A 55,034-nucleotide genomic window follows, 5' to 3' on the forward strand; every position below is an offset into this window, starting at 1 on the left:
CAGGTCTTCTGTTGTTCCCGCTGTCACGGCCATCACTCCCGATTGGTTAGTGCACTAATTGTTCGTCCCCTATTATGGATACGAACGCCCGCGGAGTCCACCGGGCACCGGAAGAAGGATCACGCACATGGCCGAGAAGAAGTCCCGCGTCAACGCGTTCATGCGGGCGACCGGCAAGTTCCGCTGGGTCTTCGGCCCGGCGCAGAAGAGCGGCGTCGACCATCCCATGACCGAGGAGAACAAGGCCCTGCTCAAGCAGCGCGAGGCCGAAGCGTCGCAGTGGGAAACGGTCACTCGGGCCGACGGCAGCACCTACATCGTGCCGAAGAAGCGGTCCTAGGAATCTGACGACCCAACGCGGGCCCGGGCGGGCTGTTCGCCGCCCAAAACTCTGTTTTTCCGTACCGCTGCTCGTTACACTGATGCCACGGATTCTTCCGAGCAAGAGGTGATTTAGATGGCTGGGAATTCGCGTTTCATGAACCGATTCATGCGTGCCACGGAGAAGGCGGCAAAAGTGTGGGGTCCGGCGGACCGGATCGATGCGGATTCCCCGGTGGTCCACCGGCACGACGCCTCGGAGAAGGCCTCGGAGGAACAGTTGTCGCAGATCGAAGTGGAGCGGGAAGCCGGCCACTCGTACGCGTACCGCAGGCCAGCGAAGCCTGAAGCCTGAGCCGCCGGAAGTGGCGTCCGCGCACTTCAACAGTCGCCGGGACAGGCGGCGTGGCGACGGCGGTGCGCACCGCCGTCGTTGTTCCCCCAATTGACGAACGCCTGCCCGCCATGCGGAGCGAGCGGCGCCAGCCAGCCCCGGCCGAACCCATGCCAGCGGCCAGTTCCCATCGAGAAGTCAGCAGGCGCCCTTCCCAAGGCTGGGAAGGGCGCCTGCTGATCAGTCGATCCGGTAGGTCTGCTGAGCCCGTGGTTGGCCGAGCCCGCGGCTAACCGACGGGAGCGGCAGGTCAGCGGCCAGTGCCGCCGTAGACCGTGGCTTCCTCGTCGGTGTCCAGGCCGAACGCAGCATGCACCGCGCGGACGGCGGTATCCAGCAGGTCGGCGTGCGTGACAATCGAGATGCGGATCTCGGAGGTGGAGATCATGTCCACGTTCACGCCGGCCTTGTGCAGGGCCTCGAAGAACTTGTAGGAGACGCCCGGGTTGGAGCGCATGCCCGCGCCGATCAGCGAGAGCTTGCCAACGTTCTCGTTGTAGAGGATGCCCTCGAAGCCCACCACATCCTGTGCCGCATTGAGCGCGTCCAGGGCTTCCTTGCCTTCCACCATGGGCAGCGTGAAGGAGATGTCCGTCTTGCCGGTGCCGCGGGTGGAGATGTTCTGCACGATCATGTCGATGTTCGAGTGCGCGCCTGCCACGATGCCGAAGATTTCCGCCGCCTTGCCGGGAATGTCCGGCACGCCCAAGATGGTGACCTTGGCTTCGGAGCGGTCGTGGGCAACGCCGGAGATGATGGGCTGTTCCAAGGGTTCTCCCTCTTGAATCTTGATCTTGTCGTCGGGGTTGGGCAGCACCCAGGTCCCCTCGTTGGTGCTGAAGGACGAGCGCACGTGCAGCTTCACGCCGAAGCGGCGGGCGTACTCGACGCAGCGCAGGTGCAGGATCTTGGAGCCGGAGGCGGCCATCTCCAGCATCTCTTCGCTGGAGATGGTGTCGATCTTCTTGGCGCTGTGCACCACGCGCGGATCGGCCGTGTACACGCCGTCCACATCGGTGTAGATCTCGCAGACGTCGGCGCCCAGGGCCGCCGCCAGTGCCACCGCGGTGGTGTCCGAGCCGCCGCGGCCCAGCGTGGTGATGTCGTTGCTCTCCCGGCTGATGCCCTGGAAGCCGGCCACAATGGCGATCTCGCCTCGTTCAATGGTGGTCAGCACCCGGTGCGGCGAGACGTCGATGATCCGCGCCTTGCCGTGAATGGCGTCGGTGACCATGCCGGCCTGGCTGCCCGTGAAGGACTGCGCGCGGGAGCCGAACTCCTGGATGGCCATGGCCAGCAAGGACATGGAGATGCGTTCGCCGGCGGAGAGCAGCATGTCCATTTCGCGCGCGCTGCTGTGGGAGGAGACCTGGTTGGCCAGGTCAAGCAGTTCGTCGGTGGTATCCCCCATGGCGGACACGACGACCACCACTTGGTTGCCGGCAGCCTGGGTATCGACCACGCGTTGGGCCACGCGCTTAATACCCTCGGCGTCCGAGACTGAGGAACCGCCAAACTTCTGCACTATCAGGCTCATGTGGGCTCTAAACAACTCCTGGGTTGGGCCCGGACGGTGCCGCGCAACGCGGACGGCCGGGCTTATGGAAGGCTGCCGCGGGTCCTGGCTGCGGACGCGGCGCGGCAGGGCAATTCTAACGCTGCATCAGGGGCGGCAGAGAATGCGGCCGGTCAGTGTGACTGGCCTTGGTCATAACGACCCCGGTGCCTCACCTAAGTGCCGCACGGCGCCGGCGTCGCGCTGTCACCCCCGTCCGGGGGGATCGAGTGTACGGATATGGCCCGCTTCCGGACGCCGGACGGGCCATATCCGTACACTCCTTTCGGCTAGCGGATGGCTGGCCGGCGGCCTAGCGGGTGCCGAGCCGGCGGCTTAGCGGGTGCCGATCTGGTCCTCCGCGTTGCCGAGGACGGCGTGCAGGAACGACTGCGTCCGTTCGTGCTGCGGGTTGGTGAACATGACCTCGGGCGTGGCCTCTTCAACCACCTTGCCGCCGTCGAACATCATCACCCGGTTGGAGACGTCGCGGGCGAACTGCATCTCATGCGTGACGATCAGCATGGTGATGTCGGTGGTGGCGGCGATGTGCCGCAGGATCCCCAGCACTTCGCCCACAATCTCCGGGTCCAGTGCCGAGGTGACCTCGTCCAGCAGCAGGATCTCCGGATCCATCGCCAGCGCACGAGCAATCGCCACCCGCTGCTGCTGGCCGCCGGAGAGCTCCAGCGGGTGCGCGTCCGCCTTATCCGGGAGCCCCACGCTCTCCAGCAGTTCCATGGCGCGGGCGGTCGCCTCTTCCTTGGACTGGCCCAGTACGTGCACCGGCGCTTCGATGATGTTCTCCAGCACACTCATGTTGGGGAACAGGTTGAACTGCTGGAACACCATGCCGATCCGCTTGCGGATCTGCTTCTGTGCCTTCTCGCCCAGCTCCACCCGCTTGCCGCCGCGCTCCTCGTGGGTGAGGGGCTCGCCGTCGATGTAGATGAATCCGCCGCTGAGGTCCTCCAGCGTCATCACCAGGCGCAGGATGGTGGTCTTGCCGGAACCGCTGGGGCCGATCAGGGTCACGCGGTCACCCTTGGCGACTTCAAAGTTCAGGTCCTTCAGCACCACGTTGTCGCCGAACCGCTTCTCCACGTTCTCGAACTTGATGGCGGGAACGGTGGCCGCGGTGGCGGGTGCGGGGACGGTCTCGGGTTCAGTAGTTGTAGGCAAGGCGCTTTTCCAATCTGGAGATGAGCAGGGAGGTCGGGTAGCTGGCCAGCAGGAAGATCACGCCGGCCAGGGTGATGGCCTCCATATATCTGAAGTGGTTGCCACCGAAGGTCAGGCCCGCGCGGACCATTTCCACCACGCCGATGGTCAGCAGGAACGGGGTGTCCTTGAACATCGAGATGGCGTAGTTGCCCAACGCCGGAACGGTGGCACGCAGGGCCTGCGGGATGATTACGGCAATCCAAGTGCGCGACTTGGACATGGACAGTGCCTTGGTGGCCTCCCACTGGCCCTTGGGCACGGACTCGATGCCGGCCCGGTAGACCTCTGCCATGTAGGTGGAGTAGTGGATGCCGAAGACCGCGATGCCGATGACGATCGCGTCAACGCTCAGGAACGTCCAGTAGGCGAAGAGCAACTGCACCACGATCGGCGTCATGCGGATGAAGTCGCCGATGAAGTTGATGACCACCGCCACCGGTTTGGGCACGGACATCCGCAGGATCGCGATGACCAGCCCGAGCACGGCGGCAATGGCGGTACTGACAACCGTTACCAGCAGCGTCACCTTCAGGAACGCAAGCAACAGTTCCGGGAGGACGGCGTAGGCGGCGTCCCAATCCCATAATTCGTTCATCAGCCCCTACCTCCTTCCGCTGCAACAGTGGTCTCCGGCGCCTTCAAGCTGAGGGTTTCGCGCAGCGAGTCGCCGCGGCCCAACTTGTGCTTGGCCTGGACCTCAAGGCCGTTCATCATCAGCGTCAGGATGTAGGCCAGCACAAAGTAGATGACCAGGCTGACGCCGTAGGCGAAGAAGGTATTGGTGTCCTGGCGCAATTGCTCGGTGTGGTAGGTCAGGTCGGCCAGCGTAATGAAGCTGACGATGGCCGTGCCCTTGAGCATGTGGATCAGGTAGTTGGTCAACGACGGGATCATCAGGGCCCAGGCCTGCGGGAAGATGATCCGGCGCATCCGCTGCGTCTTGGACAGGCTCAGCGCCGTCGTCGCCTCCCACTGGCCGGTGGGCACGGAGTTGATGGAACCGCGCACCACTTCAGCGCAGTAGGCGCCGTAGTTCAACCCCAGCCCCAGGATGCCGCAGACCATCGCGGGAAGGTCCACGCCCAGCTGCGGCAGCACGAAGAAGAAGAAGAACAGCTGCACCACCAGCGAGGTGCCGCGGAAGAATTCGATGAAGGCCCGGCAGATGCCCCGCAAGAAGACGTTGTTCAGGCGGGCACCCAGTCCTAGGACCACCGCAATGACGATCGCCAGCAGGGCACCGCCGAGGGTCAGGAGGAGGGTGATGCCCAAGCCTTCCCAGATCCTCGGCGCCGCCTCAGCCAGCGCTGCAAAATTTGCCTCCATGGGGATGGACTAGCCTGCCGTCCCGGCGCAGAGCTGCTCGGTGGTCAGATCCTTCGGCGGCAGGTTCTCCTCGGTGAAGCCGAATTCGCCGAGCACGTCCACGTAGGTTTCCGGGCTCTCGGTGATCTTGCCGAGCTCCTGGTTGTAGGCATCGATCAGCTCGGTGTCGCCCTTGCGGAATACGGTGCCGCCGGCGCCGATCTGCTCCTGGCCGTCGATGTTGGCCACAAAGGCATCGGTGACCTCGACGCCGGAATCCGGGTTGTTGTCGGCCAGCCAGTTCAGCGAGATCGCGGTCATGGCGAAAGCGTCCGCGCGGCCGGCGGCCACGGTGTCCATGCCGTCCTGAGCGTTGCCCACCGACTGCACGTTGTCGATGCCGAGCTTGTCCGCGTAACCGGCTTCGATGCCGCCGGAGAGCACGGCCAGCTTGACGTCGTCGGCCTTCAGTACGGAATCCATGTCGGTCAGGCCCTTGGGGTTGCCCTCCTTGACCATCAGGGCGGTGGTGTACATGATTTCCGGATCGCTGAACGCGGCCTGTTCGCAGCGCTCGGGCAGGATCGACATGCCGGCGCTGACCAGGTCGAACCGCCCAGCATTCAGCCCGGGAATCAGCGCGTCCCAGTCCACCAGGGCCACCTCGACGTTGTCCACGCCCAGGTTCTTGAAAATCTCCTCGTGCATGGCGATGGTGCCGCCGGTCGGTTCGCCGCCTTCCTGGAAGGAGTAGGGCGCTTCGCCGGCGATACCGACGGTGACGGTGCCTTCGTCCTTAATCTTGGCCAAGGTGTCGCCGGTGGCGGCACCTTCGCCACCCTCGGCGGAGTCGATTTGGCCGTCGCCGCATCCGGCCAGCAGGAGCATGCCCAGAATGCTGGCGCCCGCCAAAGCGGTTCGGGACTTCGTCAGTCGCGCGTTCATCATTTCCTCTTTCGGTCGTGTAATGGGGCGAACCACCCAGCCCACGCCTCTGCGGCGCAACCCAGCCGACCCGACCCGAATTCGGTTGTGACTGTTGACAACGCTAATGAACTTCTGGTCAACATACAATCAGAGAGTCAGCGTGTATGTTTGTCGACAATCAGCAGAAAGCCATAAAAACCCTGCGGACGACCGGGACCCTATGCCGCCGTCCACAGCTGATTACAATTTGGCTACGGGGTGGTTGAACGGCGGTCGCCCGCTGATAAACCAGGCCCCCGCCTGCATCCGAAGCGCCCGGAAGAGTAAGGAACCAGATGCCGCAGAACTCCGCACCGGCCGGTGCGCCGGCTTTCCTGCGGGTGCACCGTCCGTCGACGGTGGACCTGATCGCCACCGAGCTGCGGAACGCCGTCTACTCCGGCGGCCTGCCCGTCGGTTCTCCGCTGCGTGAGGTGGAGATTTCCCGCCAGCTGGGTGTCAGCCGCAGTCCGCTGCGCGAGGCAGCGCAGCGGCTGGTCCAGGAAGGCCTGCTGACCGCCATACCCGGGCAGGGCCTGCGCGTGGCGACGGTCTCCGAGGACCGCCTTCCCGACTTGTTTGAAGCGCGCATCGCCATTGAAACGCACGCCGCCCGGATCCTTATCCGGAACAACGACGCCGGTGCCCTCACCAAGGTGACGGCGGCCTTCGACCAGCTGGTCGAGGCGGTCAAAGGAACGGATGCCCGGACCATCGGCGACGCGGACCTGGACTTTCACTTCGCCCTGGTCGAGGCCGCCGGCAACGGCAGGCTGACCCGCTACATGTCCACGCTGGTGGTGGAAACCCGGCTGGCCAGCTTCAGCAGCAAGGACGGCTACGTGGTGCGCCGGGAAATCACGCCCTCGCACCGCGCCATCATGGCGGCGCTGGAAGCCGGCGACGCCGATGCGGCCGCAGCTGCCATCGCCGAGCACCTCACCGAAGCCACCGCCCGCATGACCGGCGAGCTGGCCGAGCAGGGCATCAAGGTGGAAACGGTCGCCGAAGTCCCCGAACCCGGCGCCGTCTACGAACTAGGACCCATCGACCAAAACCCCTAACCCCCCCGGTGGTCGACCAAAGGCGCTCGCTTCCGGTGGTCGACCAAAGGCGCTCGCGCCTGCGCGGAGGCCGAGCGGAGACCAAGCGGACAACGCCCCCCGGTGGTCGACCAAAGGCGCTCGCGCCTGCGTGGAGACCAAGCAGAGACCGAGCGGAGACCTAACCGTCCCCCGACCGGCTTGCTACATTCACCCCATGGTGAATCTGCCCGACGAGCTCACACTGCCCGGAGTAGCACTTCGATACGCGGACAGGCCCGGCGATAGCCCCGCGGTGGTTTTCCTTCATGGTGCCGGTGCCGACCACGTCATGTTCGAGGCGCAGGCGGCCGCGCTCGCAGATCGGGGACAGCGGGTGGTGTTGCTTGACCTTCGCGGACAGGGGCAGTCCCAGCCGAATACAACGCCGCTCAGCGCAGAGTTGTTCGTCCAAGACGTGGAAGCGCTCCTTGCCACGCTGGGGCTGAATCGCCCCGTGCTCGCGGGCCACTCGCTCGGCGGCAACATCGCGCAGGCACTGGTCCGCCGGAATCCAGGAAAGTATGCGGGTCTCATCGTGATGGACTCCACGTGGAATGCCGGACCGCTCACTTCCGGCGAACGGTTCCTGCTGCGATTGGCCGCTCCCGCGCTGGCGCTCATTCCTGCTCGGCGTCTGCCGAAGCTCATGGCCAAGGCATCGGCTGTTACAGACGCCGGAAGGGCCGACGCGGAGCGTGCCTTCTCGCAGGTCAGCAAACGCGGGTTCATCGACGTGTGGCGCGCCACCGTGCAGTTCGTCGCCCCCGACCCCGGGTACCGAACGCCCGTTCCGCTGCTCTTGATCCGCGGCGCGGAGGACAAGACCGGCAACATCGCCACGGCAATGCCAGCGTGGGCGGCAGCGGAGAACATGCCAGAACACGTCATCGGCGGTGCCGGTCATCTGGTCACTCAGGATGCGCCGACCGCCGTCACGGAGGTCATCATCAAGTTCTTGGCTGGTGAGACTGATTGATCTGCCGCGCCGTACCTGCCAAGGCGCCCCTAACCGGCGGGATCGAGTCAGGATGCGGCGTCGCGCCGTACGCGCCAGGCTTGGCGCCGCACGGCCGGCGGCTTAGGTCAGGATGCGGCGGCCTTCGAAGGCGCGGCCCAGCGTGACTTCGTCGGCGTACTCCAGGTCTCCGCCTACCGGCAGGCCCGAGGCCAGCCGGCTGACCGGGATGCCGATCGCCTTGAGCATCCGCGCCAAGTAAGTGGCGGTGGCTTCGCCTTCCAGATTGGGATCGGTGGCGATAATGATTTCTTCGATCTGCTTGTCTGAGAGCCGGTTCAACAGCTCCTTGATCCGAAGCTGCTCCGGGCCCACACCGCCGATCGGATTGATCGCCCCGCCGAGCACATGGTAGCGGCCCTTGAAGGAACGGGTCCGCTCAATCGCGACGACGTCCTTGGATTCTTCCACCACGCAGATGGCCCGGGGGTCCCGCCGCGGATCGCGGCAGATGTTGCAGGTTTCCTGCTCGGAGACGTTGCCGCAGATGGAGCAGAACTTCACCCGTTCCTTGACGTTGGTCACGGCGTCAACGAGCCGCTTCATGTCGGCCGGATCAGCGTCCAGGATATGGAACGCGATGCGCTGGGCCGACTTCGGGCCGATTCCAGGCAAGCGGCCGAGCTCGTCGATCAGCTCCTGGACAGCACCTTCGTACACTGAACCTTCATTCTCCGCGTCGGTCAGGAACCGTCGTGGCTACGTTCTTCAATCAGGCGTCCGCCGAGCAAACGTTCGATGGCTGCGCGGCCGACAAGCCCGGAGTCCTCGATGGACTCGTCGTCGTCGCTGGGGATGTCCTCGACGTATTTCAAGTTTAGGTTACTGCCCGACGGGGACGGCGTTGGGGCTGCCGCCGCCTGCGTCGCCTTCGCCTGGTCCAGCAGCTGCTGGTAGCGGCTGCGCTTCTGGCCGGGCACCTGCCGATCGGGCGTGGTTTCCCATTCTTCGGCCGGCGGCTCGTCGTTGGCGTAGGGGATGTCGTCGTAGGGCGACGCCGGAACCGACGGCGCCGGAGCGCTGGGGCCTGACGCCGGCGCGACCTGCGCGTTGGGCTGGGCAGCTCCGGGCCCGCTGGGGGCAGCAGCTTCCGCTCCCGCGGTCTGATGACCCGGGGCGGACTGCTCGGCCACCGCTGCCGGGGCGCCGGCGACAGCGGACGCCGAGGACATCCGCTCCGCCAGCTGCGCGAAGACCGGCTTCTCGCCGGGCAGAGCCGGAGGCCGTTGCCCGTTGCCGGAGGCGCTGTTCGGTGAATCGGCCGACGGCGCCGAGGCCGCAGTGGTCCCGGACATGCTGCTGGGCGCGGACGCACCCGACGCCGCCGATGCGGCGGACCAGCCGGAGGCCGCTGAGCTGCCGCTGGGCGCAGACATGGCCGTGGGCGCTGAACCGCCGCTGCCTGCGGACGGCGCAGTTGCTGCTGACATCCCGCTGGGAGCGGAATAGCCGGCATCAGCCGGAGCAGGGGACGCGGACGATCCAGGCGAAGCGGCAGTTCCCGGCTCGGAAGCTCCGGCAGAGGACGACGGCGACTGCCACCCGCCAGCGACCGATGCCACTGGTGGAGGGGCAGGGCTGGGGGCAGGCTGCGGGGCCCCCGGTGCCTGGGACGTCGGCACGACCGCGGGGGCGGGGTCGGTTTGTTGCGGCGCTGGCGCGCTTACCGTAGCGGTGTTGGCGGACCATCCACCGTCTGCCGGCTGCTGCCGGCTAGTTGGTACTTTTGGGCTGGACTCACCCGCTGTCACCGATGCATCTTCCACGGTCAGGATCCGCAGATCCATGCCGAGGACCTGCTGGATGGCCTGCCGCAGATTCTCCGCGTGGTCACCGTTGCCGAAGTTGGTCGCTGAACCCTGGTTCTTGAATCCGAGCGTGAGAGCCGAGCCGTCGAGGCTGAGCGGCGACGCATTGGCGCTCACGTTCATCCAGGTCACCTTGCGGATGCCGCTGAGGGTGCTCAGGATTTCCGGCCAGGCTCGGCGGATCATCTCGATTTGGCCCGAAGCCTGCGGGGCAGCCTGGTCCTGCCTCGGTGCGGACGCCTGAGGTGCGGCTTGATCCTGCCGCGACGGCTGCTGCGGTGCTGCGGCTGGTTCCGGACGGGACGGCTGCTGGGCGGCTGGTGCTGCCTGTGCCGGACGTTGCGGCGCGTCAGGCTGACCCTGGGGCTGCCGCGGTGCCTGCCGCTGCTGGCCCGGCGCTTCGCCCCGCTGAGTTCCGCCCTGCTGAGTTCCGGCCTGCTGGGCTCCGACCTGCGGTGCCCCGGCCTGCTGAGCCGCGTGCTGCTGGGCCGCGGACGCTGCCGCCGGGTTCGCCGATGCGGGCGCAGTGGTGACGGGCTTCTCCGGCGCGGGGGCCGGTTCCGGCATGGCACCCCACGTGCCGCCCCAATCGGCCGCGGAAGCAGTCGGCGCGTTGGCGGCAGTCTCTTGCGGGCTGGCGGCGTCGGCCGCTCGCTTCAGGCCAGCGTCCTCCCGGCCCGCGTCGCGCGGGTTTCCAAAAACTGACGCCGGAACGGCGGGACCAGACTCGGCATTCGCCGCGCGGCCGGAGGGCGCGCCGGGTCCGGCAGGGGCGGCAGCAGCCGGGGCCGAAGTAGCCGGGGCCGAAGGCATCGAGGCAGCGGACGCAGCGGCCCTGGAGTCCGCGGCGGCTGAATCCGGGGATCCGAAGGTGCCCGAAGCCGCAGGTGCCACGTGGCCGGAAGCGGCGGGAGCTCCGCCGTCGTGCTGTGCGGCAGGCTGCGCCGCCGGCTGGGTGGTGTTGGCAGAAGGGGCCGAAGCCTGCTGGTCCTCCCGCGGCCAATCGGCGGTGCTCACCCGCGGGGGAGTGATGCGCTCGGCGTCCGGGCGCGGAGATCCGGCCGTGGCCGACGCGGGGACTGACGCCGGGGCCTGAGCGGGCTCCTGCGCCTGGGCCTGAGCCTTGTGGGCGTTGGCTCCGCGGAGAGCCGCGCGGGCAGCAGCCGGTCCGGAGAGCGCAGGTTCTGCGGCAGCGTGGGCCACGGGCGCCTGGCCCTGGTCGATCGGGGCAGACACCGGGGCTCCGCCGTAGCTGAGCCGGCGTTCGATCCGGTCCACCCGGGCCGCGACGCCCTGCTCGCCTTGGTCGGCGGCGGGCAGCAGGATCCGCGCGCAGAGCAGTTCCAGGTGCAGGCGCGGCGAGGTGGCGCCGGTCATCTCGGTCAGCGCTTGGTTGGTGATGTCCGCGGCGCGGGACAGCTCGGAGGCACCCATCTGGTTGGCCTGGGTCTGCATCCGGGCGATCTGGTCCTCCGGGACGCCGCGCAGGATGGCGTGGGCGCTTTCCGGCATGGCCCGGACAATGATCAGGTCGCGGAAGCGCTCCAGCAGGTCCTCGACGAAGCGGCGCGGGTCGTGGCCGGTCTGCACCACGCGGTCCACCGCGCTGAACACCGTGGACGCGTCCGCCGCCGCGAAGGCGTCGACGACGTCGTCCAGCAGCGAAGCGTGGGTGTAGCCGAGCAGCGAGACGGCCAGTTCATAGTCCAGCCCGGCAGGCCCGGCGCCGGCCATCAGCTGATCCAGCACGGACAACGAGTCGCGGACCGACCCGCCGCCGGCTCGGATCACCAGCGAGAGCACGCCGGGCGCAACCGGCACGTTCTCCTGCTGGCAGAGCAGCTCCAGATACTGCATCAGCGGTTCCGGCGGGACCAGCCGGAACGGGTAGTGGTGGGTGCGCGAGCGGATGGTGCCGATGACCTTGTCCGGCTCGGTGGTGGCGAAGATGAACTTGATGTGTTCCGGCGGCTCTTCGACGATCTTCAGCAGCGCGTTGAAGCCGGCGGACGTGACCATGTGGGCCTCGTCGATGATGAAGATCTTGTAGCGGTCGCGCACCGGGGCGAAGGTGGCCCGCTCACGCAGGTCGCGGGCGTCGTCCACGCCGCCGTGCGACGCGGCGTCGATCTCGATGACGTCCAGGCTGCCGGGACCGCCGCGGCCCAGCTCAACACAGGAGTCGCAGGTGCCGCACGGCGTGGGGGTGGGGCCTTCGGCGCAGTTCAGGCAGCGGGCCAAAATCCGGGCGGAGGTGGTCTTGCCGCAACCGCGCGGGCCGGAGAACAGGTAGGCGTGGTTGACGCGGTTCTTCTGCAGTGCCGCCATCAGCGGATGGGTGACGTGTTCCTGCCCGATAACGTCCGCGAAAGTGTCCGGGCGGTAGCGACGGTAAAGGGCTGTACTCACGATGAAACCCTATCGGTTGAAACTGGGCCCTCGCACGCCGGAGCGCCGGGGCTGGGGATAGGCAGCAGGCGGGGATAAGTAAAGACCCCTCATGCACCTGACAGAGCCCGCTTACCCTTGCTACCTTCCGGTCCTGGGGGAGTTCACAGGATGACACCGCATGAGGGGCCGACGAATAGTCTACCCGACTCCGGAGGGCGTCCCGAAATCAACGGGAGCCGGGCCGGCGGCGTCCCACCAGCGCAGCACCCGGGCGCAGCGGAGCGTGGCCCAGCGGCTGATGTCCTCGGGCGTCCAGCGGAACCACATCCGCCCCGGGTACGGCCGGTAGCCGCCCCAGTTGCCCGGTGTCCGCTGGTGGGAGGCGATCGACTGGACGGCCATCGACATCCGGTCATCCTGCGGGCAGCGTTCGGCGCGGAAATACTCGAGCCCGCGCAGAATGTCGAAGTGCCATTGCGGCGGGAACCGGAACTGGGCCAGCGTCGGATGCGCCACCGAACCGGTGCGGTGCGAGCGGTAGAGCGAATGCATCAGCAGGAACTCGCGGCCGCGGGCCTCGGCGGCAGCCACCGGGAGCGGGCCGCCGCTGTGCCGGTAGGCGGCCAGCGCCTCCAGCGTGCTGATGGTGGTGTGGAAGGAGCCGTGCTTGTCCGGTGAGGTGTGCGGCTCGCAGTTCCAGCCGCCGTCGGCCAGTTCCTCGGCCAGCAGCCAGGACACGGCGTCGTCGATCCGGGAGTCGCCGTCCAGCCGCTGCCCCAACTCGGAGCAGACCAGCACGGCCATCGCGGTGACGCAGTTCTCGGCCCGCTGTGGATGCCGCCCAAAGTCGATGCCGCCGTCGAAGTATTCCGCACCGTCCAGCAGCCGTAGACACCCGGAAACTGCCTGCGGGTGCCCGGGCTGCAGGCCCAGCCAATGCAGCAACAGCAAAGTGAACATGGTGGACGTCCACTTGGGGTTGTAGAGGCCGCCGCCCCAGCTGCCGTCCGGATCCTGGGCCTTGAGCAGCAGCGCACCCCAGCCGGTGCCCGGGATATCGGCCTGCGCCTTGGCCACCTCGGGCTCGGGAGCATCGCAAAGATCACGGAGGGTTTGGAACCGAATCGACGGGTCTCCGGCCAGCAGCCAGTCCACAATGCGCGTTGGAACGCTGCCGTCAACCCACTCCGGAGCGGTGGCCACGGTGGTGCCTCATTCCCCTTTGATGAAGGCGATCCCCCAGCCGTTCACCTTTTCTATGGCGACATTTTGCCACTCCCGGATTCAGGCTTCCAGAGCGGACCGGCGGATACTTCCGGGCGGCACGGAATTCCTTCCGGCGGCCCCGGCCGCGCCCGGTTTAGCGCCTGCAGTCGACCTGCTCCCCACCTGCCCGATTCGGCAGATCGGACGGGTTTCGGGTACTCTGGTATCTGCTCTTGTGAGCAAACATCTGGAGGATTCGCCTAGCGGCCTATGGCGCACGCCTGGAACGCGTGTTGGGTTCACGCCCTCGGGGGTTCAAATCCCCCATCCTCCGCCAAGAACAGCGGCCCCGATCTGCAGCGCAGACCGGGGCCGCTGTTTCTCTTTCACGACGACGACGGCGGTGCTCGCCTTAGGCGGTGGTTGGCGTCTGCCAGCGTGGCCGCACCATCACAACTACGGCGGGGGCGTCGGCGGTGCTCGCTGCCCCGCCCGGTAGCCTTCGATCCCCTATCATCTGCCGTAGCTTCCCACGTATAGCAGTAACTGCCCACGTCTTGGCGGAGAAAAAGCCCCTGACCTGCGCGTTTATTTCAGTGAACGTTGAAACATGGGAGCGGCAGGACTTCCCATCGCGGCGGGCATACTGCCGTCGAGCCTGCCGTCGAGCCCGTCGGCCAAGCCGGGCTGTCAGCCTTGCTGGAGCCCGCAGAGCCTTGGGGCATGCTGGACCGCCGGGCTGTCAGCCTGCCGTCGGCCCGCAGGAGCCTCTAGGCCTGCTGGCGTAGACGTGCGAGCCGGCGGCGGGCGGCGGCTTCACTCGGGCCGGTCTTGCTCAGGCCCAGCCGGACGACGCCGAGCACCAGCCAGGTGGCGGGCTTGATCAGGATCCGCAGCGGTAGCGGAGTGCTCGGCCGCAGCCCTAGCAGTCGGCGGTAATCCCCGGGGAGGGTTTCGACGGCGGCGGCGAACAGAATGCTATAGCCCAGCCGTTGGGAGCGGGGCAGCGGCGGATGGCGGACGAACTCTACTGTTTCCCGCATGGCAGGCGATGCGGTGAGCTCCGGCCGGTAGCTGTCCAGTTGACGGCGCAGTTCAGTGAAGGTGCGGGGCGGATCGGTAACCTGCATCAGTTCGCCGGCCTTGGCCCATTCGGCCACATATTGGTCCGGCCCGCCGGGCAGCCGGCCGCCGTAAGCCTGGTGGGAGGTGACGAAGGCGTCGGTGAAGGTCAGGTGCACCCAGCGCAGCAGATGCGGGTCATTGGCGTAGTAGGCCTGCTCCCGGCCGGAAGCATCGGTGTAGGTGCCGCGGACGCGTTCGTGGAGGTTCAGCACAAGGTCGCAGGCAGATTTCGCCGCGGCAGTGTCGCCGTAGGTGACCGTGAAGATCCACCGGATGGTGTTGGCCAGCCGGGCCAGCGGAGCCTCGCGGTAGGCGGAGAAGTCATCGACGCCGGCCAGTGCCCCTGGGTGCAGCGTTTGCGTGAGTAGCGAGCGGATGCCCGCCACCAGGGTGGTCATGGAGCGGTGGACCGCCCAGACCGCGGAATCCGGCGCGAAGTAGCCCGCATCGTCGCCATACTCCAGTTCCAGCTCCCATTGGGGGACCGTTTTGCTCTGTCCGGCGAACGTGCCGCGAAGTTCATCGCGCCAGCGGATCAGGATGTTGCCCACACAGCCATTATGGGTGTGCGGGCGGCGGTTGGGTACGGGAGGGGTGGGGGTCCGGGCGGGGGTCACTGGGTCTCCGCGCGCTCGCTGGCGCTCGCATGGTCGACCACCGGGCGCGGGTCTCCACGGGTCTCCACGCGCTCGCTGGCGCTCACTTGGTCGACCACCGAAGCGAGCGCCTTTGGTCGACCACCGGGGAGGTGGTCGACCGCCGGGGTCGCTACTTTTTGGCGAGGAGTTCGGGGTAGTACTTCTCGGTGACGTCCGGGTGGGCGCGGAGGCGGCCCTTGAGCATGTTGGCGCCGAAGCTGGAGAGCATCGGGTTGGTCGGGTCGTCGGTGCGTCCGCGGGATTCGGCCTTGAGCTCGTCCGGCAGCGGGACCGGATCGATCACGGCGTCCAGGCGCGGCGACCAGAAGAACGGCACCGAGTAGCGGTCCACGCCGGGCGGCGGAGCCTGCACGCGGTGAATGGTGGCGGTGATGTAGCCGTCGGTGGCCACTTCAAGCATTTCGCCCAGGTTCACTACCAGGGCGCCCTCGATCGGCTCCACCGGCAGCCATTCCTCGGACTCCGGCGGCCGGACCTCCAGGCCACCCACCATGTCCTGCAGCAGCAGGGTGACGAAACCGTAGTCGGCGTGGATGCCCACGCCCTGGTCGCCGGCTTCCTCCACGACGCCGCCCACGTAGTGCACCAGTTTGCCCATCCAGTGCGGGGTGTCCGCGAACGGCTCGTCGAAGTAGTCTTCCGGCAGGCCCAGTCCGACGCCGATGGCGGCCAGAAGGTCGTGGCCCACCGAGGACATCAGCTCGGCCCAGGCCATGGCCTTCTCGCGCAGGTCCGGCTGCACAGCGTCCGGCCACTGGTTCGGGCCGCGCAGCAGCCAGTACTTCTGGTCTTCGGCGTAGTCGGTGACCGGTTCGCTCTCCGGCGAGTAGTCCAGCTGCTCGCGGGCATCGGCCCGGCCCTGGGTACGCTCGGTGCCCATCCGGGTGTAGCCGCGGAAGTGCGGGGAATTTCGGTTGTCCAGCTTGAGCCGCTCGTCCAGCGGCAGCTCGAAGAAGCGCTTGATCGCATCGAAGAGCCCCGCCACCTGGCCGTCGGCAGCGCCGTAGCCGACGATCTGGAAGAAACCGACGCGGTGCGCGGCGTCGCGCAGCTGGTCGATGAAGTCCGGATTGAAGCTGCCGTCTGCCAGCCGGGCGGTGCTCATGTCGAGGACAGGAATGGATCCCTGAAAAGCGTTCATGCTGGCAGGTTAGCACCGGGTCCGCTGTCAATTATTACGGACGTTACGATTTACTGCGTCGGCAAAGTTTTGCTTGACGCACGCGGGAATCAGGCGTCAAATACGCCCCCGGTTACGCCGTGTTACAGCGTCTGCGCGATGGCCGCCCAGGTCCGCAGGAACGCCGCGCCGGCCTCCTCGTGCACGGCCTTCGGGAAGCCCAGATGCGCCGCGGTCAGCACCGGATACGGCTTCTCCGGCACACCCTCCGCCGGCCGCACATCCACATGCAGCACGGCATGGCCGTTGTGGTGCAGCAGGTCTGACATGGCATAGTCCGTGCGCGAATCGCCCATGGTCCGCCAGGCGTGCGGCACCACGCCGTCGGCGGCCAGCATCTCCAGCGCCCGCTGTGCCCCCAGGTCCTTGCCCAGCTGCACCGATTCGATGTCCGTGGCGATGATGTTCGGATCCACCCGGTAGTCAATCCGGTCGTCGCTGTCCGGCAGGTGCTGGTCAAGCCGGGTGGCACCCATGTCGAACCGGCCCATCAGAGCCAGCACCTCGGCGTCGAACTTTTCCTGCACCCGGCGGTACTCCCGGTTCTCCGTGCCCACCACCTGTTCCACGGACACCATGGCCTTCTTGGTTTCATCGAAAAACATCAGGCTGGAGTAGCCGGAACTGACCAGCTTGCGCACTTCGGCGGCGAACTCCTGCGGCGGGGCCAGCGAGTGGTCCACATGGATGGTGCCGGGGCCGTCCGCGGTGAAGCTGAACCAGACGGCTCCCTTCTCACAGACCGCGTAGCAGCGCACCCCTGCGGGCATTCCGGCGGCCAGCATCGGCTCCATCACCTGCTCGCGGATGAAGTGGTCCGAGCGCCCGGTGTTGAACACGATCGGCCAGCCGCGCTTGGCCATCACCAGCAGCGAATGGATGATCTCGGGCGGAACCGTGCGGGTTACCGGCGAGGAGACCGGGCCGTCGACGTCCAGCAGCAGCCCGATGGGTGGCTGCTCGGGGCGGCCGGGGGCACCGGCAGTGAGGGTCATGATCCCAGTATGGCCGCGTGCCGAGGCGGTGTGAAACCCCTCAAGTTTTTCCCAAGTCCAGATGGAAACGATGTGGTTCTTATATCCATTTGGGGAGTGGAAGCGGTACCGCAATGACAACGCTAATTGGGGATAGCGCGGTCGCATCGGAGCCGGAGGGCAGCGCGAGCCTGCCGTCCGGTCTCTCGCGCCGTGTCTTCGGAGTTCTAGTCGGAGCCGGCGTGGCCGGCGTGGTGGGCGGCGCCGGTCTGCTCGCGGCCAGCCATCAACGGGCAGGCGGCCTGGCGCCGGGAGGCGTGGAAACGTCCTTCGGAACGGTGCGGCTGGTGTCCGCGGAGCGCCAGCATCGGTTGGCGTACGACGGCGGTGTTCCCGCCACGGGCGCGGAATCCTCCGCTGCGGCGGGGCCGGCAACGGCGGGGCCGGCAGCGGCCGGCTCAGGTGGGGAAGCGGTGTCGGTCGGGGGAGCGGCAGCCGGCAGCGCCGGGCACGCCGGCCACGGCACCATCGTGGCGACGGCACCGCAGCCAGCGAACATGACCTGGGGCGACCACCTGCTGCTGGAGCTGGAGGTGCAGAACGCTTCGGACGGTCCCGTGCTGTTTGCCCCCGGACAGCTGCGGCTGAAGGTCGGCGACGCCGGGCCGACGGTGACCAACCGGGACTCCGGGGAGGCGGTGTCGCTGGAACCCGGGAGTGCCGAGCGCTTCTGGATCAGCTTCCTGGTGCCGGCGGACGCGCAGAGCTTCTCCGCGGAGTTCACCGATCCGTGGTTGCATTCCGCTCCGCTGCAGCTCCAAGTGCCCCGGGTGGCGCTGAGACCCGGCTGGCTGGACGAAGGCGGCCATCATGACTGAACAGATTCCGGAGCCGGACCACGGCACTACTGGAAGCGCTGCCTCGGAGCTGGCCGCCACGGTTTCGGCCGACACGGGTTCGGCCGTCGCGGCGACGGCCGATGTAGCCGGTGCGGAGGCCGGGCAGCCGGACGGAACCGCGGAGACAGCCAGCGTAGGGCGCTGGCATTTCCTCAAATACGGGGCCGCCGCCGGGCTTGGCGCGCTGGCCCTGGGCGGACTGGGCGGCGCGGCACCGGCCCAGGCGACGGCGGCTGGGCTGAGGAGCCCCGCCCGGTCCGCCCCTTCCACGGTCCGGGCGCCGGGCATAGCACCGGCCGGGCGAGCCCCGGCGAACAACACCCAGGCGAACAACACCCAGGCGGGCGGCACCCAGGCCGGCGCCGCCACCGGAACCCGGCCCTCCGCCGTCGTACCCATCCCGGGCGTGCTGGACCTGTACATCAACGAGGGCTACCTAAAGATGGTGGACGACTCGCTGGTCTACCACCGCGGTTTCGGCGACCGGCCCACCGGACTGCGCGACGCGTCGCCCAGCCTGGCGGTGGTGCCCAAGGTGTTCACCGCGGACGGACGGCTGGAGGAGTCGCGCACATATCCGCTCGGCGCCGCCCTGCCGCCCCGCGGCACGCCGCTGCCGTACGGTCCGGACCCGGCCAACCCCGGCCAGTACTTCATCCGGCGCAACCACTGGGCCAGCTACTTCCCGGCGCGCAACATCATTGCCGAGACCGGCTCGATGCTGCGCTTCCGGGTGCACAACCGGCTGGCCAAGGAACACGAGTTCGTCCTGCACGACGTCGGCCCCAACCACGCGGACGCCGGCACCGGTCCGATCGCGCCCGGGCAGAGCGCCCTGCTGGAGCTGCCCTGCCCGCCGGCCGGCACGTACATCTACACCGATCCGACCAACGCGCCGGTCGAGCGGACGCTCGGCCTGTTCGGTGCGCTGGTGGTGATGGACCCGGTGCATCAGTGGGACATCACGCCCGGCAAGGCCAGCTTCGAACGGCAGTGGGTGTGGATGTGCCACGCGGTGGAATCGAACTGGGCTTCGATCGAGGCCGCCGGCGGCACCGTTGACCCGCTGCAGACCAAAGCGGTGCCGCGGTACTTCACGCTCAACGGACGCAGCGGCTACGAGTCGCTGGCGATGACCCGCAACGACGCGCTGAACCTGGCCAGCGAAGAGGAAACCCTGGTCTCCGGGTATCCGCGGCAGCTCGATGTGCGCCAGTTCGGCGAAGGCAGCACCGCCGGCACCCTGCGCGGCGGCCAGCTGGTCCGGCTGATCAACCCCGGGATTGTCTATCACCAGATCCACTTCCACGGGAACCACCTGTGGACGGTGCGGCGGAACAATTACCACTGGCCGCGGAGCGACGGGTATGTGGACCAGCAGGGCCACGTGGTGCTGCAGCAGTGGGAGGACGTGGTGGAGCTGGAGCCGATGGACCGCAAGGACTGCATCATCCCGGTTAAGCGGCCACCGGATTCCCTTGAACAGGTCTGGAATGCCCGAACCACCGACTGGGAGTACCCGATGCACTGCCACGCCGAGCCCTCGCAGACCGCCGCCGGCGGCATGTATCCGGGCGGCCTGGTGGCGCACTGGAACCTGAAGGCGCCGATTCCCTGGGAGGGAGCATGAGCAACGTGACCGTGCCGCTGCGGCGGGACCCGGACGATCGGAAGTCCACGAAGCAGGCCGAGCGCGAGGCGGAGCAGGCCCGCAAGCGCGCGGCCGAGGAGCGCAAGCGCCAGGAAGCCGAACGGAAGCGCGACGAGGCTGCCCGCAAGCGCGAGGAGGACCGGAAGAAGCGTGAAGCGGAGGCCCGCAAGAAAAAGGACGACGACGATCGGAAGCGCCGCGGCAAGCCGACCACGGCACCGACGCCAAAACCGACAAGTGCTCCGACGCCGCGGCCTACCGCTCAGCCGACGCCGCAGCCGACGGCCTCGGCCACTGCTGGCCCCACGCAGCAGCCCACGCCGCAGCCCACGGAGGCACCGACGTCGTCACCCACCGGGGAACCAAGCGCGGGACCAACGGACGGACCGAGCGAGCAGCCGACGCCCGAACCGAGCCAGCAGCCGACCCAGCAGCCGACGCGGGGCCCGCGGCCGGACGACGACGAGATGCCGCGCCACAGGTTCCGCAGCCAGGTGGACTTCAGCTCCGACCAGCTGGATCTGGACCGCCCGGTGACCGAGTTCCGGCAGACGCCGCATTCGTCCGTGTACCTGGAGGTCTTCAACCGGGACCTGCGCTTCGACGACGGCGCGACGTTCGAAATGTGGAGCTTCGATTCGCCGCAGTCGGGCCGCGGTTTTCCGGGGCCGCTGATCCGCCCGCTGGAAGGGGAGATCTTCCACGCCACGGTGCATCCGTCGATGGGGCCGCACACCATCCACTGGCACGGGCTGGAGCCGGACCCGCGCAACGACGGCGTGGGACACACCTCGTTCGAGATCGGCGGCACCTACACGTACCAGTGGGCGCCGGAACCGGGCCGGCCGGGAGATCCCAACTATGGCGCGGCCGGGACCTACTTCTACCACTGCCATGTCAACACCGTGCTGCACGCGCAGATGGGCATGTTCGGCCCGGTGATCGTGGACCCGGTGGTCCACCCGGACTATCCGGTGACGCCGGGTGCGCGCCGGGCCTTCGTCGACGGGCCGGAGTACGACATCGACACCGAGTCCATCGTGATCCCGTACTCGCTGGACCCGCGCTGGCATGAAATGCACCATGCGGCCGGGCTCTCCGGCGAAGACGTGGGGCTGAACCGGTTCGAACCCAAGCACTTCTACCTGATCGGTGGCGAGCTGACCCGGCGGCGTTCCGGCGACAACCGCGTGTGGAGCCTGTCGGCGCTGCGGGCCAACGTGGCCGGGGGCGCGAAGAAGCCCACGCTGCTGCGCATCCTGAACGCCAACTACCTTCCCAACCACATGCACTTCACGACGGCGGACGGGGAACCAGTGCGGATGGCGGAGCTGATCGCCCATGACGGCCGGCCGTTCCGCGACACTTCAGTGCCGGGGGCGCCGGCGCCTACCTGCCGGGAGGCCGGGTACCCGTTGCTGACCAGTGTGCTGGCCTTCGGCGCCGCCGAGCGGTACGACGTGATACTGCATCCGCCGGAGCCAGGGGAGTACCGGCTGCGGGTGGAATGGGAGGACTGGATCACCGGCGAGATCCTGGGGGTCCGCGAGGTGCCGATCACCGCGGCCTGATAAGTGCAGGCGGGGCGCCGGCCTGCGTGCCGGTCCGTAACCATTTGGCCACGGTCGGCGGCTCCCAGCGGTTTGCGTTTCATTCAGCGCCGGAGTTCCTTAGGCTGGGTCCGTGATCTTCAAAGCCGTCGGCGACCATCGTCCCTATCCCGAACATGGCCACGTCAGCCCCAAGGATTGGGCCGGGGTGCCGCCGCGCCAGGTGCGCCTCGACGAGCTGATCACCACCAAGTCCACCCTGGACCTGGACGCCCTGCTGGCCGAGGATTCCACATTCTTCGGCGACCTGTTCCCGCACGTGGTGCAGTGGAAGGGCAACCTGTATCTGGAAGACGGGCTGCACCGCGCGGTCCGCACGGCGCTCCATCAGAGGGCCGTTTTGCACGCCCGGGTCCTGGTGGTCGATGACTGATACCAGCGTCCCGCCGCAACCCAAACGCCAGCCTCAGCAGCCCTTGGACTGGCAGGGCCGTCGTGTGATTACCGAAGACGACCTGGATGTCGCGTTCGAAGACGACGGCAACGTGGAGAAGCCGCACATTTACCACCGCCGGATTTTGCACGGTGTGGTGCTGGTGCTGCTGGTGGGGCTGGTTATCGCCGCGGTGCTGACCGCCATGGCCGTGGCCCGCGGAGATCTGAAGATTCCCGGCTGGGGCCCGCCGCCACCGCCGGTGCCCATCACCTGCCCGGCCGGCACCTACGACTACCCGGACAACGGTTCCTTCCGGCTCAACGTCTACAACGGCACGCAGTTGGAGGGTCTGGGAAGCAAGGTGGCATCCCAACTGGCCGACCGCGGCTACGACATCGGTTCCGTGGGCAACAAGACCTTGAGCTTCTACGGCATGAGCGCCGTGGTGGTTTCCGGCAAGGCAGGCGAGGCCAACGCCTTCAACCTGCAGCGGAACATCCCGGACACCGAGTACGTGGCCGACGACCGCGCCGACGACAGTGTGGACGTGGTAGTGGGCGCCGGCTACAAAGAACTGGTCGCCGTCAACAAGGTTGATCAAACGCCCGGCCTGCTGAGCTGCCCGCGGCTCTCGCCCGCACCCACCGAACCGGCTGGGTAACGTACGGGTCCAACCGAGTGCCCGGCCCGACCGTGTGCCGGGCCCGACCGAACCCGACCGGGTACGTGCCCAATCTGCTCAGGCGTGGACGGCCCGGCCGCCGTGCCGGCCATGCGCAAAGAAGTACAACAGCGTGGTCAGCACCATGACCACGGCCAGCATCAGGTACATTCCCGGGTAATCGAGCACCGGGATAAGTGCGCCCAGGATGATGGGTCCGAGCCCGCCGCCCACGTCCAGCATCAGGAAGAACGTGGACGTGGCGGTGCCGATGCGCAGCGACGGCGACTCCTTGACCGCGATCGCCTGTGCGCCGGACAGGACCGTGCCGAAGCCGATGCCGCTGAAGATCGCCGATCCCACAATGGTCAGCACGGTGGGCTCCGGAACGAGCAGCAGCAGGCCCAGCACAAACGAGATCAGCGTGGGATACATGACGCTGTTGTCGCCGCGTCGGTCCTGGATCCGGCCGGCAAACAAGCGGGAGACCAGCACCGCCCCCGCGTAGACCATGAAGAACACACTGGCCGCCGCGGCGGAGCCTCGCGTCTCCGCATACGAGGTGAGGAAGGTCAGGATCCCGGAGTAGGCGACTCCCGCCAGCAGGATGACACAGGAGATCGGCAGGGCGGCCGTCTCGACGATATCGCTCAAGGTCATCCGGAACCGGCTGGGGCGCTTCGCTGCCGGCAGTTCCGGAACCCGCAGGAACAGGGCCACCAGCAGGGCGGCCACGGAGGCCGCGGCGCAGAAGTAGAACATGGCGTGGTAGTTGCCCAGTCCGGCCAGCAGCACGCCCACAAACGGGCCCACCGCCGTCGAAAGCGTAGTGGATAAGCCGAAGTATCCGGTTCCCTCGCCGCGCCGGGTGTGCGGGATCAGGGTCTGTGCGGAGGCGGCCACGGCGGTGGTGCCGGCACCAAAGGCCATGCCGTGGACGATGCGGAGCACCAGCAGCCCGGCCAGCGACCCGGTGGGGATGTAGAGCAGCGAGGCGACCACGAAGACGGCCATGGTCACCAGGATCAGCTTGCGGCGGCCGACGAGGTCCAGCAGGCGGCCGGCGAAAATCCTGGCGATGACCGAGCCAAGCACGAACGCACTGGAGGCGAAACCGGCGGCGGTGTCGGACGCTTGGAACCGGTCCACCGCGTACAGCGCCATGGTGGTCATCAGCAGGTAGAAAACCATGGAGATGAACAGGTTGACGACGATCGCCAGAATGAAGTTTTTCGTCCAGAGTTTCGCCGGTTGCTGATCCATCCCGCTATCAGTCCTTTCCACAGTCGGGCCGGGCCGGCCGTTGCCAATACGTGCACGCGCGCACCAGCGGAACCGATTGCGAACCAGTCCGCAGGGGCGCAATCAGGTGCTCCGCCGCCGTCGCTCGGGGCACGGCGGACGCCACAATCAAGGGGAAGCGGACCACCGCGGGACGGCAGGAAGGCCGTCAGCCGATTCAAGAAGGGTCCGTGGCATCTATGCTCATCCGTGAGGTGCCAAGCCTTTTTACTCTACTGCCGGTCCTCGTTCTGCACGGCAGGAAGCGTTATGAGCTTGGCCACCGGGCGCGGACCACGTTGCTGGCCAGCGGGCGCTGGGCACGTTGCTGACCAGCGGGCGCCGGGCACGGTGCTGGCCACCGGGCGCCGGGCGCGTTGCTGGCCACCGGGCGACGGCATCCGACGGGACCCCGGAACAGCAACAAGGGGCCTCAGTAAGGCTGCACGCCCTTCAACAACCCCTTGCCTCGGCGGTAGCATGGCCGCCAAGCGCCGCCGCGGGAGCCGGCGGCCGGCGGTCGGAGCGAGGAGAACGCAATGGGCGAGGCAACCGCGGAAGCACTGTCAGCAGACCTGCTGGTGGACCTGATCATTTCCCTGGACGGGTACGCCTCGGCCGAGGGTTGGCCCGGCTGGTGGGGATTGGAAGGGCCGGAATACCTGGCCTGGCTCGACGAGGAGGCGCAGAAGGATTACACCCTCCTGATGGGCGCGAATACCTATCGGCTGATGTCCGGGATGTCGGCGGAAGCCGCGGCCCTGGACTCCGGCTTCTCCGAGGAGGAAGAAGCCAGCCTGAGCGGGCTGGCCGCGGTGCCCAAGGTGGTGTTCTCCTCCACCGTGCAGGAGCCGCTGGCCTGGCCGAACACGGAGCTGGTCAGCGGGGACGCGGTGGAGGCCGTCCGGGAGATGAAGCGGACCCGGACCGGGACCCTGAGCACGCTCGGCAGCCTCAGCCTCACCCGGTCGCTGCTGACCGCGGGCTTGGTGGACCGGTTCCGGCTGGTCGTCTTCCCGGTCATCACGGGCAAAACGGGGTCCGAGCGGATCTACGACGGCTACCCCGACGTCGCGCTGGAGATGGTGGACAGCAAGACCTTCGACGGCCGGCTCCAGCTGCTCGAATACGTCCCCACCCTGCTCGACGGACCGCCGGTCCGCGGCCCGCAGTGATCCAGCGGCCCGAGGCGGGTCAGGCGGGTTAACAGCAAACCGGCGGACCGCCCGAAAGCGTCCCGCCGGTGCTGGTGAGTCAGGTCAGTTGCAGCCGTCCGGGCCGCACACCGCGCCGTCGGCCGACGTCGACTGCGGCAGCACGGTCAGCGGGCTGCGCTCGTTCCAGGCCTGGCGGATCGCCTGCGCGAACGCCTCGGCCGGCTGCGCGCCGGAGATCCCGTACTTGCGGTCCAGCACGAAGAACGGCACCCCGTTGACGCCCAGCGCGCGGGCCTCGGCAATGTCGGCGCGGACCTCCGCGGCATAGCGGTCGCACGCCAGCGTCTCGCGGATCTCCGCCTCATCAAGGCCCAGTGCGACGCCGGTGCTCACCAGATACTCCGGGTCGCCAATGTCTTGGCCCTGCTCGAAATGGCCGGACAGCAGCGCGTCCTTGGCCTGGTCCATCAGCCCGTGTTCCTTGGCCAGGTGCAGGAAGCGGTGTGCGGTGAAGCTGTTCGCCACCACCACCTTGTCGAAGTCGTAGTTCAGCCCCTCGCCGGCGGCCTGCGCGGTCACATGGCCGAACATCTGCTTGACCTGCTCCTGCGGCATGCCCTTGATCCGGGACAGGTACTCGGTTTCGGTGCCGTCGTAGTGCTCCGGCAGCGTGGGGTCGAGCTGGTAGCTGCGCCACTCGACGTCAATCTGGTCCTTGTGCTCAAAGCCCGCCAGGGCCGTCTCGAAGCGGCGCTTGCCAATGAAGCACCAGGGGCACGCAATGTCTGACCAGATCTCAATCTTCATGGACACGTCAACATGTTTAGCGGTCGCTGTATTCCGCCGCGGGCTCCGTGCCGGTCTCGTCCGCCAGTTCCGCACGACGGCGGCCGGCACCCTTGACACCGAAGCGGTAGGCGAGGAACAGCAGCCCGATCCAGACGCAGCCCACCGCCAGCGCCACCCGGGTGTCCGGCATGATGCCCAGCAGCACCACGATGAATGCCATGAACGCCAGCGCCAGGTAGGACGCAACAGGCCAGAACGGCACCGGGAAATCCGACGCCGGCAGGCCCTTCCGCGCGATCTCCCGCTTCATCGCGATGTGCGAGAGCAGGATCATCAGCCAGACCCAGACGGTGGCGAAGGTCGCGATCGACGCGACGATCAGGAACAGCGACTCGGGCAGCAGCGCATTGAGCACGACGCCGGCCAGCAGCACCGCGGCCATCGTCGCCACCGTCATCCACGGCACCCCGTGCCGGGAGATCTTCGCAAACGCCTTCGGCGCGTGGCCCTGCTCGGCCAGCCCGTACATCATCCGCCCGGCCCCAAAGGTATCCGAGTTGATCGCGGAAATGGCGGCGGTGATCACCACGGCGTTGAGGATGTGCGCGGCGGCGGGAATGCCCAGCATGTCGAAAATCTGCACGAACGGGCTGGTGGACCCGTCGATCCGGTCCCACGGCGAGATCATCATCAGCACGGCCAAGGTGCAGACGTAGAACAACAGGATCCGCAGCGGCACGGTGTTGACCGCGCCCGGAATCGCCTTCTTGGGGTTCTCCGCCTCGCCGGCCGTGATGCCGATGGTCTCGATCCCGCCGAACGCGAACATCACGATCGCGAAGGAGGCCAGCAGCCCCCAGAACCCGTTGGCAAAGAATCCGCCCGAGCCCAGCATGGTTTCCAGCCCCGGGTTGGCCCCGGCCGGCAGGCCGAAGCCAAAGATGATGATCGCCGCGCCGCCCAGGATCATGGCAATGATCGCCACCACCTTGACCAGCGAAAGCCAGAACTCGGTCTCGCCGAAGACCTTGACCTTGACCAGGTTGATCGCCGCAATGAAGAAGACGACGGCGAGGATCCAGATCCAGCGCGGCACATCGGGGAACCAGAAGCCCATGTAGATGCCGAACGCGGTCACGTCCGCGATCGCCACGATGGCCATCTCGAACGCGAACGTCCAGCCGGTGATGAAGCCGGCGAACGGCCCCAGATAGCGGCTGGCGTACTGGCCGAACGACCCGGAGACCGGGTGCCGCACCGCCATCTCGCCCAGCGCGCGCATCACCAGGAACACGGCGGCCCCGCCGATCGCATAGGCCAGCAGCACGGCCGGCCCGGCAGCCTGGATGGCCGCCGCCGAACCGTAGAACAGGCCGGTGCCGATGGCGGAACCAAGGGCCATGAAGCGGATGTGGCGGACCGTCAGGCCCCGCGCGAGCGCAGAAGCGAATTGCGGCATGGAAAAAATAACCTTGCTGGAGGGGAAGTGGCGGCGCTGAAAATGCGGCCAATCAATTCTACGCCCCGGCCGCAAGCCGGCCGACCGCGCGGTATCACCGGAACCATCGCCGGACGCGGTCCTCTCTTTGCAGCGGGCAGGCACGGGATGGCAGAATTAACCCTGTCCACGGCGATCATGCCGCGGGCTTTTTCTGTCTTTTGATCTTGAGAGGATCTGATGTCCACTCCCGGTGACAGTCCGGGGCATAGTCCATGCCCCCTGCTGATGCTCGAACACGCTCCGAGAAACGCAGCAGGGGGTGCCCCTAAGTGGAAGTGATCTCGATCCTCGGCGGCCTGTTGCTGGTCGCCGGCTGCGGCCTGTTTGTCGCGGCCGAATTCTCCCTCATCACGGTCAACCGCAACGCGGTCCGGGATGCAGCCGACACCGGCGACAAAAAGGCCGTCGGCGTCCTGAACGCGATGAACTCGCTGTCCACCCAGCTGTCCGGCGCCCAATTGGGCATCACCCTGACCAACCTGGGCATCGGCTTCCTCGCCGAACCGGCGATCGCAGCCCTGGTGCTGGGCCCGCTGATGGACGCAGGGCTGGCCGAACCGGCCGCCCGTTCCGTCTCCATCACCATCGCCCTGGTCCTGGCCACCGTGGTGACCATGGTCTTCGGCGAACTGGTGCCGAAAAACCTGGCGATCGCCAAACCGCTCGGCACCGCCCGTGCCGTGTCGGGCTTCCAGCGCGGCTTCAGCGCCCTCACCAAACCGCTTCTCGTGTTCTTCAACGGCACGGCGAACAAACTGGTCCGGTCCATGGGCATTGAGCCGCAGGAAGAACTCGCCTCCGCCCGGTCGGCCGAGGAACTGACCGTCCTGGTGCGGCATTCGGCCCGGCAGGGCGTGCTGCCGGAGGAAACCGCGGAATTGGTGCGCCGGTCGTTCGCGTTCGGTGCCCGCCGCGGCCATGACGCGATGACCGCCCGCACCCGCATGGTTTCTGTCGCCCCGGACCAAAGCGTCCAGGAGATGCTGGATACAGCTGCCGTCAGCGGCCACTCACGCTTTCCCGTGATGGAACCCGGAGCCCACCAGGTGCTGGGCATCGTGCACATCCGGCGCGGCCTGGCCGTTCCCTTTCCCGAGCGCGGCCTGCGCAGCGTCACCGAAATCATGGATGCACCGACGCTCATCCCGGACACCGTGGAACTCGACGACCTGATGGATACGCTGCGGGCCGGCGGCCTCCAGATGGCCGTGCTGATCGACGAGACCGGCGACGTCGCTGGGTTGATCACCTTAGAGGATCTGGTGGAGGAACTCGTGGGTGAAGTCCTGGACGAACACGACCCGGATGACGGCAGCAGTGAACGTCTGCCGTTCGGGGTCTGGCGTCTCGACGGGGCGCTGCGCCCGGACGAGGCGACGGAGATCCTGGGACACACCATCCCGGAAGGCGCCGAGTATGACACCCTCGCCGGCCTGGTCACCCTCCATCTGGGCCGTATTGCCCAGGCCGGAGACGCCGTCGAACTGGTGACGGAGCATTCCCACGGACACCCGGCTGCCAACGTGGAGCTGTGCGTCGAGGAGATGGACGGGGCGCGGATCGCGAAGATCCTGGCCACCGCAACGCCCCTCGTGACCGAAGAAGAGGGCCGCTAAATGGACGCCACAGGAATCATTCTGACCATTGTCCTGCTCGCGGCGAACTTCTTCTTCGTCGGCGCGGAGTTTTCGCTCATCGCCGCCCGGCGAAGCATTGTCGAGCCCAAGGCAGAGCAAGGCGGGCGGGCCGCCAAGATGACCCTGTGGGCCATCGAGAACGTCTCGCTCATGATGGCCGGCGCGCAGCTGGGCATCACCGTCTGCTCGCTGGCACTGGGCTACGTCACCAAACCCATGGTGGTCTACGCGCTGGAAGGACCCTTCAGCGCGTGGGGAGTCCCCGCAGCGCTGATCGACCCGATCGCCTACGCCATTGCCTTGAGCGTGGTGACGTTCCTGCACGTGGTGCTCGGCGAGATGGTGCCGAAGAACATCGCCCTGGCCGGACCGGAGCGGATGGCCTTCGTCCTGGGACCGGTCCTGGTGGTCGTGGTCCGCATTCTGCAGCCGCTGCTCTGGTGCATGAACGCCCTTGGAAATGGCATCCTGCGCCTGTTCAAGGTCGAGCCCAAAAACGAGGTTGCCAGCACCTTCAACCGGAACGAGGTGGCAGGCCTGGTCGAGGAATCACGCGAAGGCGGGCTGCTCGACCAGCAGGATGAGCGGCTCCTGCTCGGCGCGCTGACCTTCGAAGAACGGTCGGTCGAAAGCATCGTGATCCCGCTCAGCAGGGTCACCACGCTGCCGTCCGGATGCACTCCGGAGCAGGTCGAACAGGTCGCCGCCAACGGGTTCTCCCGCTTTCCCGTGCAGTCGCCCAGCGGCGAGCTGGACGGCTACGTCCACGTCAAGGACCTGCTGGGACTCGACGCCGCGGCCAGGGACCAGCCGTTGCCGGCCAGCCTGGTCCGCGACCTGCCGCGGGTGAACCTCACCGCCGCCCTGCAGTCCTCCTTGCACCGTATGCAACGCGAAGGCGCGCACCTGGCGCTCGCCGTCGACGGCGCCGGCCATCCGTATGGCATCGTGACGCTCGAGGACATGCTGGAAGAGCTCGTCGGGCAGATCCGCGACGACAGCCGCAGCGCCAGCTGGGCCTGAGGCCTCGCGGCATGACCGGGGGCCCGCCTGCGGCGCCCCCGGTTGGCCGGGCCCTGCCCTAAGGAGCGGGACGCTCTTCCTGGGTCAGGGCGGCGTGCGGGGTATGGTCGGCGCCCCAGCTGGCGAGCAACCGAAGGCGTTCGGCAGAGGGGCTGCCGGGTTCTGCCGTGTACACCATCAGGACCAGGCCCGGCTCCGCGGTGATGGCCAGTTCTTCATACGCGAGGGTCAGCTCGCCGACCACCGGGTGGTTGAACCGTTTGGTACCGGTGCCGTGGGTGCGCACATCGTGGGCAGCCCACAAGCGGCGGAAGGTCTCGCTCTGGGTGGAGAGTTCACCGACCAGATCCTGCAGCGCCCGATCGTGCGGGTCGCGGCCGGCTTCGGTGCGCATGATGCCCACGCACATTCCGGCGAACAGTTCCCAGTCCGGATAGAAGGACCTGGCCGCCGGATCGAGGAACTGGAACCGCGCGAGGTTGGGGGTGCGTCCGCCGTCGCCAATTAAAGGGGAGTAGAACGCGCGACCCAGCGCATTGGTCGCGAGCAGGTTCTGGTACGGGTCGCGGACAAAGGCAACGCCGTCGGTGATCGCCTCCAGCGCCCACTGCAGGCTCGGCCGCGCCGCCTGTTGCGCCGTGGCCCGCCGGCGAGGGCGTCCGGAAGCGGGGATGCCGTCGGCTGTCCGGGCGAGGTCGAAGAGGTGGGCGCGTTCGGTGTCGTCGAGCTGGAGTGCCCTGGCCAGTGCTTCCAGGACGGACGCTGAGGCCCCGGCGATCGCGCCGCGCTCCAGTTTGGAGTAGTACTCCACGCTGACGCCGGCGAGGATGGCCACCTCGGTGCGGCGGAGGCCGGGCACGCGCCGATTCATCCCGCCGGGCAGTCCGGCCTCTTCCGGCGTGATCTTTGCTCGGCGGGACATCAGGAATTCCCGCACTTCCGCCCGATTGTCCATGTTTTCAGGGTAGGCGACGCCACGGTCCCGAAGGGTTCCCTGTCAGTACACCTTTCGATAGGGACTCCCGCCGATGTGGTGGGCGCGGTTGACTGGAGGCGTACCAACGAAAGGAGCACTCCTCATGCGTGGAGTTGTTATGTACGCCCCCGGCGATGTTCGCGTTGAAGACCGTGAGAAGCCCACCATCCTCGAGCCCACCGACGCCATCATCCGGGCAGCGGCGGTCTGCGTCTGTGGTTCGGATCTATGGCCGTACCGCGGCATCGAGAAGCTCCAGGGCCCCACGCCGATGGGTCACGAATACGTCGGCGTGGTTGACGAAGTGGGTGCCGATGTCCGCAACGTGGAGGTCGGTGACTTCGTCGTAGGTTCGTTCGTCGCCTCCGACAACACCTGCGAGATTTGCCAGGCCGGCTATCAGTCCCGCTGCGTGCACAACGTGATGATGGGCTCCGTCGGCACCCAGGCCGAGCTCATCCGGGTGCAGCTGGCCGATGGCACCCTGGTCCGCACCCCCGGCACCCCGGATGCCGACCTCATCCCCTCGCTGCTCGCGGCATCCGACGTGCTGGGCACCGGATGGTTCGCCGCGGTGGCCGCCGAGGCCGGCCCCGGCAAGACCGTGGCCGTCGTCGGGGATGGCGCTGTGGGACTGTCGGCGGTCCTGGCTGCGAAGCAGCTTGGCGCCGAGCGCATCATCGCCATGTCCCGCCATGCCGACCGGCAGGCCCTGGCCCGCGAGTTCGGCGCCACCGACATTGTCGAAGAGCGCGGCGAGGCGGGCATTGCCAAGATCAAGGAACTCACCAACGGGCTCGGCGCACATTCCGTAGTCGAGGCGGTTGGCACGCAGGAGTCGATGGAGCAGGCGATCGGCGCCACGCGGCCCGGCGGACACATCGGCTATGTGGGAGTCACCCACGATGTGAAGCTCGACGGCCTCGGCCTGTTCTTCTCCGGCGTCCACCTGCACGGAGGACCGGCCCCGGTGCGCCGGTTCCTACCCGAACTCATCCAGCTCATCTGGGACCGCAAGATCGACCCCGGTAAGGTTTTCGACCTGACCCTCCCGCTGGAAGACGCCGCAGAGGCCTACCGCGCGATGGACGAACGGAACGCCACCAAGGTGCTGCTCACTGTCTGAGTGCGGCGCAGCCCCTTCGGTCCGGAGCAAGCGAAAGGAACTTCCATGAGCACGCACATGCAACCCAAGAAGCCCACCGTCAAAGGCCCGGCCGATTGGTTCACCGGAGACGTGTACTTCAATTCGTACTATGCCGGTGAAGCGCCCTCCCGGACCCGGCTCAATCTGGTCCGGTTCACTCCCGGTGCGCACACCGCGTGGCACAAGCACGCCGTCGGGCAGACCCTGCACGTGACCGAAGGCGTTGGCTACGTGCAGTCCCGCGGCGAAGGCGTCATCGAAATTCGGCCCGGCGACACCGTCTACACCCCGGCAGGGGAGTGGCATTGGCACGGCGCAACCGCCGACAACTTCATGTGCCACCTCGCCCTCTGGGAAGCTCCGGTTCCCGGCAGCGACGAACCGGAAACCACCTGGGGCGACAAGCTCACCGAGGACGAGTACCCCGGAGAGTAGGCAGAACGACGGGCAAAGAGCCCATCAGCAGTCAGCGGAGCGTGCCTGGCCTCCGGCGGAGATCCCGGTGTCTCCGCCGGGCGCCAGGGACGTCTCCTTTACTCTCCGTAGTCGATGTGCGCGCGAACGCTGCCGCCATCGTGGCTGAGCCAGCCGCGGCTCTTCGCGAAGGAGATCATGCCGTCGAATCCGTCGGTCCACTGCGGCGGTTGGGCGGCTCCGCTGGCGCGTAACTGTTCCACGTCCAGCCAGGCATGGCCGGCGTCGACGGTACCCAACCCGGCGGCCGCCAGTGCGTGGGCAACGTCCTGTTCGACCAGTCCGCCGGCGCGCACAGCGAGTTCGCGCAGGTTCTCCTGGTCTTTGACGGCGGCACCGTCCGGCGGGCTCACTTCCACATACATCAGGCGGGGTTTCCTTCCGTAACAGGAGCCGGGGCGCCCTGTTGGCGCTCGGCGATGGTCTGGTCGGCCTTCGACCAGTGGGTGGTCGGGACCTCCCGGATGATCACCGTTGTATTCTCAGGCACCGCGCCGACGGACTCTTCCGCAGCGCGGTGCAGGGCGCTGACCAGATTCCGCAACTGCTGCGGCGAGCGGCCCTCGGCGATGGATACGTCGATCAGTGGCATGTCTTCCTCCTAGCTGCGCATCACGAACGGGTCCGCGACCGGACCCTCGTCGGTGTTGATCCAGACGCTCTTCAGCCGGGTGTACTCGTGCATGGACTCCATGCCGTGCTCGATGCCCACGCCGCTGTTCTTGAAGCCTTGCCGCGGCGACATCGGCGACATTGCCCGGTAGGTATTGACCCAGACCGTGCCGGCCTCCAGCCGCCGGCTCATCCGGTGGGCGCGCGCCAGGTTTTGCGTCCATACCCCGGCGGCCAGCCCGTACTGGGTATCGTTGGCCAGCTGCATCACTTCTTCCTCGGTATCGAACGGCATGATGGCGGCCACCGGGCCGAAGATCTCCTCGCGGACCACGCGCATTGAATTGTCGACGCCGGTGAGCACCGTCGGTGCATAGAAGTATCCCGGGAGCGCGATGTCCGGCCGGCCGCCGCCGGTGAGCACGGTGGCGCCCTCGGAGACGCCCAGCTCCACGTAGGAACCGACCTTTTCCTGCTGCGCGGCAAATGCCAGCGGACCCAGCTCGGTGTTGTCCTGCAGCGGGTCGCCGATCACGATGCTGCCGGCCCGCTCGGCGACCCGTTCCAGCAGTTCGTCGTAGACGGACCGGTGCGCAAAGACCCGGCTGCCGGCGATGCAGGTCTGGCCGGCGGCGGCGAAGATGCCCGCCACCACGCCCATTGCCGCATTGGCAACGTTGGCGTCCTCGAACACGATGTTCGGGCTCTTGCCGCCGAGCTCCAGGGTGGTGCCGATGAACCGGGATGCGGCGGACGCGGCGATCGCCGAACCGGTGGCGGTGGAACCGGTGAAGGAGATCTTTGCGATCCCGGGATGGTCCACCAGTGCGGCACCTGCCTCGGCGCCCATTCCGGTGACCACGTTGACCACGCCGTCGGGGAAACCGGCTTCGGCCGCCAGTTCGGCGAGCCGCAGGACGGTCCGTGAGGTGTACTCGGAGGGCTTGATGACGATCGTGTTGCCGGCGGCCAGCGCCGGGGCGAGCTTCGAGGTGGTCAGGGTCAGCGGCGAATTCCATGGCGTGATGGCCCCGACGACGCCCAGCGGTTCGCGCTGCGTGTAGTTGAGGATCGCCGGGTTGGTGGTGGGGATCTGGCTGCCCTGCACCTTGTCCGCCAGGCCGGCGTAGTAGTAGAAGTACTCCGGCAGCGTAGCCAACTGGCCGCGCATCTCGCGCAGCAGCTTGCCGTTGTCCTCGGTTTCCATCCGGGCCAGTTCTTCGGCGTTGTCGCCCACCAAGTCGCCGAGCCGGCGCAACAGGTGCCCGCGTTTGGTTTGGCTCAGGTCGCGCCAGAGGGGGTTTTCGAATGCGGCGCGCGCGGCCGTGACGGCGCGGTCGACGTCGGCCTTGCTGCCACGGGCAGCCGAGTAGAGGACCTCGAGCGTGGCGGGGTTGGTGCTCTCGAAGTAGGCGCCCTCGGAGGGCGCACTCCAGCCGCCGTCGATGAAGTGGTCGTAATTCCTAGTCATGCGGATCGTGACTCGATTCGTTGAGGAAGTCGGTGATGAGGCGCGCCAGTTCGTCCGGGCGCTGCACCGGCAGCATGTGCCGTGTTCCGGCGACGACGGCGGTGCGTGTCCCCGGGATGGCCTCGCCCAGGCGGCGGGTCATCTCCGGGGTCGAGCCCGGGTCCTGGTCCCCGGTGACCGCCAGCGATGGCACGGCGATGGCGCCCAGTTCGGCGCCGATCTCGGCGTCTGCGGTGGCGAAGACCCGGTAAGCGTGCAGGTAGGACTGCGGGTCATTGGCCAGTAGCGTGCTGCGGATGCCGTCCACCGTCGCGGTGTCGGTGGCGGAACCTGCCGGGAACCAGCGCTCAATCGAGGCGGCCACACTGCCGGGAAAGTCGGTCGCGGCGTTCTCCAGCCGGGAGGCGACCGAGGCCGCCTCCTGCGGGGTCCGCCGGCAGACCGAGCTGACGCTGGTCAGGCTGGCCACCAGCCCGGGCCGGTACCGTGCCAGGTGCTGTGCCACCAGCGCGCCGAGGGAGAAACCCACCAGGTGCGCCCGCCCCGGCAGCCGGGACGCGACGTCGTCGGCCAGTTCGGCGAGCGTGACCGGCTGTACCAGCCGTGGCTGGCCGCCGTGGCCGGGCAGGTCGAGTGCCAGCACGGTGCGTTCGCTGGACTCGGCCAGCCGGGGGCTTAGTTGGTCCCACATGGAACGGTCCAGCCCCACGCCGTGGAGCAGGACGATGGGTAGGTTCGTCTCCACGGTTACTGTTCGGTGGCCAAAGGTGCCAGCCGCTGCTGCGGGCGGCCCTGCGAGGCGGCGGCCAGCGCGATCACGATCTCGCCAGGATGCGGCGCGTCGGCGAGCCGGACCTCGATGCTCTGGTGGTGCGAGCGGATGGTCGCGTCGGTGACGTGCTTGAGCGGTATGTCGAAGGTGACTCCGGCCGGACCGCGCTTTTCCACGGCTGGCAGCAGCGTGGTGGCGTTCGCGGCATTGCGGAAGTGGTCGCCGAACTTGAGGGTGTGGATGAGCGCCGAGCCGTGCTCAATCTCGCCCTCCAGCCCTACAATTGCGGCCTTGCCGTAGGCTTCCACCGTGCCGCCGAGCGCCTTGACCACGCGCGGGGCCAACAGCTCGCCCACCTTGGAGGCTGCCTCGTCGATGCCGGCGGTCAGGTCTTCGACGAATCCCTGGCCGTGCCAGGGATTGTCGATGACCGCCGCGACGACGGCGACCCGGGCGTTGGGTTCGACCGGGCGGCCGCCCTCGGTGAGGGTTTCTTCGGTCAGCGTGACGATCTTGCGGACGTTCATGCGGTGGCTCCTTCGAGGATGCGGGATGTGACGGCGGGGTCGGTGCTGCGGTCGCCGATTCGGGCGTGCGGGCGCGGGCCGGTGGACGCCGCGGCAACCACCACGATCTCGTCCGGCCGGGGCCCGTCGGAGATCCGTGCGGTGATGGTCTGGTAGTGGCTGCGGGTGGACGCCTGGTTCTTGTGCCACATCGGCACCACCAGCGCCTCGCCGGCCCCGGCCCGGTCGTCGGCGAAGCAGATGATGGACGTTCCTTCCAGGAACTCGCGCACGAGGTTGCCGAAGTACGGCGTATGGATCATGGCTCCGGCATGTTCGATTTCGCCTGACGTGCCGACGATGGCGGCCTTGCCGAACGCCTCGATCCGTTCTGCGCCGCCGAGCCCGGCAATCAGCCGGTCGGTCAGCAGCCGGGCCACCACCGGGGCGATCATTTTCGACGCCGGCGCCAGATCAGTCTCCGGCGGCGTCCCGATCCACGGGTTGGCAATCACCGCCGCGGCGGTCGCCCGGAACACCGGAGCCGAAGCCACGGCACCGTTTTCCTGCAGCACTTCTTCTTGGTAGTAGACGATCTTTCGGAGGCCGGCCTGTCCGCCGGAGGCAGCCGGATCGGTGCTGCTAGTCAAAATGGGGCTTCACTTTCTCGGAGAACAGCTCCAGGCTGCGCATGGCCTTCTGGTGCTTCAGGCCGGGGTGGGTGGTCCAGAGCATCATGTGCTCCAGGCCGACCTCGCGCTGCAGCTCCTGGATCTTCTCGGTGACGTATTCCGGTGTGCCTACCAGCATGTTGCGGTCCATCAGCATGTCGAAGTCCAGCGTGTGCGCGTCGGTGAGTTCTTCGCCCTCTTCCATCAGGTTGGACAAGCCGCGCCAGTGGGTGATCCAGCGGTAGGTGTTCATCACGGCTTCTTCGAATTCTTCGCGCGCCTGTTCCATGGTGTCGGCCACGTACACGTCGCGGACCAGCGCGATGCCCTCGCCCAGTGGAACCTCGCGGCCCTGGGCCTGCGCGGCGTGCTCGCGGTACAGCTCGAAGCGGCCCTTGAGCGCGGAGACCGGCGGCAGCCAGAAGATGCCCTGCACGCCGTTCTGGGCGGCACCGATGATGGACCGCGGGGTGTCGATGACCTGCCACAGCGGCAGCTTCGGCTGCAGCGGCCGGGGAGTCACCGCCATCTTGGTGATCACACCGTCTTCGGTGTACTCAGGGGTGGCAGGAGACAGCGGGTGATTCCACTTCACGCCTGGGGCAGGGAACTCGTAGAACTCGCCCTTGTGGCTGAAGAAGTCGTTGTACCAGGCCTTGTCCAGGATCTCCATGGTCTCGGCGAACAACGCCCGGTTCTTCTCCTGGTCGCGCGGATCGGCCGCCGGGTTGAGGTTCAGTGCCTCGCGACCGTACAGGCCGCGGCCGACGCCGACCTCGAGCCGGCCGTCGGAGAGCTGGTCGAGCAGTGCCAGGTCCTCGGCCAGCCGCAGCGGATGCCAGAACGTGACGATCGAAGCGGCCTGGCCAATGCGGATCTTCGAGGTGCGGGCCGCAATGTCCACGCCCATCAGGATGGGATTCGGAGTCAGTTCCTGGCCCTCGTGGCCGAAGTGGTGTTCGGTGTACCAAGTGGACCAGAAGCCGTACTTCTCGGCGGCCACCGCGTACTCGCGGGCGTCCTTCATATGCTGGTTGTAGTTGCCCAAGTCGCCGGGGGCGCCGAGGCCATGGAAGATGGAAAAGCGCATGGTTGGTCCTTTCACAGGGCTGAGAAGCCCGGATGATGATGTAGAAGGTCAGTCGTTTCGGGTCCGCGAGTCGGTCAGGACTTCACGCGAGGATGCGTAGACGTGGTTGCGCATGGCCGCTTCGGCGCCGAAGTGGTCCTTGTCCTTGATCATCTCCAGCACCGTCCGGTGTTCGGCGGTCGATGCGATGATCCGGCCGGGGTGCCCGGCGGTGCGCAGGACCAGCCGGTGGTAGGCCAACTGGTTCATCAGGCGGCCGTAATGTTCGGTCAGCTTGTTGTTGTCGGCGCCTAGGATGATGGTCTGGTGGAACTCATGCACCAGCGCCGCATAGCGCTCGGCGTCGCCTGAGGCGGCCGCTTCGTCGGACTCCTCCAAGTTGCGTTCCAGGACCGCAAGCTCGCGTACAGGTCCGCGGCGGGCCAGCAGGCCGGCGGCGAGCCCTTCGAAGCTCTCCTTGAGCTGGAACAGTTCGACGATCTCGCGTCGAGTGGGTTCGCGGACGAAGGTCCCGACTTTCGGCCGGATCTCCACCAGCCCTTCGTGCTGCAGCTGCTTCAGCGCTTCGCGTATCGGCGTGCGGCTCACGTCGAATTCCTGGGCGAGGAACACCTCGGACACGGGAGCGCCGGGAGGGAAGTCACCGCCCAGGATGAGCGTCCGGACTCGGTCGAGGAGCGGCAGGTCGTGGACGGGAACGGTCAGGCCCTGCTCGGTGGTGAAGGTCTCTTGCATACATCAGAGATTATGTTGCATGCATGAAGTCGTCAAGGGTTAGCAGCAAAATCGCGACAATTCCGGTGTTTGCGTGGTCTCTACGGGAAATTTGAGATTGTTGTTGACCTTCTCTGGTGATCTACATTACGCTCACTGCCATGCAACAGACTTTCGATAGTGCAGTGGCAAGTGTCTGGGCGGCGGCGTGGGACCGCGGTGAAGTCGAAGCGCTCGAGGCGTTGGCGACACCGGACTACATCAGGATCAGCAAGGGCAGCGGCAAGAGCATGAGCCTCGAGCAACTGCAGCAGGACATCCGGGAGGTCCGACAGGCCTTCCCGGACCTGGCCACCACCGTGGATGCCGTGGTTGTCGACGGCGACACCGCGGCCATCTTCTGGACCTCAACCGGAACCCACCGGGCCTCTTTCATGGGGGTGCCGCCAACCGGCCGTCGGGTGCAGACCCGCGGTTCCAATTTCGTGACCATGGAAAGCGGCCGGATCAAGCAGGAGACGGTGACCTGGGATAGCAGTGAGCTGCTGGGATCGCTCGGTATTCGACACCTGGGTGACGCACTCGCAGAGGCGGGCACCGGCGTCGTTGTTGATTCACTCTCCGGGGAGCCGGACCCGGAGATCATGAAGACGTTCAACCGGCAGTTTGTTACCGGCGTGACCGTGGTGACGACCACTGAGGGGGAAACTCCGAAGGGTCTGGCCGTGAACGCCTACGCCTCCGTGTCGCTGGAACCGCCGCTGGTGATGGTCTGCATCCAAAAGACCTCGTCCACCTACCCGGCCCTGTTCGCCTCCACCCACTTGGGCATCAACATCCTCAGCAACCGGCAGCAGGGCACCGTTTCCACCTTCGCGTCCAAGGCCGCGGACAAATTCGCCGAGACCGACTGGCACGCCGGCCCCAACGGTTCCCCGCTGCTGGATGGTTCCTCGGCCGCGCTGGAAGCCGAGATCCGGGAACGTTTCCAAGCCAAGACCCACACCATCTTCATCTGCCGCGTGCGGCACGCCGAGGTCACCGACGCCGCGCCCATGGTCTACCAGGCCGGCCGGTTTTACGACAGCGAAGGCCTGTCCCCGCTGTAACCACCGACCATCGGACGCGGACTTCACCGCGAACAAGCGCACCGCCCCCGGGCAGGCAATGATGCCGACCGGGCCGTTCCATCCGACTGCCCACAGGGGCCGCCGGTACCGATCGAGAATCTAAGGGACCACAGTGAACACTCAAGCCAACAGCGTGCCCGTCGGGGAGGACAGCATCGCTGAAGACCGGGGCTACCGCGACAGCCTCACAAAGATCGAGCCGTACGGCATCGAGCATATTCCGGACGTGGAACGCCACGGCAAGCCTCGCTCGCAGTTCTTCCTCTGGTTCGCCGCAGGGATGAACTTCCCGCTGGTGGTGCTGGGCTTCAGCGCCGCCTACTTCGGCCTGCCGTTCTGGTCGGCAGTTCTGGCCATCCTGGGGGCCGGCCTGATCGCCGCCGCGGTTATGGGCTACCTCTCCGGCATGGGCGTCCGGCTCGGTATCCCGCAGCAGATGCAGGCCCGCGGCCCCCTGGGCTTCATCGGCAACCTGCTGCCGGTGGCCTACGTCAATGTATTCGCCGGCGTGGGCTGGGCCTCCGTCACGGTGATTCTTGGCGGGCAGGCTATCGGGCTGCTCACCGGAATGCCGTTCTGGCTCTCGGCCCTGGCCCTGATGCTGCTGCAGCTCGGCGTGGCCGTGATGGGCTACAACCTGATCCACTTCCTGCAGCGGGTGCTCTCCTTCGTGCTGCTGGCCGGCTTCATCTTCGTCACAGTCGTGACGGTGGCCTCCGGCAAGATCGTCAACACCCCCAACCCCGACGCCGAAGGCTTCCTGGGCGTGGGCGGCTGGATCATTTTCTTCGGCTACTTCTTCTCCTACATCGTCGCGTGGATGCCGTTCGCCTCCGACTACTCCCGCTACCTGCCCAACAGCGCCACCAACCGCCGCGGCGCCGGTTGGTTCACCATGCTGGGCAACTTCATCACGCTGTCCTGGATGGGCATCCTGGGCGCGCTGCTCGGCTCCACCGCCACCTCTTCCGACACCATTGCGGCGCTGGACGAACTGATGGGCCCGTGGGCCATCATCGGATTGGGCATCGTGGCGCTGTCCTCCTTTACGCAGAACTTCCTGAACGTCTACGGCGGAGCCATCTCCATCCAGACCATGGGCGTGCCGGTCAGCCGCCATGTCGCCGTCGTCTTCATCTGCATCGCCTCGTACTTGGTGGCGCTCTGGGGTCAGCACGGGTTCTATGACGGCTTCACCGCATTCCTGAACCTGACCGCCTACTGCATTGCGCCGTACGTGGCGGTGCTGATCTGCGATTACCTGTTGGGCGGACGCCGAAGCCAGCAGGGCATCCAGGAGCTCTACGACAAGTCGCGGAAGTTCGAATGGGGCTTCATCGCTTGGGCGGCCGGTGTGCTGGGCTCCTCGCCGTTCTGGATTTCCGCCATCTACACTGGCCCTGTTGCAGCAGCTTTCCCGCAGATCGGCGACCTGTCGTTCTACGTTGGCGCCGCGATCGCGACCGTGGTTTACCTGGTGACCTACCGGTTGCCGCGGCTGTCCGGGCGTCCGCTGCTCATCGCCGACAAGGAGGGCTAGGACATGCCGGACCGGAACCGGACCGACCGCGCCGTGGGGCAGCAGCATCTGGTGGTGATCGACATGCAGCGGGCATTCCGCCAGCAGGGCGACTGGCACGTTCCGCGCTACGACGAGGCGGCCGGGGTCATCGCCAGGCTGGTGCGCGGTGGCTTCGATCCGATCATCACGCGGTTTGTGCCGGATCCGACCGAGTCCGGTTCCTGGTCCGCTTACTACGACCGCTGGCAGAGCATGCGGCTGGACCCGACGAACCCGGTCTGGGACGTGGAGCTGCCCGGGGTCGACGTCGGCGCGACGCTGGACCTGCCGACGTTCACCAAGTGGGGCGCCGAACTGGCTGGCCGGATCCCGGCGGGCGACGAGATCATCCTCACCGGCGTCGCCACCGACTGCTGCATCCTGGCCACCGCACTGGGGGCAGCGGATGCCGGACGCTACGTCACGGTGGTCGCGGACGCCTGTGCCGGCCAGAGCGACCAGGCGCACGAGTCAACCCTGGCCTTAATGGAACTGCTCTCGCCGATGGTCATTGTGACCGACAGTGCTGAACTGGCATCCCGGCCTCAAGCCGCGACGGTCTGACGGCCAAAACGCTCCTCGCGCCCGACGGCGGCACCCGCGTGCCGCCGTCGGGCGTTTTCTGCAAAAAACCTTGACCGCCTTCGCCGCGCGGGACTAACCTACAACCAAATGGTTGTAGATCAAGTCAGTGACACCGAGTTGGACCGCCTGTTCCAGGCGCTCGCCGATGCCACCCGCCGCGACATCGTGGCCAAGGTGCTCACCGGAGAGTTCTCGGTGTCGGGGCTGGCAGCGGGCTACGCCATGAGTTTTGCCGCCGTGCAGAAACATGTGGCGGTGTTGGAGCGGGCTTCCCTGGTGGTTAAGGAGAAGCGCGGTAGGGAGCAGATGGTGCGGCCTCATCTTGAGGGAGTGCGGAGAGCGCGTCGGCTGCTCGATCAATACGAGATGCTCTGGCAGCACCGGGTTGAACGGATCCAGGACATTCTCGACGAATAGGAAAGGGCACACCATCATGCCGGTTATTGATGTCATCAAGGACGAAGACGCGTTGAAGTTCACCATCGTCGCCGAGTTCGACGCCCCCGTGGAACGGGTGTGGCAGATCTGGGAAGACCCGCGCCAACTGGAACGCTGGTGGGGGCCGCCAACCTGGCCCGCCACCTTCGACAAGCACGAGTTCACGCCGGGCGGCAAGGCCAGCTACTACATGACCGGTCCGGACGGCGAGAAGGCGGGCGGCTGGTGGAAGTTCACCGCCATCGAAGCGCCCAACAAACTCTCCTTCGAGGACGGATTTGCCGACGACGACGGCGAGCCCGTGGCGGACATGGGCACCACGTATGCCACGGTGACGCTGGAATCCATCGAAGGACGCACCCGAATGACCACCGAGTCGCGATTTGAATCCGCCGATCAGTTGCAGAAGATGCTGGAGATGGGCATGGTCGAAGGCATGCAGGGAGCCATGGGCCAGATCGACGCCATCCTCGCGGAACGCGCAACGGTCTGAGCCACGTAACGGAACACCCCACCGGAAGGAACTGCGCCCGTGCCCACATTCACTGACGGCCAGCCCGTGATCGTCGCCTTGCCCACCGAGGACCGCCGCAAGTCCCACGACTTCTACACCGCCCTGGGCCTCAAGGCCACCGGCGAACCCGGCGGCGACGGCCTGCCCGAGCCGCTCCAGTTCGAGGTGAACGCGGGCCTGCGGCTCATGTTCGTCCCGCCCGGAGGATTCGGCTGGGTCACCAACAACCGGCCCACCGCCAGCGGCGAGCAGACCGAATGCCTGCTGGGCTTGCCGGTCGGCTCGCCGCGGGACGTGGACACCGTGGTCGGAACGGCCAGGCAAGCCGGCGGCACAATCGTCATGGAGCCCGCCCAGCAACCGTGGGGCTACTCGGCGGTCTTCGCCGACCCGGACGACCACCTCTGGCAGGTCACCGCGGGGTAGTCCGCACCGCGGGCCGCGTTGGTCGCACAACCTGGGTCCGCAACACTGAGGGGGAATGACGACGGCGGTGCTCACCGCCGTCGTCATCCCCCGTTTGAGGTGGGCACCGGCGCGCGGGGGACTACCATTCAGACATGGACGACCGGATCACGCTGCGTTTCCTCGCCTCGCCGACCGATGTCTCGGAGGACGGGACCACGGTGCAGGCCGGCCGGGTGCTGGAGTGGATCGACAAGGCCGGATACGCCTGCGCCACCGGGTACAGCGGGAGCTACTGCGTCACCGCCTACGTGGGCAACGTGCACTTCACCCGCCCGATCCGCAACGGCGACCTGATCGAAATCGACGCCCGGATTGTGCACACCGGACGCTCCAGCATGCAGGTGGTGGTCACGGTCGACGCGGCGAACGTCCGCGAACGCGAATTTCGGCCGGCCATGGACTGCATCCTGGTGTTCGTGGCGCTGGGCGAGGACCGGCGCCCCAAGCCGATTCCGCAGTGGCAGCCTTCGGACGATGAGTCGGCGCGGCTGGCCGAGGGCGCCGCCGGCCGGATCGCCGCGCGGGCGGAGATCCGGGACGCCATGCGCGCGCAGGCCTATACGGATGCGGGCACCACGCCGAAGGAGAACTTCCGGTTCCTGGCCGCGCCGTCGGACGTGAACTGGGGCGGGAACGCCCACGGCGGCATCGTGATGCGCTGGATCGACGAAGTGGCCCGGGCCTGCGCCATGTCCTGGTGCGGCCGCGACGCGGTGGCCGTCTACTCCGGCGGCATCCACTTCCTGAACCCCGTGCACATCGGCGATCTGGTGGAGGCTGAGGCGCGGCTGATCCACACCGGCCCGCGCAGCATGCACACCGCCGTGCATGTGCGCGCCCGCGATCCGCGCGGCGGCGAGTGGCGGCCCACCACCCAGTGCATGACCATCTTCGTCACCCGTAACGACGCCGGCCATGCCGCCGAGGTTCCCCAGCTGATGCTGCGCACCGACGAGGACCGGCGGCTGGATGCCCACGCCCTCGACCTGATGCGGCGCCGGGCCGAGCTGCCGCCGCTGCAGTTCGCCGCCGAGCGCAAATACCATTTCCGGCAGCGCAGCCAGAGGAACAGCTGAGCCCCCTGCCCTCAGCCGGCTAGGGACTCCAGCGCACCGGGCCGTCCTCGCAGAACACCGTTTCCACGGCTTCGCCGCCCAGGCAGGCTGCGTCCACCAGATCGCGGTTACCCACGGGTTCGGAGAGCTCCACGTTGACTGGCACGGCGTTGTTGCCTTGGCACTCGTAGGCGCCGCCAGTCAACGGCTCGACGTCAGTCCGGATGACGATCCGGTCCCGCTCGAATTGAACGTCTGGCTCAAGCACGGTCCCTGTTTCCCCGCTGGCGCATTCAAGCCGGGTCACGGCCAGCCGCAGCTCCGTTGATTCCGGTCGAACCTCCGCCGCGTCGAGCAGCTCCCACACTCCGGTGGACCCTTCCGAAGCGGCCGGGGACCTCTCCGAACCAGGCGGCGCGCCGCAACCGCTGACTACGACGACGGCGGTGCAGCCGAGCGCCGCAGCCACCAAGCGCGCTGCCGTGAACGCCGTCGTGAATGACGAGGCAACCTCGCGTGATGTCTGCACCTCGGGCCCTCCGCTCTGCTGACTGCGCTCCGGCGCCTGACTGAATTCCGACGCCGCTCGCAACCGCCATCCCGGTTTTCCGGAGGTGACGCCAGCATCCTTCTCCGCACAGTATCCCTCAGCGGGGATCATCAGAAGGCGCACATGAGCCGCTTCCTGGGATTGGCGCCCGGACCGAGCTGCCGCCGCTGCAGTTCGCCGTCGAGCGGACCTGCTGACCAGCCGAGCGGCCCCACTGGCTGGACGAAGCCTCAGCCGGCCTGGTGCAGCCGGTCGGTGGGCAGCGGGAGCTCGATCGTCTTGGTCAGGTCGATGGACTTGGCGATCGGACCGGTCAGCGCGGGGGAGACCGACACGGTGGCACGCCGCACTTCCCTGATGAGTACCTTCACGCGCTCGCCGTCCAGATCCAGCCACCAGTCCTCGGCCAACAGCCGCAGGCCCAGCTCGTCCAGCAATGCCTCGGCCTCGTCCAACTCGGACGCTTCCCCGCGCTGGCGGTGCAGGAGATCGAACGGCACGAAGCCGCCGTCGTCGGTCATATGGATGTAGCCAACATGTTCGCCGTCCAGGGCGCGGACATGGTCGAAGGTGTTCTCGGACGGAAGCGGATGGGCCATGGCGCCCATCCTAACCAGACTAAGCCGCCGTCGACGCGTGATGTCGGCCCGCCCGGAACATCACCCCGCAGCCAGCCCGCAGTCCGCCCCGGAACCCCACCGCGCAGCTGGCCCGAAGCCCGCCCGCACCGCCCGGGCGGGCGTCACGGTTCCAAGGTAGTGTGGCGGAGCGGAGTAGCAGGGAGAACGACCATGGCCGGCAAAGACAACGGGAGTCCGCGGGAGGCACTGCCCGCGGAAGCGCAACCAAGCACCTTCCCGGAGCCGGCTCCGACGGAAAGGTCCCTTGGCGAGTTGTCAGGGTCCCGGATCCTCGACGCGCTCGATTTTCCGGTCGGCGCAGCGGCCGGGGACGAAGAGCAGGTCAGCCGGCTGCGGCGGCTCAACCGCCGACGTCGCGCGGTGGCTTTCCGGCTGCTGCCCAAGGACCAAGCAGCGCGGGTATTCGAGCAGCTCGGTCCCGCGCTGCAAGCCGAACTGTTGGACGGCCTGCAGGATGAGCAGGTGGCCGCGTTTTTCGACGGTCTGGCACCGGATGACCGGGTCACCCTGATCGACGAAGTGCCGGCCACCGTGGCGCGGAAGCTGATGCGCGGTCTCACGGAGGAGCAGCGGGCTCTGACTTCCGTGGTGCTGGGGTATCCACGCGGTTCGATCGGGCGAAGGATGAGCCCCGAATTCATCACCACCACGCCGGAGCTGACCGTCCGGCAGACACTGGAACGGCTGCACAGCCGGCTAGAGGATGCGGAAACGGTGTACGTTCTGCCGGTCACCGACGCGGGCAAGCGGCTGGTGGGATTGGTCAGCCTGCGCCGGCTCCTCTCCGCGGAACCTGACACCCGGGTGGACGCCATCATGGGCGACGCTTACTGCCAATCGGCCACCACGCCGGAGGAAGACGCGGCGCGCCTGTGCACGGGCCGCAAACTATTGGCCCTCCCAATAGTGGACAGCGAGCGGCGGGTGGTCGGGATCCTCACGGTAGACGACGCGCTGCGCATCCTGGAAGAAGCCGAGACCGAAGATCAGTCGCGCATCAGCGGCAGCGAGCCGCTGCGCCGGCCGTATCTGGCCACCCCGATTTCCAGGATCGTCAAATCCCGCCTGGTGTGGCTGCTGGTCCTGGCGGTGGGCGCAACGCTGACGGTGAGCGTGCTGGAAGTCTTCGAGGCCACGATCGCGCAGATGGTGGTGCTGTCGCTCTTCGTGCCGCTGCTCATCGGCACTGGCGGGAACACGGGCAATCAGGCGGCCACCACCGTGACCCGGGCGCTGGCACTCAAAGAGGTCACGCCCCGCGACCTGCTGAAGGTGCTTGGCAAGGAGGTGCGCGTCGGCGCGACGCTGGGCTTGCTGATCGGAGGGCTGGGCTTCGTCGTGGCCGCCGTCTTCTACGGGCCCGCCATCGGGTTGGTCATGGGAGCGTCCCTGCTGGCCATCTGCACTATGGCGGCAGCGGTCGGCGGCCTGATGCCCATGCTGGCCCGCTTTCTCAAGGTGGACCCCGCGGTCTTCTCCAATCCGTTCATCTCCACCTTCATCGACGCCGCGGGCCTGCTGGTGTATTTCATGATTGCCCGCACGGTCCTGGGAATCTGAGGCGGCGTCGGCGGGAAGCCCGTAGGCTACGGGCATGGCCATCATTTACGACGCAGTCCTGAATCCCTCCAAGCAGGATCTCCTCAAATCCTGGCTGCCCGAGCAGCCGTGGTTCCAGGAACTCGGGGCCGATGCCGCCGAGCTGGAGCACCTCGGCGCCTTCCGCTTCGATGATCCGTCCGGCGAGGTCGGGATGGAAACGCACCTGCTCTCCGCCGGCGGGCAGGTGTTGCACGTCCCGCTGACGTACCGCGGCGCACCGCTGCCCGGCGCCGAAGAATTCCTGGCCGGGACCATGGAGCACTCGGTGCTGGGGGATCGCTGGATCTACGACGCCTGCGCCGACCCCGTCTACGCCACCGCGCTCGCCACGGCCATGGTGCAAGGCGGCGCTGGCGCCGAACAGTTCCTGGACGTGGACGGGAAGCTCGAACCGTTGACCGGCGCCATCCCGGTCCGCGGCAGCGGCGGCACCGGCGGCATCGTCCCCGAAATCACGACGGCGGTGCCCGCCACCTCCGGCACCGTCACCACCATCGACGCCAGCCCGCTGACACTCACCGTCCACCGCATCCCGGACCCCAGCGAGCAGCCCGGCACGGCCCTGAATCTCACCTGCACCTTGCCCGGCCAGCCCCCGCTGATCCTCGCGTCCGCCTGATGATCGCCAAAGGCCGCCGGGCCGGATGATCGCCGGCAGTCTTCTCCAACTACGGCTTCCTTGGGCACCGTCCCTCCCTGAGCAGGAAGGGACGGTGCCCACTCCTGTGGCGAGTACCACTGTCGAGCCCTAGGCCCTCGGCGAGGAGCGATACAGGGCCAATCCGTCGCCGTCGTACGCCATTGCCGCTATGGTTCCAACACCTGCCGGCCACCCCAAGCAGGCTTCTCGATTTGACCCGCGGGAGGAGCGGAAGATAAGTTTTCGTGGCGTAGGTCACCGCCCGCCCCTTTCTGGGGCCCGCGGGAAAGACCTGACGTCGCTGTGGCCGGACGCCGAAGATGCCTGTTCCGGCCGGTTCGACGGGAAAATCCCGCAGCGACGCAGTCCCACCCCTAAGGAACACATGAGCACCACCAGTACAGCACCTCATCTGCGGCGGGCTCTGTCCAGCCGCCATATCCAGCTGATTGCCATCGGCGGGGCCATCGGCACCGGCCTCTTCATGGGCTCGGGCAAGACCATCTCGGTGGCCGGCCCGTCGGTCATCTTCGTCTACATGATCATCGGCTCCATGCTGTTCTTCGTCATGCGGGCCATGGGCGAGCTGCTGCTGAGCAACACCGACTACAAAAACTTCAGCGACTTCGCCGGCGACATCCTCGGCCCGTGGGCGGCATTCTTCACCGGCTGGACCTACTGGTTCTGCTGGGTGGTCACCGGCATCGCGGACGTGGTGGCCATCGCGCACTACGTGGCCTTCTGGTGGCCTGACCTGCCGCTGTGGGTCCCCGCACTGGCTTGCATCCTGCTGCTGCTGGCGCTGAACCTGCCCACCGTGCGGGCCTTCGGCGAGACCGAATTCTGGTTCGCGCTGATCAAGATCGTGGCCATCGTGGCGCTGATCGTGGTGGGCCTGGTCATGATCATCACCGGCTTCGAGCACGAGGGCTCACGCGCCTCCTTCGCCAACCTGTGGGAGCACGGTGGCATGTTCCCCACCGGCTTCATGGGCTTCGTGGCCGGCTTCCAGATTGCCGTCTTCGCTTTCGTGGGCATCGAACTGGTGGGCACCACCGCCGCCGAGACCAAGGACCCGGAGAAGAACCTGCCCCGCGCGGTGAACTCCATCCCCATCCGCATCCTGATCTTCTACGTGGGCGCGCTGATCGTGCTGATGGCCGTGGAGCCGTGGACGGCGTTCAGCGCCGACGCCTCCCCGTTCGTGGGCATGTTCGCGCTGGCCGGCCTGGTGGGCGCGGCCGGCGTGGTGAACTTCGTGGTGCTGACCTCGGCGACCTCGTCGGCGAACTCCGGGATATATTCCACTTCGCGCATGATCTACGGTCTGTCCCAGGAGGGCGACGCCCCGAAGCGGTTCGGCAAGCTGTCCGGCCGCGGCGTGCCGCGCAATGCCCTGCTGTTCTCCTGCATGTTCCTGCTGGCCGGTGTGGTGCTGCTCTACGCCGAGGGCAGCGTGTCCGAGGCGTTCACCCTGGTCACCACCATCTCGGCGCTGTGCTTTATGTTCGTCTGGTCCATCATCCTGCTCAGCTACGTGGTCTACCGCCGTCGTCGGCCGCAACTGCATGCGGACAGCAAGTTCAAGATGCCCGGCGGGGCCTTCATGCCCTACGTGGTCATGGCTTTCTTCGCCTTCATCCTCTGGGCACTGACCACCCAGACGGACACGCTGACCGCGCTGCTGTTCACCCCGCTCTGGTTCATCGGGCTCGGCATCGGCTATATGGTGCTGCGCCGCAACCCGGAGCACGCCCGGATCCGCGCCGCCCACGACGCCAAGGTCGCCGAGGAGAAGGCCAACCGCGACGGCCGCGAACGGGAAACCATCTCCGCACCGTAGCGTCCGGCCTCCTTCGGCACCCGCCGTCGTCGATCCAATAAAAAACAACGACGGCGGTGCGCGCCGACCGTACCGCAGCCGCCTTGCCCGCCACTTGGGCAAGGCGGCTGTGGTGTTCACCGGCCCATTTAGTTCCTCCAGCCATGCTGCCCACGATCACCTCCGGGAGCGGCCACAGCGGCACGTCCCGGACCGCCCGCGGCCGCAGCCCTTCCCAGCAGTGAAAAGACCGGCAAGAATGTTGGCGGCAAGCACCGCAGACCTTCTGTCCGAAAGGCACACCATGGCACTGGGAATGAACCCCTACCTGCAGTTCAGCGGCAACGCCGCCGAAGCCGTCGAGTTCTACCATTCCGTGTTCGGCGGCGAACTGAGCAAGATGACCTATGCGGAGGGCATGGGGGACCAGAACCCACAGACCAGCTCCAACATCATGCACTCGTCGCTCTACGTAGACCGCGGGTTCCAGCTGATGGCCTCGGACGCGCCGGCCGAAATGCCCACCTCCGGCAACGGCACCATCTCGCTGAGCTCCAACGGCGACGATCCGGCCGACGATGACAAGCTCCGCAGCTACTGGGAGGGGCTGAGCAACGGCGCCACCGTCAACCTGCCGCTGGAACGGGCCCCGTGGGGCGACTACTTCGGCCAGCTCACGGACCGCTTCGGCGTCAGCTGGATGGTCAACATCACCGCACCGCAGGACGGCGAGACGCAGTAGCCGGGGCACAGACGGAATTGGGCGGGGCTCGGGGGCATACTAGGTTGGTTCTCGATGGTTTCCTCCCAGCCTCCCCGTTCCCTGTCCACGCCGCCAAACGTCTTTGCCGGGCTCAGCAACGCCTTCCGGGGCATGCTCATCGGGCTGGTCGAACTGGTGCCGGGCGTCTCCGGGGGAACGGTGGCGCTTGTCCTGGGCGTCTTTGAGCGCCTGGTGCTGTCCGCGAACCACCTCGTAGGCGCTGTCACCCATGCCGTCTCCAAGCGCGATGGCCGTGGGGCGGCCAACCAGCTGGGCAAGGTCGAGTGGGGCCTGCTTCTCCCGTTGGCGGCAGGCATGTTCCTGGCGCTCTTCGCGCTGTCAGGGCCGCTGCATCATTTCGTCGAGAACCATCCCGTCGTCGCCAGCGCCTTGTTCCTGGGGATGGTGTCAGCCAGCCTGCTGGTACCCATCACCATGGCCCGGGAAGCCGATCCGGCCGCGCCCACTCCCAAGGTGGCGGAGATAGGAATCGTCCTGGCGGTTGGCCTGGCCGCATTCCTGCTGCTGGGGCTTCCGGCAGGTCAGGTTGAAAGCCCCGCGGCGTGGGTCATTGTTCTTAGCGGTGCGGTGGCAGTCTGTGCCCTGGCGATGCCCGGACTTTCGGGGTCCTTTATCCTCCTGGCCTTCGGCATGTACCAACCCACCCTTGCGGCGGTCAGCCAGCGGGACTTCGGCTACTTGGGGATGTTCGTCGCCGGTGCTGTCGTTGGGTTGGCCTCCATCGTCCGAGTCCTGGCGTATCTGCTGCGGGTTCATCGACGGCTAACCCTCTTGGTCGCCACGGGACTGATTCTCGGTTCGCTCCGGGCCCTGTGGCCTTGGCAGCAGGGTCCAACATTGCTCTGGCCCGGCGAAGAGCCATGGGGCTGGCCCCTGGTCGCGGGCCTGGCCGGCGCGGCGCTGGTTCTCCTGTTGTGGTGGCGGGAACGGCGTGCCGACAAAGACCTGCGACCCGCCGAGTTTTAGGGTCGGCGAGCCCGCAGAGCCCTCGGGTCCGCCAGCCTGGCAAGCCCGCAGGCCAGCTGCCAAGCCCTCGGACCGCCCCACCCGTCAGCCAACCCTTCGGGCCGGCCGGTCCGCCGGACCCTGAATGATGAAAACGTGTCGGCTTTCCTCTTTCTGTCATCCCTCGGACGGGCAAGAATGGACCGGAGCACGCCCATCGACAGAACGAGGACCACATGGCCATCACTGACTTCGAACGCTACCCACTCACCTTCGGGCCCAGCCCCATCCACCACCTGCCGCGGCTCAGCCAGCACCTCGGCGGGGCACAGCTCTGGGCCAAGCGGGAGGACGTGAACTCGGGCCTGGCCTTCGGCGGCAATAAGACCCGCAAGCTGGAGTACATCGTCCCGGACATCCTTGCGCAGGGCGCGGACACCATCGTCTCCATCGGCGGCTTCCAGTCGAACCACACCCGGCAGGTCGCGGCGGTGGCGGCGAAGCTCGGCTTGAAGGCCGTGCTGGTCCAGGAGAGCTGGGTGGACTGGCCAGACCCGCTGAATGACCGGGTAGGCAACATCCTGCTGTCCCGGCTGATGGGAGCGGACGTACGGCTGGACCCGGCCGGCTTCGACATCGGTATCCGCGACTCCTGGCAGAACGCCATCGCCGAAGTGGAGGCAGCCGGCGGCAAGCCCTATCCCATTCCCGCAGGCGCCTCGGAGCACAAGTTCGGCGGGCTGGGCTTCGCCAACTGGGCCTACGAGGTGCAGCAGCAGGAGGAGGAACTCGGCGTCTTCTTCGACACCATCGTGGTCTGTACCGTCACCGGCTCCACCCACGCGGGCATGATCGCCGGCTTCGCCGCGCTGGAGGACGCCGGCGGCCGCCCGCGCCGCGTAATCGGCATCGACGCCTCCGCCACCCTGGCCAAGACCCGGGAACAGGTCGGCCGCATCGCCCGAAACACCGCGAAGCTGATCGGCTTGGAGCGGGACCTGCGCGACGACGAGATCACCGTGCTGGAGGGCTGGGCCGGCGACCTTTACGGCATCCCGGTCGACTCCACCCTGGAAGCCATGCGGCTCAGCGCCTCGCTCGAAGCGATGATCACCGACCCGGTCTACGAGGGCAAGTCCATGGCCGGGATGATCGACCTGGTCAGCAGCAAGCAGATCCCCGCCGACAGCAACGTGCTCTACGCCCACCTCGGCGGCCAACCGGCGCTCAACGCCTACAGCGCCCTGTTCCGGAGCTAGAAAACAACGACGGCGGCGCTCAGATGGGCGCCGCCGGTCCGGCATCGCCGTGGACCCTTCCCGCCCCGGGTTTCCGGGTGGGTGCTGGCGGCCCAGCTGCCGGGTGCGTGCGATCCGTAGGGGCTGACAACCGGCGGCCGGCAGCTACCTCCCGCCGGTTACGGCAGCCGCCCCGGCCTAGGCCGGACGGCTGTACCCGCCTCTCCCGGCAGCAGTTCCACCGGGCTGAGCAGTAGCGCCGGTCCGCGGTGCAGGATTCCGCTGGACAGGGGCTGGCAGCGCAGGCCGCCGCGACCGCGCATCGCGGCGTGGGCGCCCGGTGCCAGCATCCGGTCCATCCAGGCGCACGGGTGGGCGTGCCGACCGCCGCGGAACCGCACCTCTTTACCCCGGGATTCCACCGCGAATTCCTCGCCAATCAGCGGCGCCAGCTGGGCTCCCCGCAGCACCACGTTGCGCCGCGTCCGCAGCGGATCAAACGGCTCCGCGCCCAATTCGGCGGCGATGGCCTCGAGCGATTCCACCGCCATGAACGTGACCGCCGCATCCATGTGGGCCGCCTTGCCAAAGAACCGGTCGCCCACAATGCCCTTGCCCGCCACCACCTCGGCCCGGTCACGGTCTTCCGTAGGTACCTCGGCAGCGCCGTCCTTCGCCCGGCCAAAGTAGGCATGAGCCGGCGACACCAATAGGTGCATGATCTCGACGGGGTACCGGTACGTCGTCATGTTTCCAGCTTGCCGTACATGGGTAGGCCGTGGGGCTGGTTCAGTGCGGCACCCGGGTCAGCTCCACAACCCACTCGGGCGTCTGCTGCCCGATCTTCCGGTCCGTCACTACCCGGAGCCTGGCGGCCTCAACCATGACACGTTCGTACTCCGGGAGACCGGAGACCCGGGTCGTGGGCTGCTTGGCCTCGACGTCCCCAAGTGCGGTGACCTTCTGGGCCAGACTGTCGTTGGAAGCGACCTGCAGGATCCGCGCCTCTTCCTCGCCGGCCAGGTTGCTTTCGGCCAAGAGCGTCAGTACCCCCAAGCCGACCACCCGTCGGTCCAAGCTGGAGGACATCGAAGCATCCAGCGCCCATTCGGCCCGCTCCCACCACTGCGCCCGGCGGCTGGCTTCGGCCTGGGTCTGAGTGCTGCGCCAGCCGATGAAAGCAGCGATAACGGCAGCTAGCAGGATCGCCAGCGGACCCAGCGAGGCGAGCACGTCCCACCCGTCCGGGGCGCCGTTTTGGACCACAACCTCTACTGGATCAGGAGCCTGCAGCGCGATCATGGCTCCAATCTAGGGCACCCACCCCTCAATAAGGCCGACCGCCGTCCGGTCCACAGCGTTACACCGACGATTTACTACCCCCGCGAGGCCAAAAGCTGCGGATTAGACTCCTGCCCGAAAGCTGGGATGATCGGGCCATGAGCAAGAACCCACTGATGATCACCTCGGATCTGGCACGTGCGGCTCGTGCCCTCACGCAGGTTTCCGCCAAGGTCATTGCGAGAAACGCCGGCCTGGACAAGCAGCAGGTGCGAGACTTTGAGAAGGGCAACGCACCGTTGACGCCGGAGCAGAACCAGCAGCTCCGCCGGGCCCTGGGGCAGTTCGGCGTCGCCTTCATCGAGGACGACGACCACGGCGGCTACGGCGTCCGCCGCAAATTCAACGCCACCAAGATCAAGCGGATCGAAACTTGGGAAGGCGAAGGCGGGCCCGCCTACGAGGACGACATCTAGGCAGGGGCCATCGCCGTAGGCAGGGCAGTGACGGCAGCGAGAGCCGCAGTGTGCACCGCGGCTCCCGCTGACCTAGACGGCTGGAGGAGTCGCGCCGTCAGAACCGGTCTCGGACGTGCCGTTCTCGGCCATAGAGCGCCACGACCATCAGAATGATGGCGCCGTAAATGATGCGGCTCTGGGCCTCTGCCAGGCCGTTACTGACGATGATGGTAGACAGGCCCGTGAGGATGAGGGCGCCCAACAGGGTCCTGGTGAAGCTGCCGCGGATGCTGCCAAAGGTGGTCCCGCCGACGAGGACCGCGGCCAACCCGGAGAACAGGTATGGTTCGCCGATCGATTGTGCCCAACCGGAACTGAAACTCGCTATGAACATCCCTGCGATGCCGGCGAGTGCACCCGAGGCGGCGAACACAATTGTCCACACTGCGGTGGTGTTGATGCGGGTGAGCTTCGCTGCGCGGACGTTGATTCCGGTTGCGTAGAGGCTGCGGCCGGCGGGTGTGCGGGTGAGCCCCAGCCACAACAACACTGCAGCGGCCGCCACAATCAGGATGATGGGCGGAATCGGCAGACTGAACGTCTTGCTGGTGACTCCTGCCAAGGCGCGCAGGGAGTCTGGTGGCGCGGCAGCGTAGTTGCCATGGGTCAGGAACAGTGTGCCTCCCGTGATGACGGCGCCCATGCCCAGCGTCATCATCAGCGGCTCAACCCTCAAACGATGACAGAGATAGCCGATGGCCGCGCCGAGACCGCCGCACACAGCGATAGTTACGAGGAATGCCACCGGGACGGGCCAGCCTTGTCCGCCGGCCAGATTGGCTGCAACGAAGGCGCCGAAAATCACGTAACCGGGAATCGCCAGATCGAGTCCGCCAAGGATCACCACCAAGGTCTGGCCCATCGCGGCGAGCGCGAGCAGCGACGCAATGATGAGCAGCGCCGTGGCAGATCGAAGGTTGGCGATGCCCGGGACGGTCGCGACTAGCCATGCGACGATGACGGCGAGCACCAGCATTTGCAGGATCGGCTGTTGCAGCACCAACGTTCGGGTGCGGGACCAGAGCCCGTCTCGGGA

At 67.2% G+C, this 55,034-nt stretch carries 57 protein-coding genes, 1 tRNA gene and 1 other RNA gene (2 of these 59 running past the window's edge); 29 read left to right on the plus strand and 30 right to left on the minus strand.

The window, feature by feature from the left end; all coding sequences use genetic code 11:
• A protein-coding gene (locus E4J89_RS10635; RefSeq protein ID WP_136786228.1) for a MarR family transcriptional regulator crosses the window boundary here: on the minus strand, positions 1–33 show its start. It extends 471 nt beyond the left edge of the window; 33 of the gene's 504 nt are visible here — the first part of the coding sequence; it begins with the start codon at positions 31–33; its stop codon lies beyond the left edge, outside the window.
• Positions 34–127: 94 nt separating this feature from the next.
• Here E4J89_RS10635 and E4J89_RS10640 point away from each other — a divergent pair, with 94 nt between their 5' ends.
• On the plus strand, positions 128–340 hold the full coding sequence (locus tag E4J89_RS10640; protein ID WP_136786117.1) for a hypothetical protein: 213 nt from the start codon (positions 128–130) through the stop codon (positions 338–340).
• Positions 341–478: 138 nt separating this feature from the next.
• Positions 479–676, plus strand: a complete 198-nt coding sequence (locus tag E4J89_RS10645; protein WP_240691848.1) for a hypothetical protein — start codon at positions 479–481, stop codon at positions 674–676.
• 289 nt (positions 677–965) lie between these two features.
• Here E4J89_RS10645 and E4J89_RS10650 read toward each other — a convergent pair whose 3' ends face one another.
• The 5 genes from E4J89_RS10650 to ehuB all read right to left on the minus strand — a co-directional run bounded on the left by E4J89_RS10650 (position 966) and on the right by ehuB (position 5,744).
• Complete coding sequence (locus tag E4J89_RS10650) at positions 966–2,252, minus strand: aspartate kinase (RefSeq protein WP_136786119.1); 1,287 nt, start codon at positions 2,250–2,252, stop codon at positions 966–968.
• 354 nt (positions 2,253–2,606) lie between these two features.
• Complete coding sequence (gene ehuA / locus E4J89_RS10655) at positions 2,607–3,389, minus strand: ectoine/hydroxyectoine ABC transporter ATP-binding protein EhuA (RefSeq protein WP_240691857.1); 783 nt, start codon at positions 3,387–3,389, stop codon at positions 2,607–2,609.
• Positions 3,390–3,435: 46 nt separating this feature from the next.
• Positions 3,436–4,089, minus strand: a complete 654-nt coding sequence (gene ehuD, locus E4J89_RS10660) for an ectoine/hydroxyectoine ABC transporter permease subunit EhuD (RefSeq protein ID WP_136786120.1) — start codon at positions 4,087–4,089, stop codon at positions 3,436–3,438.
• A complete protein-coding gene (ehuC, locus tag E4J89_RS10665; protein WP_136786121.1) occupies positions 4,089–4,820 on the minus strand; it encodes an ectoine/hydroxyectoine ABC transporter permease subunit EhuC in 732 nt (243 codons plus the stop codon). The genes ehuD and ehuC overlap by 1 nt, the downstream gene beginning before the upstream one ends.
• Before the next feature lie 9 nt (positions 4,821–4,829).
• Positions 4,830–5,744, minus strand: coding sequence for an ectoine/hydroxyectoine ABC transporter substrate-binding protein EhuB (gene ehuB, locus E4J89_RS10670; RefSeq protein WP_240691849.1), 915 nt, complete (start codon positions 5,742–5,744; stop codon positions 4,830–4,832).
• 317 nt (positions 5,745–6,061) lie between these two features.
• Here ehuB and E4J89_RS10675 point away from each other — a divergent pair, with 317 nt between their 5' ends.
• On the plus strand, positions 6,062–6,829 hold the full coding sequence (locus E4J89_RS10675) for a GntR family transcriptional regulator (RefSeq protein ID WP_136786123.1): 768 nt from the start codon (positions 6,062–6,064) through the stop codon (positions 6,827–6,829).
• Positions 6,830–7,025: 196 nt separating this feature from the next.
• Positions 7,026–7,826, plus strand: a complete 801-nt coding sequence (locus E4J89_RS10680; protein ID WP_136786124.1) for an alpha/beta hydrolase — start codon at positions 7,026–7,028, stop codon at positions 7,824–7,826.
• Between the two features lie 102 nt (positions 7,827–7,928).
• On the opposite strand, the gene recR is transcribed toward E4J89_RS10680, so the two are convergent.
• The 4 genes from recR to E4J89_RS10700 form a co-directional block, all read right to left on the minus strand.
• The gene (recR, locus tag E4J89_RS10685; protein ID WP_136786125.1) at positions 7,929–8,525 is read right to left on the minus strand and encodes a recombination mediator RecR; all 597 of its coding nucleotides are present in this window, start codon (positions 8,523–8,525) and stop codon (positions 7,929–7,931) included.
• A gap of 23 nt (positions 8,526–8,548) precedes the next feature.
• Positions 8,549–12,082, minus strand: a complete 3,534-nt coding sequence (locus tag E4J89_RS10690) for a DNA polymerase III subunit gamma and tau (RefSeq protein WP_136786126.1) — start codon at positions 12,080–12,082, stop codon at positions 8,549–8,551.
• Between the two features lie 77 nt (positions 12,083–12,159).
• Positions 12,160–12,255, minus strand: an RNA gene (gene ffs / locus E4J89_RS10695) — signal recognition particle sRNA small type.
• Between the two features lie 7 nt (positions 12,256–12,262).
• On the minus strand, positions 12,263–13,267 hold the full coding sequence (locus tag E4J89_RS10700; RefSeq protein ID WP_136786127.1) for a hypothetical protein: 1,005 nt from the start codon (positions 13,265–13,267) through the stop codon (positions 12,263–12,265).
• Positions 13,268–13,519: 252 nt separating this feature from the next.
• Here E4J89_RS10700 and E4J89_RS10705 point away from each other — a divergent pair.
• Positions 13,520–13,607, plus strand: a tRNA-Ser gene (locus E4J89_RS10705).
• 433 nt (positions 13,608–14,040) lie between these two features.
• Here E4J89_RS10705 and E4J89_RS10710 read toward each other — a convergent pair.
• From E4J89_RS10710 to E4J89_RS10720, 3 genes are all read right to left on the minus strand, one after another.
• Positions 14,041–14,946 carry an oxygenase MpaB family protein gene (locus E4J89_RS10710; RefSeq protein ID WP_136786128.1) on the minus strand — a complete coding sequence of 302 codons (906 nt, stop codon included), beginning with the start codon at positions 14,944–14,946 and terminating at the stop codon, positions 14,041–14,043.
• Positions 14,947–15,163: 217 nt separating this feature from the next.
• A complete protein-coding gene (locus E4J89_RS10715) occupies positions 15,164–16,195 on the minus strand; it encodes a 2-oxoglutarate and iron-dependent oxygenase domain-containing protein (protein WP_136786129.1) in 1,032 nt (343 codons plus the stop codon).
• Between the two features lie 122 nt (positions 16,196–16,317).
• Positions 16,318–17,229: a hypothetical protein gene (locus E4J89_RS10720; protein WP_136786130.1), complete on the minus strand. Its 912-nt coding sequence runs from the start codon at positions 17,227–17,229 to the stop codon at positions 16,318–16,320.
• Between the two features lie 113 nt (positions 17,230–17,342).
• Here E4J89_RS10720 and E4J89_RS10725 point away from each other — a divergent pair, with 113 nt between their 5' ends.
• The 5 genes from E4J89_RS10725 (at position 17,343) to E4J89_RS10745 (ending at position 22,405) form a co-directional block, all read left to right on the plus strand.
• A complete protein-coding gene (locus E4J89_RS10725) occupies positions 17,343–18,086 on the plus strand; it encodes a DUF4352 domain-containing protein (RefSeq protein WP_136786131.1) in 744 nt (247 codons plus the stop codon).
• Complete coding sequence (locus tag E4J89_RS10730; RefSeq protein WP_136786132.1) at positions 18,079–19,737, plus strand: multicopper oxidase domain-containing protein; 1,659 nt, start codon at positions 18,079–18,081, stop codon at positions 19,735–19,737. The genes E4J89_RS10725 and E4J89_RS10730 overlap by 8 nt, the downstream gene beginning before the upstream one ends.
• Positions 19,734–21,329 (plus strand): multicopper oxidase domain-containing protein, encoded by a 1,596-nt coding sequence (locus E4J89_RS10735; protein WP_240691850.1) that lies wholly within the window; start codon positions 19,734–19,736, stop codon positions 21,327–21,329. Before E4J89_RS10730 ends, E4J89_RS10735 begins: the two co-directional genes overlap by 4 nt.
• Before the next feature lie 112 nt (positions 21,330–21,441).
• Positions 21,442–21,741, plus strand: coding sequence for a type II toxin-antitoxin system VapB family antitoxin (locus tag E4J89_RS10740; protein ID WP_127514137.1), 300 nt, complete (start codon positions 21,442–21,444; stop codon positions 21,739–21,741).
• A complete protein-coding gene (locus E4J89_RS10745; protein WP_136786133.1) occupies positions 21,734–22,405 on the plus strand; it encodes a LytR C-terminal domain-containing protein in 672 nt (223 codons plus the stop codon). Before E4J89_RS10740 ends, E4J89_RS10745 begins: the two co-directional genes overlap by 8 nt.
• 78 nt (positions 22,406–22,483) lie before the next feature.
• On the opposite strand, the gene E4J89_RS10750 is transcribed toward E4J89_RS10745, so the two are convergent.
• Complete coding sequence (locus E4J89_RS10750) at positions 22,484–23,668, minus strand: MFS transporter (protein WP_136786134.1); 1,185 nt, start codon at positions 23,666–23,668, stop codon at positions 22,484–22,486.
• A gap of 557 nt (positions 23,669–24,225) precedes the next feature.
• Between E4J89_RS10750 and E4J89_RS10755 the strand changes: the two genes are divergently transcribed.
• On the plus strand, positions 24,226–24,861 hold the full coding sequence (locus E4J89_RS10755; RefSeq protein ID WP_136786135.1) for a dihydrofolate reductase family protein: 636 nt from the start codon (positions 24,226–24,228) through the stop codon (positions 24,859–24,861).
• 84 nt (positions 24,862–24,945) lie between these two features.
• On the opposite strand, the gene E4J89_RS10760 is transcribed toward E4J89_RS10755, so the two are convergent.
• Together E4J89_RS10760 and E4J89_RS10765 are read right to left on the minus strand one after the other, a co-directional pair.
• On the minus strand, positions 24,946–25,650 hold the full coding sequence (locus tag E4J89_RS10760; RefSeq protein WP_136786231.1) for a DsbA family oxidoreductase: 705 nt from the start codon (positions 25,648–25,650) through the stop codon (positions 24,946–24,948).
• 16 nt (positions 25,651–25,666) lie between these two features.
• Complete coding sequence (locus E4J89_RS10765) at positions 25,667–27,091, minus strand: amino acid permease (protein ID WP_136786136.1); 1,425 nt, start codon at positions 27,089–27,091, stop codon at positions 25,667–25,669.
• A 311-nt stretch (positions 27,092–27,402) separates the two neighbouring features.
• On the opposite strand from E4J89_RS10765, the gene E4J89_RS10770 reads away from it, so the two are divergent.
• Positions 27,403–28,749 carry a hemolysin family protein gene (locus E4J89_RS10770; protein WP_136786137.1) on the plus strand — a complete coding sequence of 449 codons (1,347 nt, stop codon included), beginning with the start codon at positions 27,403–27,405 and terminating at the stop codon, positions 28,747–28,749.
• A complete protein-coding gene (locus tag E4J89_RS10775) occupies positions 28,750–29,793 on the plus strand; it encodes a hemolysin family protein (protein WP_136786138.1) in 1,044 nt (347 codons plus the stop codon).
• 58 nt (positions 29,794–29,851) lie between these two features.
• Here E4J89_RS10775 and E4J89_RS10780 read toward each other — a convergent pair whose 3' ends face one another.
• On the minus strand, positions 29,852–30,748 hold the full coding sequence (locus E4J89_RS10780; protein ID WP_136786139.1) for a helix-turn-helix transcriptional regulator: 897 nt from the start codon (positions 30,746–30,748) through the stop codon (positions 29,852–29,854).
• Positions 30,749–30,872: 124 nt separating this feature from the next.
• Here E4J89_RS10780 and E4J89_RS10785 point away from each other — a divergent pair, with 124 nt between their 5' ends.
• A complete protein-coding gene (locus tag E4J89_RS10785; protein WP_136786140.1) occupies positions 30,873–31,895 on the plus strand; it encodes a zinc-dependent alcohol dehydrogenase family protein in 1,023 nt (340 codons plus the stop codon).
• 45 nt (positions 31,896–31,940) lie between these two features.
• Positions 31,941–32,351, plus strand: a complete 411-nt coding sequence (locus E4J89_RS10790) for a cupin domain-containing protein (protein ID WP_240691851.1) — start codon at positions 31,941–31,943, stop codon at positions 32,349–32,351.
• A gap of 98 nt (positions 32,352–32,449) precedes the next feature.
• On the opposite strand, the gene E4J89_RS10795 is transcribed toward E4J89_RS10790, so the two are convergent.
• Genes E4J89_RS10795 through E4J89_RS10830 form a run of 8 tightly spaced genes read right to left on the minus strand, consistent with a single transcriptional unit; the run spans position 32,450 to position 38,247 of the window.
• Entirely contained in the window at positions 32,450–32,755 is a 306-nt protein-coding gene (locus E4J89_RS10795) for a hypothetical protein (protein WP_136786141.1), read from the minus strand.
• Positions 32,755–32,982 carry a tautomerase family protein gene (locus E4J89_RS10800; protein ID WP_136786142.1) on the minus strand — a complete coding sequence of 76 codons (228 nt, stop codon included), beginning with the start codon at positions 32,980–32,982 and terminating at the stop codon, positions 32,755–32,757. Before E4J89_RS10800 ends, E4J89_RS10795 begins: the two co-directional genes overlap by 1 nt.
• A gap of 9 nt (positions 32,983–32,991) precedes the next feature.
• A complete protein-coding gene (locus E4J89_RS10805; protein ID WP_136786143.1) occupies positions 32,992–34,473 on the minus strand; it encodes an aldehyde dehydrogenase in 1,482 nt (493 codons plus the stop codon).
• Positions 34,466–35,218 carry an alpha/beta fold hydrolase gene (locus tag E4J89_RS10810; protein WP_136786144.1) on the minus strand — a complete coding sequence of 251 codons (753 nt, stop codon included), beginning with the start codon at positions 35,216–35,218 and terminating at the stop codon, positions 34,466–34,468. The genes E4J89_RS10805 and E4J89_RS10810 overlap by 8 nt, the downstream gene beginning before the upstream one ends.
• Before the next feature lie 2 nt (positions 35,219–35,220).
• Positions 35,221–35,772: an amino acid synthesis family protein gene (locus tag E4J89_RS10815; RefSeq protein WP_136786145.1), complete on the minus strand. Its 552-nt coding sequence runs from the start codon at positions 35,770–35,772 to the stop codon at positions 35,221–35,223.
• Positions 35,769–36,401, minus strand: a complete 633-nt coding sequence (locus E4J89_RS10820; protein ID WP_136786146.1) for an amino acid synthesis family protein — start codon at positions 36,399–36,401, stop codon at positions 35,769–35,771. The genes E4J89_RS10815 and E4J89_RS10820 overlap by 4 nt, the downstream gene beginning before the upstream one ends.
• Complete coding sequence (locus E4J89_RS10825; protein WP_136786147.1) at positions 36,394–37,512, minus strand: LLM class flavin-dependent oxidoreductase; 1,119 nt, start codon at positions 37,510–37,512, stop codon at positions 36,394–36,396. The genes E4J89_RS10820 and E4J89_RS10825 overlap by 8 nt, the downstream gene beginning before the upstream one ends.
• Positions 37,513–37,560: 48 nt before the next feature.
• A complete protein-coding gene (locus tag E4J89_RS10830) occupies positions 37,561–38,247 on the minus strand; it encodes a GntR family transcriptional regulator (protein WP_136786148.1) in 687 nt (228 codons plus the stop codon).
• A 140-nt stretch (positions 38,248–38,387) separates the two neighbouring features.
• Here E4J89_RS10830 and E4J89_RS10835 point away from each other — a divergent pair, with 140 nt between their 5' ends.
• The 7 genes from E4J89_RS10835 to E4J89_RS10865 all read left to right on the plus strand — a co-directional run bounded on the left by E4J89_RS10835 (position 38,388) and on the right by E4J89_RS10865 (position 43,998).
• Entirely contained in the window at positions 38,388–39,335 is a 948-nt protein-coding gene (locus E4J89_RS10835) for a flavin reductase (protein WP_136786149.1), read from the plus strand.
• A 133-nt stretch (positions 39,336–39,468) separates the two neighbouring features.
• A complete protein-coding gene (locus tag E4J89_RS10840; RefSeq protein WP_136786150.1) occupies positions 39,469–40,896 on the plus strand; it encodes a cytosine permease in 1,428 nt (475 codons plus the stop codon).
• A 3-nt stretch (positions 40,897–40,899) separates the two neighbouring features.
• Positions 40,900–41,481, plus strand: coding sequence for an isochorismatase family cysteine hydrolase (locus E4J89_RS10845; RefSeq protein WP_136786151.1), 582 nt, complete (start codon positions 40,900–40,902; stop codon positions 41,479–41,481).
• Between the two features lie 108 nt (positions 41,482–41,589).
• Entirely contained in the window at positions 41,590–41,919 is a 330-nt protein-coding gene (locus tag E4J89_RS10850) for a helix-turn-helix domain-containing protein (RefSeq protein ID WP_136786152.1), read from the plus strand.
• A gap of 16 nt (positions 41,920–41,935) precedes the next feature.
• Positions 41,936–42,433, plus strand: coding sequence for an SRPBCC domain-containing protein (locus tag E4J89_RS10855; RefSeq protein ID WP_136786153.1), 498 nt, complete (start codon positions 41,936–41,938; stop codon positions 42,431–42,433).
• A 39-nt stretch (positions 42,434–42,472) separates the two neighbouring features.
• Entirely contained in the window at positions 42,473–42,880 is a 408-nt protein-coding gene (locus E4J89_RS10860) for a VOC family protein (protein WP_136786154.1), read from the plus strand.
• Positions 42,881–43,014: 134 nt separating this feature from the next.
• Complete coding sequence (locus E4J89_RS10865) at positions 43,015–43,998, plus strand: acyl-CoA thioesterase (RefSeq protein ID WP_136786155.1); 984 nt, start codon at positions 43,015–43,017, stop codon at positions 43,996–43,998.
• A 19-nt stretch (positions 43,999–44,017) separates the two neighbouring features.
• On the opposite strand, the gene E4J89_RS10870 is transcribed toward E4J89_RS10865, so the two are convergent.
• Both E4J89_RS10870 and E4J89_RS10875 read right to left on the minus strand, forming a co-directional pair.
• Positions 44,018–44,506, minus strand: a complete 489-nt coding sequence (locus tag E4J89_RS10870; RefSeq protein WP_136786156.1) for a hypothetical protein — start codon at positions 44,504–44,506, stop codon at positions 44,018–44,020.
• 251 nt (positions 44,507–44,757) lie between these two features.
• Entirely contained in the window at positions 44,758–45,126 is a 369-nt protein-coding gene (locus E4J89_RS10875; RefSeq protein ID WP_205754467.1) for a serine/threonine protein phosphatase, read from the minus strand.
• 192 nt (positions 45,127–45,318) lie between these two features.
• On the opposite strand from E4J89_RS10875, the gene mgtE reads away from it, so the two are divergent.
• From mgtE to E4J89_RS10905, 6 genes are all read left to right on the plus strand, one after another.
• Entirely contained in the window at positions 45,319–46,728 is a 1,410-nt protein-coding gene (gene mgtE, locus E4J89_RS10880) for a magnesium transporter (RefSeq protein ID WP_136786158.1), read from the plus strand.
• 34 nt (positions 46,729–46,762) lie between these two features.
• A complete protein-coding gene (locus E4J89_RS10885) occupies positions 46,763–47,389 on the plus strand; it encodes a hypothetical protein (protein WP_136786159.1) in 627 nt (208 codons plus the stop codon).
• 406 nt (positions 47,390–47,795) lie between these two features.
• Positions 47,796–49,253, plus strand: a complete 1,458-nt coding sequence (cycA, locus tag E4J89_RS10890; protein WP_136786160.1) for a D-serine/D-alanine/glycine transporter — start codon at positions 47,796–47,798, stop codon at positions 49,251–49,253.
• Between the two features lie 283 nt (positions 49,254–49,536).
• Entirely contained in the window at positions 49,537–49,974 is a 438-nt protein-coding gene (locus E4J89_RS10895) for a VOC family protein (RefSeq protein WP_136786161.1), read from the plus strand.
• 54 nt (positions 49,975–50,028) lie between these two features.
• Positions 50,029–50,982, plus strand: a complete 954-nt coding sequence (locus E4J89_RS10900) for a DUF368 domain-containing protein (protein ID WP_136786162.1) — start codon at positions 50,029–50,031, stop codon at positions 50,980–50,982.
• Positions 50,983–51,197: 215 nt separating this feature from the next.
• Complete coding sequence (locus E4J89_RS10905; protein WP_136786163.1) at positions 51,198–52,220, plus strand: 1-aminocyclopropane-1-carboxylate deaminase; 1,023 nt, start codon at positions 51,198–51,200, stop codon at positions 52,218–52,220.
• A gap of 158 nt (positions 52,221–52,378) precedes the next feature.
• Here the strand turns inward: E4J89_RS10905 and E4J89_RS10910 are convergent, their stop codons facing one another.
• Together E4J89_RS10910 and E4J89_RS10915 are read right to left on the minus strand one after the other, a co-directional pair.
• Positions 52,379–52,948: an MOSC domain-containing protein gene (locus E4J89_RS10910; RefSeq protein ID WP_136786164.1), complete on the minus strand. Its 570-nt coding sequence runs from the start codon at positions 52,946–52,948 to the stop codon at positions 52,379–52,381.
• A 40-nt stretch (positions 52,949–52,988) separates the two neighbouring features.
• Positions 52,989–53,501, minus strand: coding sequence for a hypothetical protein (locus tag E4J89_RS10915; protein WP_136786165.1), 513 nt, complete (start codon positions 53,499–53,501; stop codon positions 52,989–52,991).
• A 137-nt stretch (positions 53,502–53,638) separates the two neighbouring features.
• On the opposite strand from E4J89_RS10915, the gene E4J89_RS10920 reads away from it, so the two are divergent.
• Positions 53,639–53,956, plus strand: a complete 318-nt coding sequence (locus E4J89_RS10920) for a hypothetical protein (RefSeq protein ID WP_205754468.1) — start codon at positions 53,639–53,641, stop codon at positions 53,954–53,956.
• A gap of 97 nt (positions 53,957–54,053) precedes the next feature.
• Here the strand turns inward: E4J89_RS10920 and E4J89_RS10925 are convergent, their stop codons facing one another.
• Positions 54,054–55,034 carry the 3' portion of an ABC transporter permease gene (locus E4J89_RS10925; protein WP_136786166.1) on the minus strand. The gene runs 45 nt beyond the window's last position, so only the last 981 of its 1,026 coding nucleotides appear in the window; the start codon falls outside the window, past its right edge; the stop codon is at positions 54,054–54,056.

The sequence above is a fragment of the Arthrobacter sp. CAU 1506 genome (assembly GCF_005047635.1).
GTDB lineage: Bacteria > Actinomycetota > Actinomycetes > Actinomycetales > Micrococcaceae > Crystallibacter.

Coding starts and splice junctions, on each gene's coding strand:
- E4J89_RS10795 (WP_136786141.1), bottom strand. CDS start 32,755: ATGTATGTGGAAGTGAGCCCGCCGGACGGTGCCGCCGTCAAAGACCAG.
- E4J89_RS10760 (WP_136786231.1), bottom strand. CDS start 25,650: ATGAAGATTGAGATCTGGTCAGACATTGCGTGCCCCTGGTGCTTCATT.
- E4J89_RS10875 (WP_205754467.1), bottom strand. CDS start 45,126: ATGGCCCATCCGCTTCCGTCCGAGAACACCTTCGACCATGTCCGCGCC.
- E4J89_RS10765 (WP_136786136.1), bottom strand. CDS start 27,091: ATGCCGCAATTCGCTTCTGCGCTCGCGCGGGGCCTGACGGTCCGCCAC.
- E4J89_RS10830 (WP_136786148.1), bottom strand. CDS start 38,247: ATGCAAGAGACCTTCACCACCGAGCAGGGCCTGACCGTTCCCGTCCAC.
- E4J89_RS10790 (WP_240691851.1), top strand. CDS start 31,941: ATGAGCACGCACATGCAACCCAAGAAGCCCACCGTCAAAGGCCCGGCC.
- ehuC (WP_136786121.1), bottom strand. CDS start 4,820: ATGGAGGCAAATTTTGCAGCGCTGGCTGAGGCGGCGCCGAGGATCTGG.
- E4J89_RS10845 (WP_136786151.1), top strand. CDS start 40,900: ATGCCGGACCGGAACCGGACCGACCGCGCCGTGGGGCAGCAGCATCTG.
- E4J89_RS10730 (WP_136786132.1), top strand. CDS start 18,079: ATGACTGAACAGATTCCGGAGCCGGACCACGGCACTACTGGAAGCGCT.
- E4J89_RS10915 (WP_136786165.1), bottom strand. CDS start 53,501: ATGATCGCGCTGCAGGCTCCTGATCCAGTAGAGGTTGTGGTCCAAAAC.
- E4J89_RS10725 (WP_136786131.1), top strand. CDS start 17,343: ATGACAACGCTAATTGGGGATAGCGCGGTCGCATCGGAGCCGGAGGGC.
- E4J89_RS10865 (WP_136786155.1), top strand. CDS start 43,015: ATGGACGACCGGATCACGCTGCGTTTCCTCGCCTCGCCGACCGATGTC.
- E4J89_RS10735 (WP_240691850.1), top strand. CDS start 19,734: ATGAGCAACGTGACCGTGCCGCTGCGGCGGGACCCGGACGATCGGAAG.
- E4J89_RS10850 (WP_136786152.1), top strand. CDS start 41,590: ATGGTTGTAGATCAAGTCAGTGACACCGAGTTGGACCGCCTGTTCCAG.
- ehuB (WP_240691849.1), bottom strand. CDS start 5,744: ATGAACGCGCGACTGACGAAGTCCCGAACCGCTTTGGCGGGCGCCAGC.
- E4J89_RS10885 (WP_136786159.1), top strand. CDS start 46,763: ATGGCCATCATTTACGACGCAGTCCTGAATCCCTCCAAGCAGGATCTC.
- E4J89_RS10780 (WP_136786139.1), bottom strand. CDS start 30,748: ATGGACAATCGGGCGGAAGTGCGGGAATTCCTGATGTCCCGCCGAGCA.
- E4J89_RS10900 (WP_136786162.1), top strand. CDS start 50,029: ATGGTTTCCTCCCAGCCTCCCCGTTCCCTGTCCACGCCGCCAAACGTC.
- E4J89_RS10650 (WP_136786119.1), bottom strand. CDS start 2,252: ATGAGCCTGATAGTGCAGAAGTTTGGCGGTTCCTCAGTCTCGGACGCC.
- E4J89_RS10805 (WP_136786143.1), bottom strand. CDS start 34,473: ATGACTAGGAATTACGACCACTTCATCGACGGCGGCTGGAGTGCGCCC.
- E4J89_RS10680 (WP_136786124.1), top strand. CDS start 7,026: ATGGTGAATCTGCCCGACGAGCTCACACTGCCCGGAGTAGCACTTCGA.
- E4J89_RS10745 (WP_136786133.1), top strand. CDS start 21,734: ATGACTGATACCAGCGTCCCGCCGCAACCCAAACGCCAGCCTCAGCAG.
- E4J89_RS10815 (WP_136786145.1), bottom strand. CDS start 35,772: ATGAACGTCCGCAAGATCGTCACGCTGACCGAAGAAACCCTCACCGAG.
- E4J89_RS10825 (WP_136786147.1), bottom strand. CDS start 37,512: ATGCGCTTTTCCATCTTCCATGGCCTCGGCGCCCCCGGCGACTTGGGC.
- E4J89_RS10720 (WP_136786130.1), bottom strand. CDS start 17,229: ATGACCCTCACTGCCGGTGCCCCCGGCCGCCCCGAGCAGCCACCCATC.
- E4J89_RS10895 (WP_136786161.1), top strand. CDS start 49,537: ATGGCACTGGGAATGAACCCCTACCTGCAGTTCAGCGGCAACGCCGCC.
- E4J89_RS10835 (WP_136786149.1), top strand. CDS start 38,388: ATGCAACAGACTTTCGATAGTGCAGTGGCAAGTGTCTGGGCGGCGGCG.
- E4J89_RS10640 (WP_136786117.1), top strand. CDS start 128: ATGGCCGAGAAGAAGTCCCGCGTCAACGCGTTCATGCGGGCGACCGGC.
- cycA (WP_136786160.1), top strand. CDS start 47,796: ATGAGCACCACCAGTACAGCACCTCATCTGCGGCGGGCTCTGTCCAGC.
- E4J89_RS10920 (WP_205754468.1), top strand. CDS start 53,639: ATGAGCAAGAACCCACTGATGATCACCTCGGATCTGGCACGTGCGGCT.
- ehuD (WP_136786120.1), bottom strand. CDS start 4,089: ATGAACGAATTATGGGATTGGGACGCCGCCTACGCCGTCCTCCCGGAA.
- E4J89_RS10715 (WP_136786129.1), bottom strand. CDS start 16,195: ATGAACGCTTTTCAGGGATCCATTCCTGTCCTCGACATGAGCACCGCC.
- E4J89_RS10755 (WP_136786135.1), top strand. CDS start 24,226: ATGGGCGAGGCAACCGCGGAAGCACTGTCAGCAGACCTGCTGGTGGAC.
- E4J89_RS10910 (WP_136786164.1), bottom strand. CDS start 52,948: ATGACGACGTACCGGTACCCCGTCGAGATCATGCACCTATTGGTGTCG.
- E4J89_RS10645 (WP_240691848.1), top strand. CDS start 479: ATGAACCGATTCATGCGTGCCACGGAGAAGGCGGCAAAAGTGTGGGGT.
- E4J89_RS10855 (WP_136786153.1), top strand. CDS start 41,936: ATGCCGGTTATTGATGTCATCAAGGACGAAGACGCGTTGAAGTTCACC.
- E4J89_RS10785 (WP_136786140.1), top strand. CDS start 30,873: ATGCGTGGAGTTGTTATGTACGCCCCCGGCGATGTTCGCGTTGAAGAC.
- E4J89_RS10750 (WP_136786134.1), bottom strand. CDS start 23,668: ATGGATCAGCAACCGGCGAAACTCTGGACGAAAAACTTCATTCTGGCG.
- E4J89_RS10905 (WP_136786163.1), top strand. CDS start 51,198: ATGGCCATCACTGACTTCGAACGCTACCCACTCACCTTCGGGCCCAGC.
- E4J89_RS10800 (WP_136786142.1), bottom strand. CDS start 32,982: ATGCCACTGATCGACGTATCCATCGCCGAGGGCCGCTCGCCGCAGCAG.
- mgtE (WP_136786158.1), top strand. CDS start 45,319: ATGGCCGGCAAAGACAACGGGAGTCCGCGGGAGGCACTGCCCGCGGAA.
- E4J89_RS10675 (WP_136786123.1), top strand. CDS start 6,062: ATGCCGCAGAACTCCGCACCGGCCGGTGCGCCGGCTTTCCTGCGGGTG.
- E4J89_RS10775 (WP_136786138.1), top strand. CDS start 28,750: ATGGACGCCACAGGAATCATTCTGACCATTGTCCTGCTCGCGGCGAAC.